This is a genomic window from Spirulina sp. CCY15215 (assembly GCF_016888125.1).
Taxonomy (GTDB): domain Bacteria; phylum Cyanobacteriota; class Cyanobacteriia; order Cyanobacteriales; family Spirulinaceae; genus CCY15215.
In genome coordinates this window covers 1-57,671 of record NZ_JACSWA010000555.1, presented here as the reverse complement: position 1 = coordinate 57,671, position 57,671 = coordinate 1, and the positions used below count along the sequence as shown (strand labels likewise).

General features: G+C 43.0%; 48 protein-coding genes and 1 tRNA gene (1 of these 49 running past the window's edge). 22 read left to right on the top strand and 27 right to left on the bottom strand.

Annotation, left to right across the window (positions count from 1 at the left end):
• Positions 1–2,064 carry the 3' portion of a cation:proton antiporter gene (locus JUI58_RS19355; RefSeq protein ID WP_204105449.1) on the top strand. Its footprint begins 1,191 nt before the window's first position, so the window shows 2,064 of its 3,255 coding nt (coding positions 1,192–3,255); its start codon lies off the left edge, out of view; it ends in the stop codon at positions 2,062–2,064.
• 18 nt (positions 2,065–2,082) lie between these two features.
• Here JUI58_RS19355 and JUI58_RS19350 read toward each other — a convergent pair whose 3' ends face one another.
• Genes JUI58_RS19350 through JUI58_RS19340 form a run of 3 tightly spaced genes read right to left on the bottom strand, consistent with a single transcriptional unit; the run spans position 2,083 to position 3,833 of the window.
• Positions 2,083–3,108, bottom strand: a complete 1,026-nt coding sequence (locus JUI58_RS19350; protein ID WP_204105448.1) for a glycerate kinase — start codon at positions 3,106–3,108, stop codon at positions 2,083–2,085.
• A gap of 33 nt (positions 3,109–3,141) precedes the next feature.
• Entirely contained in the window at positions 3,142–3,492 is a 351-nt protein-coding gene (locus JUI58_RS19345) for a DUF565 domain-containing protein (RefSeq protein ID WP_204105447.1), read from the bottom strand.
• 5 nt (positions 3,493–3,497) lie between these two features.
• Positions 3,498–3,833 (bottom strand): helix-turn-helix domain-containing protein, encoded by a 336-nt coding sequence (locus JUI58_RS19340; protein ID WP_204105446.1) that lies wholly within the window; start codon positions 3,831–3,833, stop codon positions 3,498–3,500.
• Between the two features lie 130 nt (positions 3,834–3,963).
• Here JUI58_RS19340 and JUI58_RS19335 point away from each other — a divergent pair, with 130 nt between their 5' ends.
• The 3 genes from JUI58_RS19335 (at position 3,964) to JUI58_RS19325 (ending at position 5,671) form a co-directional block, all read left to right on the top strand.
• Positions 3,964–4,662 carry a pirin family protein gene (locus tag JUI58_RS19335; RefSeq protein WP_204105445.1) on the top strand — a complete coding sequence of 233 codons (699 nt, stop codon included), beginning with the start codon at positions 3,964–3,966 and terminating at the stop codon, positions 4,660–4,662.
• Between the two features lie 198 nt (positions 4,663–4,860).
• Entirely contained in the window at positions 4,861–5,502 is a 642-nt protein-coding gene (gene hisIE, locus JUI58_RS19330; RefSeq protein ID WP_204105444.1) for a bifunctional phosphoribosyl-AMP cyclohydrolase/phosphoribosyl-ATP diphosphatase HisIE, read from the top strand.
• A complete protein-coding gene (locus JUI58_RS19325; RefSeq protein WP_204105443.1) occupies positions 5,468–5,671 on the top strand; it encodes a hypothetical protein in 204 nt (67 codons plus the stop codon). The genes hisIE and JUI58_RS19325 overlap by 35 nt, the downstream gene beginning before the upstream one ends.
• Here the strand turns inward: JUI58_RS19325 and JUI58_RS19320 are convergent.
• From JUI58_RS19320 to JUI58_RS19310, 3 genes are read right to left on the bottom strand one after another with little or no spacing between them, the layout of a single operon-like run.
• Positions 5,638–6,021, bottom strand: coding sequence for a hypothetical protein (locus JUI58_RS19320; RefSeq protein WP_204105442.1), 384 nt, complete (start codon positions 6,019–6,021; stop codon positions 5,638–5,640). The two genes, JUI58_RS19325 and JUI58_RS19320, sit on opposite strands and share 34 nt — an antisense overlap.
• Complete coding sequence (locus JUI58_RS19315) at positions 5,999–6,946, bottom strand: CoA-binding protein (protein WP_204105441.1); 948 nt, start codon at positions 6,944–6,946, stop codon at positions 5,999–6,001. The genes JUI58_RS19320 and JUI58_RS19315 overlap by 23 nt, the downstream gene beginning before the upstream one ends.
• A 17-nt stretch (positions 6,947–6,963) precedes the next feature.
• Positions 6,964–8,208 carry an ATP-grasp domain-containing protein gene (locus tag JUI58_RS19310; protein WP_204105440.1) on the bottom strand — a complete coding sequence of 415 codons (1,245 nt, stop codon included), beginning with the start codon at positions 8,206–8,208 and terminating at the stop codon, positions 6,964–6,966.
• A gap of 143 nt (positions 8,209–8,351) precedes the next feature.
• Here JUI58_RS19310 and JUI58_RS19305 point away from each other — a divergent pair, with 143 nt between their 5' ends.
• Positions 8,352–10,289, top strand: coding sequence for a hypothetical protein (locus JUI58_RS19305; protein WP_204105439.1), 1,938 nt, complete (start codon positions 8,352–8,354; stop codon positions 10,287–10,289).
• A gap of 61 nt (positions 10,290–10,350) precedes the next feature.
• Here the strand turns inward: JUI58_RS19305 and JUI58_RS19300 are convergent, their stop codons facing one another.
• The 3 genes from JUI58_RS19300 to JUI58_RS19290 form a co-directional block, all read right to left on the bottom strand.
• A complete protein-coding gene (locus tag JUI58_RS19300) occupies positions 10,351–11,355 on the bottom strand; it encodes a trypsin-like peptidase domain-containing protein (protein ID WP_204105438.1) in 1,005 nt (334 codons plus the stop codon).
• A gap of 123 nt (positions 11,356–11,478) precedes the next feature.
• Positions 11,479–14,622 carry an alpha-mannosidase gene (locus JUI58_RS19295; RefSeq protein WP_204105437.1) on the bottom strand — a complete coding sequence of 1,048 codons (3,144 nt, stop codon included), beginning with the start codon at positions 14,620–14,622 and terminating at the stop codon, positions 11,479–11,481.
• Positions 14,623–14,702: 80 nt separating this feature from the next.
• Entirely contained in the window at positions 14,703–14,984 is a 282-nt protein-coding gene (locus JUI58_RS19290) for a hypothetical protein (protein WP_204105436.1), read from the bottom strand.
• 240 nt (positions 14,985–15,224) lie between these two features.
• Here JUI58_RS19290 and JUI58_RS19285 point away from each other — a divergent pair, with 240 nt between their 5' ends.
• Positions 15,225–19,187, top strand: a complete 3,963-nt coding sequence (locus JUI58_RS19285) for a tetratricopeptide repeat protein (RefSeq protein ID WP_204105435.1) — start codon at positions 15,225–15,227, stop codon at positions 19,185–19,187.
• Between the two features lie 184 nt (positions 19,188–19,371).
• Positions 19,372–19,644, top strand: a complete 273-nt coding sequence (locus tag JUI58_RS19280) for a hypothetical protein (protein ID WP_204105434.1) — start codon at positions 19,372–19,374, stop codon at positions 19,642–19,644.
• Positions 19,645–19,687: 43 nt separating this feature from the next.
• Here the strand turns inward: JUI58_RS19280 and cruG are convergent, their stop codons facing one another.
• Positions 19,688–20,875, bottom strand: a complete 1,188-nt coding sequence (gene cruG, locus JUI58_RS19275) for a 2'-O-glycosyltransferase CruG (protein WP_204105433.1) — start codon at positions 20,873–20,875, stop codon at positions 19,688–19,690.
• A gap of 76 nt (positions 20,876–20,951) precedes the next feature.
• The gene (locus tag JUI58_RS19270) at positions 20,952–22,640 is read right to left on the bottom strand and encodes a dCTP deaminase (protein ID WP_239121583.1); all 1,689 of its coding nucleotides are present in this window, start codon (positions 22,638–22,640) and stop codon (positions 20,952–20,954) included.
• An 88-nt stretch (positions 22,641–22,728) separates the two neighbouring features.
• Between JUI58_RS19270 and JUI58_RS19265 the strand changes: the two genes are divergently transcribed.
• Positions 22,729–23,331, top strand: coding sequence for a molybdenum cofactor guanylyltransferase (locus JUI58_RS19265; protein WP_204105431.1), 603 nt, complete (start codon positions 22,729–22,731; stop codon positions 23,329–23,331).
• A gap of 5 nt (positions 23,332–23,336) precedes the next feature.
• On the opposite strand, the gene JUI58_RS19260 is transcribed toward JUI58_RS19265, so the two are convergent.
• The 5 genes from JUI58_RS19260 to sat form a co-directional block, all read right to left on the bottom strand.
• Positions 23,337–23,528: a DUF433 domain-containing protein gene (locus JUI58_RS19260; protein WP_204105430.1), complete on the bottom strand. Its 192-nt coding sequence runs from the start codon at positions 23,526–23,528 to the stop codon at positions 23,337–23,339.
• Between the two features lie 18 nt (positions 23,529–23,546).
• The gene (gene grxC, locus JUI58_RS19255) at positions 23,547–23,858 is read right to left on the bottom strand and encodes a glutaredoxin 3 (protein ID WP_306465766.1); all 312 of its coding nucleotides are present in this window, start codon (positions 23,856–23,858) and stop codon (positions 23,547–23,549) included.
• Positions 23,859–23,893: 35 nt separating this feature from the next.
• Entirely contained in the window at positions 23,894–24,826 is a 933-nt protein-coding gene (locus tag JUI58_RS19250; protein WP_204105429.1) for an isoaspartyl peptidase/L-asparaginase, read from the bottom strand.
• 57 nt (positions 24,827–24,883) lie between these two features.
• Positions 24,884–27,058 carry a caspase family protein gene (locus JUI58_RS19245; RefSeq protein ID WP_204105428.1) on the bottom strand — a complete coding sequence of 725 codons (2,175 nt, stop codon included), beginning with the start codon at positions 27,056–27,058 and terminating at the stop codon, positions 24,884–24,886.
• Positions 27,059–27,123: 65 nt separating this feature from the next.
• Entirely contained in the window at positions 27,124–28,293 is a 1,170-nt protein-coding gene (sat, locus tag JUI58_RS19240; RefSeq protein ID WP_204105461.1) for a sulfate adenylyltransferase, read from the bottom strand.
• A gap of 141 nt (positions 28,294–28,434) precedes the next feature.
• Here sat and JUI58_RS19235 point away from each other — a divergent pair, with 141 nt between their 5' ends.
• Both JUI58_RS19235 and JUI58_RS19230 read left to right on the top strand, forming a co-directional pair.
• Complete coding sequence (locus tag JUI58_RS19235) at positions 28,435–29,058, top strand: exopolysaccharide biosynthesis protein (protein WP_204105427.1); 624 nt, start codon at positions 28,435–28,437, stop codon at positions 29,056–29,058.
• A 26-nt stretch (positions 29,059–29,084) separates the two neighbouring features.
• Positions 29,085–31,547 (top strand): pentapeptide repeat-containing protein, encoded by a 2,463-nt coding sequence (locus tag JUI58_RS19230; protein WP_239121582.1) that lies wholly within the window; start codon positions 29,085–29,087, stop codon positions 31,545–31,547.
• 34 nt (positions 31,548–31,581) lie between these two features.
• Here the strand turns inward: JUI58_RS19230 and JUI58_RS19225 are convergent, their stop codons facing one another.
• Positions 31,582–33,687 (bottom strand): protein phosphatase 2C domain-containing protein, encoded by a 2,106-nt coding sequence (locus tag JUI58_RS19225; RefSeq protein WP_204105426.1) that lies wholly within the window; start codon positions 33,685–33,687, stop codon positions 31,582–31,584.
• A gap of 211 nt (positions 33,688–33,898) precedes the next feature.
• Between JUI58_RS19225 and JUI58_RS19220 the strand changes: the two genes are divergently transcribed.
• Positions 33,899–34,297 (top strand): hypothetical protein, encoded by a 399-nt coding sequence (locus JUI58_RS19220; protein WP_204105425.1) that lies wholly within the window; start codon positions 33,899–33,901, stop codon positions 34,295–34,297.
• A gap of 16 nt (positions 34,298–34,313) precedes the next feature.
• Positions 34,314–35,579: a glutamate-5-semialdehyde dehydrogenase gene (locus tag JUI58_RS19215; RefSeq protein WP_204105424.1), complete on the top strand. Its 1,266-nt coding sequence runs from the start codon at positions 34,314–34,316 to the stop codon at positions 35,577–35,579.
• A gap of 86 nt (positions 35,580–35,665) precedes the next feature.
• Here JUI58_RS19215 and JUI58_RS19210 read toward each other — a convergent pair whose 3' ends face one another.
• Positions 35,666–36,319 (bottom strand): DUF4033 domain-containing protein, encoded by a 654-nt coding sequence (locus JUI58_RS19210; RefSeq protein ID WP_204105423.1) that lies wholly within the window; start codon positions 36,317–36,319, stop codon positions 35,666–35,668.
• Positions 36,320–36,455: 136 nt separating this feature from the next.
• Between JUI58_RS19210 and JUI58_RS19205 the strand changes: the two genes are divergently transcribed.
• Positions 36,456–37,496, top strand: a complete 1,041-nt coding sequence (locus JUI58_RS19205; RefSeq protein WP_204105422.1) for a serine/threonine-protein kinase — start codon at positions 36,456–36,458, stop codon at positions 37,494–37,496.
• A 17-nt stretch (positions 37,497–37,513) separates the two neighbouring features.
• On the opposite strand, the gene JUI58_RS19200 is transcribed toward JUI58_RS19205, so the two are convergent.
• From JUI58_RS19200 to JUI58_RS19190, 3 genes are read right to left on the bottom strand one after another with little or no spacing between them, the layout of a single operon-like run.
• Positions 37,514–38,578, bottom strand: a complete 1,065-nt coding sequence (locus tag JUI58_RS19200) for a folate-binding protein YgfZ (RefSeq protein ID WP_204105421.1) — start codon at positions 38,576–38,578, stop codon at positions 37,514–37,516.
• A 32-nt stretch (positions 38,579–38,610) separates the two neighbouring features.
• Complete coding sequence (locus tag JUI58_RS19195; protein WP_204105420.1) at positions 38,611–38,994, bottom strand: hypothetical protein; 384 nt, start codon at positions 38,992–38,994, stop codon at positions 38,611–38,613.
• Positions 38,995–39,053: 59 nt separating this feature from the next.
• Positions 39,054–40,118 carry a Bpu10I family restriction endonuclease gene (locus tag JUI58_RS19190; RefSeq protein ID WP_204105419.1) on the bottom strand — a complete coding sequence of 355 codons (1,065 nt, stop codon included), beginning with the start codon at positions 40,116–40,118 and terminating at the stop codon, positions 39,054–39,056.
• Positions 40,119–40,409: 291 nt separating this feature from the next.
• On the opposite strand from JUI58_RS19190, the gene psaK reads away from it, so the two are divergent.
• Both psaK and JUI58_RS19180 read left to right on the top strand, forming a co-directional pair.
• On the top strand, positions 40,410–40,673 hold the full coding sequence (gene psaK / locus JUI58_RS19185) for a photosystem I reaction center subunit PsaK (protein WP_239121581.1): 264 nt from the start codon (positions 40,410–40,412) through the stop codon (positions 40,671–40,673).
• 95 nt (positions 40,674–40,768) lie between these two features.
• Positions 40,769–41,602 (top strand): carbohydrate ABC transporter permease, encoded by an 834-nt coding sequence (locus JUI58_RS19180; RefSeq protein WP_348539925.1) that lies wholly within the window; start codon positions 40,769–40,771, stop codon positions 41,600–41,602.
• 24 nt (positions 41,603–41,626) lie between these two features.
• On the opposite strand, the gene JUI58_RS19175 is transcribed toward JUI58_RS19180, so the two are convergent.
• The 3 genes from JUI58_RS19175 to JUI58_RS19165 are packed head-to-tail and all read right to left on the bottom strand — an operon-like array spanning position 41,627 to position 45,933.
• A complete protein-coding gene (locus JUI58_RS19175; protein ID WP_204105418.1) occupies positions 41,627–43,900 on the bottom strand; it encodes a polysaccharide biosynthesis tyrosine autokinase in 2,274 nt (757 codons plus the stop codon).
• A gap of 54 nt (positions 43,901–43,954) precedes the next feature.
• Positions 43,955–45,544, bottom strand: coding sequence for an SLBB domain-containing protein (locus tag JUI58_RS19170; RefSeq protein WP_204105417.1), 1,590 nt, complete (start codon positions 45,542–45,544; stop codon positions 43,955–43,957).
• Positions 45,545–45,600: 56 nt separating this feature from the next.
• Entirely contained in the window at positions 45,601–45,933 is a 333-nt protein-coding gene (locus tag JUI58_RS19165) for an anti-sigma factor antagonist (protein WP_204105416.1), read from the bottom strand.
• A 47-nt stretch (positions 45,934–45,980) separates the two neighbouring features.
• Here JUI58_RS19165 and JUI58_RS19160 point away from each other — a divergent pair, with 47 nt between their 5' ends.
• On the top strand, positions 45,981–46,262 hold the full coding sequence (locus JUI58_RS19160; protein ID WP_204105415.1) for a hypothetical protein: 282 nt from the start codon (positions 45,981–45,983) through the stop codon (positions 46,260–46,262).
• On the opposite strand, the gene JUI58_RS19155 is transcribed toward JUI58_RS19160, so the two are convergent.
• Positions 46,203–46,526 carry a phosphomannose isomerase type II C-terminal cupin domain gene (locus JUI58_RS19155; RefSeq protein ID WP_348539927.1) on the bottom strand — a complete coding sequence of 108 codons (324 nt, stop codon included), beginning with the start codon at positions 46,524–46,526 and terminating at the stop codon, positions 46,203–46,205. The genes JUI58_RS19160 and JUI58_RS19155 overlap by 60 nt on opposite strands.
• A 188-nt stretch (positions 46,527–46,714) precedes the next feature.
• Here JUI58_RS19155 and JUI58_RS19150 point away from each other — a divergent pair, with 188 nt between their 5' ends.
• From JUI58_RS19150 to JUI58_RS19140, 3 genes are all read left to right on the top strand, one after another.
• Positions 46,715–47,542, top strand: coding sequence for an ABC transporter permease (locus JUI58_RS19150; protein ID WP_204105413.1), 828 nt, complete (start codon positions 46,715–46,717; stop codon positions 47,540–47,542).
• 108 nt (positions 47,543–47,650) lie between these two features.
• Positions 47,651–47,735: transfer RNA gene (locus JUI58_RS19145), tRNA-Ser, on the top strand.
• An 86-nt stretch (positions 47,736–47,821) separates the two neighbouring features.
• Complete coding sequence (locus tag JUI58_RS19140; RefSeq protein WP_204105412.1) at positions 47,822–48,925, top strand: acyltransferase; 1,104 nt, start codon at positions 47,822–47,824, stop codon at positions 48,923–48,925.
• A gap of 24 nt (positions 48,926–48,949) precedes the next feature.
• On the opposite strand, the gene JUI58_RS19135 is transcribed toward JUI58_RS19140, so the two are convergent.
• Together JUI58_RS19135 and JUI58_RS19130 are read right to left on the bottom strand one after the other, a co-directional pair.
• On the bottom strand, positions 48,950–49,690 hold the full coding sequence (locus JUI58_RS19135) for an aspartyl/asparaginyl beta-hydroxylase domain-containing protein (RefSeq protein ID WP_204105411.1): 741 nt from the start codon (positions 49,688–49,690) through the stop codon (positions 48,950–48,952).
• A gap of 32 nt (positions 49,691–49,722) precedes the next feature.
• Entirely contained in the window at positions 49,723–49,902 is a 180-nt protein-coding gene (locus tag JUI58_RS19130) for a hypothetical protein (protein ID WP_204105410.1), read from the bottom strand.
• Between the two features lie 12 nt (positions 49,903–49,914).
• On the opposite strand from JUI58_RS19130, the gene JUI58_RS19125 reads away from it, so the two are divergent.
• The 3 genes from JUI58_RS19125 to JUI58_RS19115 form a co-directional block, all read left to right on the top strand.
• Positions 49,915–50,937 carry a cupin-like domain-containing protein gene (locus tag JUI58_RS19125; RefSeq protein ID WP_204105409.1) on the top strand — a complete coding sequence of 341 codons (1,023 nt, stop codon included), beginning with the start codon at positions 49,915–49,917 and terminating at the stop codon, positions 50,935–50,937.
• A 57-nt stretch (positions 50,938–50,994) separates the two neighbouring features.
• Positions 50,995–52,185: an MFS transporter gene (locus JUI58_RS19120; RefSeq protein ID WP_204105408.1), complete on the top strand. Its 1,191-nt coding sequence runs from the start codon at positions 50,995–50,997 to the stop codon at positions 52,183–52,185.
• A gap of 148 nt (positions 52,186–52,333) precedes the next feature.
• The coding region (locus tag JUI58_RS19115) for an AAA family ATPase (protein ID WP_204105407.1) at positions 52,334–57,671 on the top strand (5,338 nt) is incomplete at its 3' end.

Sequence of the window (57,671 nt, the reverse complement as noted above, 5' to 3'; positions counted from 1 at the left end):
CAAAGTTTGCAAGATGCTCTCACATGGACTAGCGATCGCAGTTTAAGCGATCGCGATTACCAATTTTTAACTGCAAGTCAGATTTTAGAACGTCAAGAAGTCCAAAATGCTTTGGAAGCATCCAAACAAGAATCCATTGCGATCGCACAAAGTTTAGTGGGCAAAATCAACAATCCTCTTATTGTTTTAAAAGCAATTTTATCTTGGACTAATGGACAACCAAATTTAACGCAAAACCTCTGTAAATTTGTTCTTCTTCACCCCGACTCATTAAGGCAGGGTGATGTTGTTGAAAATATTAATGAAATCGTGCGATCGCAACTGATCGAAGGTTGGGAAAACAGCAGTGATGAAGAAATAGCCCAACCTTTAAGACAATTGCGCGATCGCCTATTATCTGACTCGGAAAATGCCCTGGAAAACTTACAGACATATCGTAAAATTTTAGAGAGTTCTACCCTTGAAAACCCAGAAAAAGTAATTCCATTAATCGATCTCGGGCTGATATTACGAGATGGCGATCGCTTTCTGGTGACTAATTCTCTTTATCAAGAAGTATTTAATCTAGAATGGACAGATCAAAAACTAGCCCTACTCGAAAAAGGATTAGCCCGAGAACAACGCAAAAAAGCCTTAAAAACAGCCGCATGGGGAATAATTTCGGCAATATTCTTAGCTTTAGGAGCAACCTTAATTTTAACATGGTCTACTCTGACGGATATTTCCGATCGCTTTATTCCACTGTCAACAATTCCTCAACCAGAAAATTCCTTGATTTTAGCGGGAATTTTACTAAGTTTAATTGTAATTTATTTAATTGCTAAAATTGGGGGAGAACTATCAAAATGGCTGGGATTTCCTGCGGTATTGGGAGAACTTATCGGTGGTGTTATTGTGGGAGGAAGCGGACTCCATTTACTCGTTTTTCCTGAAATTGGAGTCGGTTATTCCTTTTCGGAAATCATGACTTTTCTGGCTGCAACAACTCCCATGAATTCAGCAATGGCAGAAACTGTCTTTCAAGGGCAAAGTCAAGTTGTTTCCATTCTAGCAAATTTTGGCGCAATTATTCTGCTTTTTGAAATTGGTTTACAATCTAATTTGCATGAATTGTTAAAAGTTGGGCTGAAGTCTTTAACGGTTGCTTTTGTGGGAGTCATTTTACCTTTTACCGCAGGAACATTGGGACTCATGTATTTATTTGAAGTTGCTCTAACTCCTGCATTATTTGCCGGGGCTGCGTTAACAGCAACCAGTATTGGAATTACCTCGCGAGTATTATCAGAATTAAAAATTAAGGATAATCCCAATGCTGAAAATGCACTCAATTCTCCAGAAGGAAAAATTATTTTAGGGGCAGCAGTTTTAGATGATATTTTAGCAATTATTATTTTAGCTGTAGTTACTAGCTTAACAAAGACAGGGTATCTTGAAATTGGACATTTAATCTCTCTTAGTCTGGGTGCATTGGCTTTTTTAGTTAGTGCAATTTTCTTAGGTCGTTTATTTAATAATCTTTTCATTAGCCTTGCCGATCGCCTCAGCGCTGGAGGTCAATTAATCGTTCCTACACTGACTTTTGCACTCCTGTTGGCTTATATTGCTCAAGTTTTAGAATTAGAACCCATTCTCGGTGCATTTACAGCAGGATTAGTATTTAAAGAAACCAATCAAGGACAAACCTTACAAAAACAAATTGCTCCAATCGCCGATCTACTCATTCCTGTCTTTTTTGTAACCATTGGTGCCAAAGCCAACTTTTTAGTTTTATTGCCCAATTATCTCGATAACGATCGCCGCTTATTAATGGCAGGATTTTTAATTTTAGTTGCTATTTTGGGTAAAATTATTGCTGGGTTTACAGTTTGGCAAGAATCAAAATTAAATCGTTTAGCGATCGGCATTAGCATGATCCCCCGAGGAGAAGTTGGATTAGTTTTTGTTGGAGTGGGTTCGGCTATTGGAGTATTACCAGAATCTTTAGAAGCAGCTATAGTTTTAATGGTTATTTTGACCACTTTTTTAATGCCTTTTTGGTTGCGTTTGATTTGGAATGGATCGTAGGGGTTTGGTCTCCAAACCCTATGGTCGATAAATTTTACGAATGGTGCGATCGCGTTTAATTTCCACAACTAAATCGGTTAAAATAGGATTGTGAATTAAAGGAGTAATAAACAATTCTGGGTGTAATGCCTTCCAAAAATATTCCACAAACTGCTCGATTTCTTCATCTTTCATGCCTCCTCTTCCTGTTGCTTTCATCTTCTGTTCTGCCTCTGTACGCCACTGTTTGCTGAGGCGATAGTCTTCGGGGAATAATATCATTAAGCGATCCAAACGATGCCACAATGCCACATAGTCGAAGAGGCGATCGTTCATATCTTTAGCAAATTGAATATCTTCAGGAGTATTGATCGGATCTGGGGCATTTTCAAAAATACAATTATCGGGAACGGGACGCACCCCCACAAACCAACCTTCAAAAATAATAATATCAACAGGATTAATTACTTCTGGCTGGGCTTTATCTCCGGCACCTTGGCAAGCAGATTTATCAAAACGAGGAACGATAACTGGCTTACGTCGCTTGGTTTGACGCAATTTATCTAATAGGTCTAACCCAATTTCCACATCATGAGTTCCGGGGGGACCTCGCCAAACCAAACGCGGATCGTAGCGTTGTAATTGCTGGCGTTCGATGTAGGATTTGTAGAGATCGTCAAGGGAAAATGTAACGCTAGTATAGTCCAGTTCCTCCAAAATTAGACCCACGACTTCTGCCAGAGTTGTCTTTCCTGTTCCCTGTCCCCCCAAAATGCCCTGAACAACGGGTCTATTTAGTTTTTGACGTTCGCCAACGAGTTCGAGAGAAAGGGGTAGCCACAGGTTCCAGAGAGTCCGCAGAATGGTTTCTTCTTTATCCGTTAAACCCATGTCTTGACAGAGTTGTAAGACATTGGGGGCAACAGTATGGAATAACTGCGATCGCGCTTCTATTTGCTGGCGATCGCTTTGTTGATCCAACCCAAATGCTTGATTGTAACTAGCATTGGCTAATTCTTCAGCAATAATATTTTTGTAGGCTTCCACAGTTATTAATTTATCCATGAAGGAATAATAATTTTTCTCCTCTCCCGGATCTCAGGAATTGAGTTTGAAGGCTTCGAGAATAAAACCAAAGGCAATACCAATTTTAAAGGCATTAAGGGCATCCCAAAAAAAGGTTAGTCTTGTTGTTGTCCGCGATCGCGCCATTCGTTCTCGAGTATAGACAAAACGGTTAATCAGTTCGATCGTTAAAGTACAGATCGCGGCGGCGGAAACATCTAAAATGGAAAGTTGTCCCGTCGTGCTAGTAATGGCACTAGAGGCAAAAAAGCCGACAAATAAAGCAAGGAGAATAATGGAAATGCGCCGCCAAGGGTTGCCGATCAGTTGCAAAATGCGATCGCCTAGCGCATTCGTAATACTATTCAAACGAGTATTTTGCATTTTAATTATTGATAATTAATAACTGTTTGTTTCACGCCCCATTCGTGCATGGCATCAATTACAGGTTTTAAACTTTGACCCAAGGAAGTGAGAGAATATTCGACCTTGGGAGGAACTTGCGCGTAGACTTTTCGATATATGATGCCATCAGCTTCCATTTCCCGCAATTGTTGAGTGAGCATTTTTTGGGTAACTCCTACTAAAGCCCGTTGCAATTGACCAAAACGCTGAACCCCGATAAATAATTCTCGCAAAATCAAGACTTTCCAGCGCCCGCCGATCGCCTTTAACGTGATTTCAACGGGACAATTGACCTTTTTCTGACTGGTTGGTTGTGCCATAGTATCTTTTTGGGTACTACCTTACTTTAAAGTGCATACTTTTCAAAAGCACTGTACCTAGTATAAAGTTTATATAGACGAAAAACAAACTGTTGCGCTTTGTCTTTAACAAATTTGGAGGATATTAATTATGATTACAATTCGTAAAGCGAACGAGAGAGGCCATGCCAATCATGGTTGGTTAGATACCTATCATACATTCTCTTTTGCCAGCTATCAAAATCCAGAACATATACAATTTAGAAGTTTGCGAGTCATCAATGAAGATCGTATCGGTTCAGGAGCCGGATTTGGAACGCATGGGCATCGCGATATGGAGATTATTACCTATGTTTTAGATGGTGCATTAGAACACAAGGATAATATCGGCAATGGGTCGATTATTCAGCCTGGAGAAGTGCAGAGAATGAGCGCGGGGACGGGGATTTTGCACAGTGAATATAATCACTCTAAAAACGATTCTGTCCATCTCTATCAAATTTGGATTATACCCGATGAAATGGGAATTCAACCCAGTTACGAACAGAAGAGCTTTCATGTCGAAAAAGACCCCGGAAAACTACATTTAGTTGCAGCAAAAGGAGGTAAAAATGGGGCTGTTACGGTGCATCAGGATATGGGATTATATGCAGGGGTTTTAAAAACTGGCGATCGCCTTTCTTATGCCCTCGATCGCGATCGCTACGCTTGGATACAAGTCGCCCGAGGAGAGATTACCTTAAATGGAATAGCTCTAAAAACCAGCGATGGGGCGGCAGTTAGCGAAGAAACAGATCTGGATATCGAAGCCAAAGAAGATGCCGAAATTTTGCTCTTCGATCTAGCTTAATTTTGAGTAGATAAACGGAGAATGAAACCTTTCTATTTTCATTTTCCTTTATCTGACTCTCTACTTCTGCACCTCTATCTCAACCAATTCTCCAAATCCTCAATATTAATAAAGTTACGATCGCATTTGCGGGAGAAGGTGACGCGATGCCCCATTTACGCTAAATTAAAACTTTCCCGTACCCACTTTAAGCAAATAATGAGCGCTTCTTCTTTCAGCCAAGCCATTCCCATCGAAACCATTAAGTTTAACGATCGCGGCCTTGTCCCAGCGATCGCCCAAGATTATCTCGATGGTACCGTCCTAATGATGGCATGGATGAACCGGGAATCCTTGCAGAAAACCCTCGCAACGGGAGAGGTTTGGTACTGGAGTCGATCGCGCCAAGAATTGTGGCATAAAGGGGCAACTTCGGGGCAGATCCAAAAAGTTCGCTCTCTGCGTTACGATTGCGATAGCGATGCCCTCTTGGTTACGATCGAACAAGTCGGCGATATTGCCTGTCATACCGGGGAAAGAAGCTGTTTCCATCAAGTTGAAGGCAAAAAAAAAGCACCCCCCGCAGATACTCTCTCGGGATTGTACGACACGATTTGCGATCGCCGGGATAACCCCAATGAAAATTCTTATACTTGCAAACTCTTAGCTGGGGGAGATAATAAAATCCTGAAAAAAATCGGTGAAGAAGGTGCAGAAGTAGTCATGGCTTGTAAAGATGACGATGCCGATGCGATCGCCTCAGAAGTCGCAGACTTGTTTTATCATACCCTTGTTGCCTTGGCTCACCATCAAGTCGATATTCGGGATGTTTATCGCAAATTGGATCAAAGAAAAAAATAAAGATGGGAAAATTCGCTATGTTAAATATCGTTTGATTCTAGGCGATCGCGGCATAGATTCTGGGGTTATATCGGGGGAAGATTGGCAAAAACCTTGGTTGCAAAAGCGTCGCCCTGATGAAACCAGACCAATTGATTATCGATGTAACTCGCGTTTTGAGAACCAATAACCCACCAGTATTCCTAAGACACTAGCGGTCATATCCAGCAAACTAAAGGTACGATAGGGAGAAAAGGACTGGAGATACTCTTCAACAACAGTAAGGATGCCAAAAATAAGCGCAAATAAGGGGATACGATAACCTATTATTGTTAATTTTCTACCCAAGAGAACGCGATCGCCTAAATAACTGGCGGTTCCGTAAAGAATAAAATGACCGAGAAGATCGTGATAAGGAATATGACCCAAATATCCCGGTAAGGTATTGGTATAAGCGAGAAAACCAATACTAACTAAAGTTGCACCATAAATCGAGGCCGCCAATAACCAACCAAAACTAAGAGAGTTTTGTGCTTTCATGATTAGAAGTCAAAATGGGTTTTTGTTTTATTTTGACTTCTGACTTCAAGGCTTCTTGTAGCAATTTCGCAAGCTGGGAAGGGGAATTTGCAACAGGAATTCCGGCGCGATCGCAAGCAGCTAATTTTGCTTCTGCCGTACTTCCGTGAGCAAAAGATGTCGAACATCGTGAGAGAATTAGCTTTGTCGTATCTTGAGAGAAAGGCATGATTGGCACAAAACGCCCAGAAACATAAACGAAAATTGGTTTCTTAAAATGAGGAGGAATTAAATCTGCGGCTTCCTCATTCCCCATCATCGCCGATTCAAGTAAGGCGATCGCCTTGGTTTTGCGATCTTTTGCTAACAGAGTTAACCAGTCAGAAAACCCCGATCCGATCGCCTCACCATTCCCCAGATCGATAGCGATAGACTGACCGATCCCCCCCCGAGTCAATTCCCAAGCCACTTCATCCAGTAAACCAGTACTGCGACCGATCAGAGCAACATTACCAGGAGTATAACAACGCGCTTCACAGATGCCCAGCAAAACCCTTTCCGGGACAATTATCCCAGCACTTCCTCCACCTAAAACTACAGTTTTGTTCGCTTTCGCCTTACGAAATAAGCGCATCATATCTAAAGGAGGAATATGATTAGTGACTAAAATAAGGCGGGGAATATTAGCCGCCATCGCCTCTAAAACAGCATCGAGAATTTGATTGGGAGGAACAAAAATAATTGACATATAAACCGTCTCAACTTTCGCGATCGCCTCCTCCACCAAATCGAAAACGGGTACCCCTGCAATCTCCTCTCCTCCTCGTCCAATGCCCACTCCGGCCACAATATTTGTTCCATAATCTTTCATTTTGGCAACAGCATGAATGGCCAAAGGTTCAGTAATTCCTTGGACTAAAATCTTTCGCGATTGCCAATTGTTCATCGATAATTGTTCATTGTTCATTTTTCATTGTTAATTAATAAAATTGCTGCTTCGGCATTATTAGTCCACTGGATCGGGAGTTGTTTGGGCTGAGAATTCATCACCTCACTGTCACCACCGCGCAGATAAACAACAATTTTAGGGGGTGTTTTGTAAGATTTTAAACTTTGTTGAGGACGAGGAGAACGTCTCTGTTGACGAGACTGTGCCGCCGTTGGGCGTTCGTTGCGATCGTCTCCCCCTGGTTTCGAGATCGGACGAGGGGAAAAGTCCAAGACCGAAGCGATCGCCGCTTCGATAATCTTCATTCTATTCTCTTCCCAAAGGATATCCAGGAAAATAAATTCCGTCTCTGGCGCTGCTAACAACGCCTCTAAACCCCGTTCGAGTTCATCTTTGAGGTGATAGTCAGAAAAGAATTTTCCGTAGGTTTTTGCCCCAATTATTTGACAATTTCTCGGTTTTTGCTTCTGCTGGTAGAGTAAATCCCAAATCGTCGCCGCTACCCCTTCCCCATCGCAAAGAATACCGATGTTTCCTTGAGGATTCTGCCATGTTAAGGGTCGCCGCGTCGCGATCGTAGAGCGATTATTGCCATTTTCCCGCAATTGTGCCAAATCGAAGAGATCGGGATGATAAATAGCGGCGCGATCGTTCACCGTCACTTTGCCATCTAAAGCCATAATTTCACCATTTTCCGCGATCGCCAAAGGATTAATTTCAATACTGTCCAAATCTTTGAGAATTGCCAACCCATACATCTTCTCAACAATATCACTCACCGGAGAAACGAGTTTCCCTTGCAAGCCGATTTTCACCGCCAACCGCCTCGCATAAAACGAGGAAAAATCATCTTCTACAACTACTTTTTGCATCCCAGATAATAAAGCCTCGACATCCATTCCTCCTCGCTTCGATCCCAGTAAAACCAAACGTTGCAAGCGATAGTCAAAGGTGATGGCTAAAAATAATTCCGTTTGCGCTTGGTAGCGTGCTTCCGCTAAAAGTAATTGGGGATATTCTCCGACAATGGGGAGATTTAAAATTGCTTGGGCTGCGGCGATCGCATCGATGGTATTCTCCACAAAGCGAATTCCTCCTGCTTTTCCTCGTCCCCCTGTCCGTACTTGGGACTTCAAAACGACGGGATAAGGCACTTGTAATTGCTTGATTTCTCTGGGGTCATCAATCAATTGAGAAGGAAGGACGGGAATGCCGACTTCACGAAATAAGGCTTTAGCTTGATACTCGAGTAAATCCATTGAACAATTTAAAAGGCAACACCCGATTAGGTTTTGACGGAACACCCATTCTGAGGAAACCTCAAAATTGCGAGATGTCTGTCTCGAATCGCATAAACTAACATTACTAGCTTTTTCTAGAGAATTTCATCCCCCCCGTGGCTATGGTGGTTAAAACCTCAGTGCGTCCTCTCGATCTAAACCAACTCGAAACCCTTCTCCAGCAACGTTTACAAGAAAAACTGGTGGAGATTTCGCCTTTGCAAGTCAGTTGTTTTCTCAAAAAAGATGCCCTGTTAATGGCTATCCAGCATCCTCTCCCTGCTTTAACTCACCCCAAACGGGCTTTTCGCCTCATGGAAGCGGTGTTTCGGGAGCAAAATCTACAATGGCGCTATCGCGGTTTGATGTGCCTGAAAGTTCAGGGTGGCGATCGCCCTTATGCGTTTACTCCCTGTACTGAGGAAGCCCCTAAAAATGACATCGCGACCCAAGTTAAAGCCAGTACCCCGGAAGGTATTGCTGAAAGTGAGCGCGTTTTTCCCCCAGTGAGGGAGGAGGCAATAGTGGGGGAAGGGGCAAGAGGTAACAGGAAACAGGCAATAGTGGGGGAAGGGGCAAGAGGTAACAGGAAACAGGCAATAGTGGAGGAAGAGGCAACAGGGAAGAGGGAAGAGGAGTTTGTTGATTATCCCGATGAGGAAATGACTCACCCCGATCTCGATTTTGATTTCTCTCCGGTGGATGAAGAGGAAGATCCCAATGATTGGATGCAGCAAAGTTATACTAAAACCGCCGAACCTTCTCCTCACCTCGAGAAAATTTGGGTGGGGGTTATTGGGACGGGGGTTGTTTTGGCGATCGCGGTTTTTTTCGGTACGTTATATGGCCTGACTCGCCCCTGTGTATTGGGAGGTTGCGAAACAATGGAGGTGGCTGAGGAATTAGCTAATAATGCCCTGGAAACACTCCAAGACCCCCCCTCCGGTCGCGCTATTTTACAGGCACAGCAGCAAATGCAGCAATCGATCGCGCTTTTAGAATCTATTCCCAGTTGGTCGGGAAAACATGGGGAAGCGGCAAATTTATTAGTGGCTTATCAAGGCACAAAAGATGGCTTAAAAGACCTCATTTCTGCCCTACAAATTGCCTCTCGCGCCGCAGAACTCAGTCAAAATCCTCCTTTACCGGCTTCTCAATGGGCGGCGGCTAAACGGACTTGGGAGGAGGCGATCGCGGGACTGGAAAAAATTTCTCCCAATAGCGAGTTTTACCGCTTTGCCCGCAAAAAAATCGGTGAATATCGCGCTAATCTCGATATTGTCAGCCAACGTTGGGAAACGGAACAAAAAGCCTTGGAAAGTCTTGAAGCTGCTAAGGAAGCGGTTAAAATTGCCGAGGTGCGTCAGGGAATTGCTCAATCTTTGGAGGATTTACGTTTAGCTGATTCTACATGGAAAACGGCGATCGCCCGTCTTGAATCTGTTTCTGAGGATAGTCTCTCTTATAACAGCGCCCAAACAGAATTAGCGGCAATTTTACCGAAAGCAAAGGAGTCAGAAGACCGCAAAAATCACGAACTTTTTGCCACTGAGGCCTATAATCAGGCAGTGCAGTTTGCAGAAAAGGCGCGATCGGCTCAACGGCGCAATCGTTGGACGGATGCGGTTAGTCATTGGCAAAGTGCGGTGAATTATATCAAGCAAGTTCCTAGTGATACTTTTAGTTACGGTAAAGCTCAATCTCTGAATAAAGATTACAATAGTTCTTTAACAAGAGCAGAAGGTAGTTTAAAGGAAAATATTCAAGTGCGGCAAGCTCGCCTCGATCTAGATGCAATTTGCAATGGAGAACTTATCTTTTGTGTTTACTCAATTAATAATTCGGTTATTTCTGTGCGTTTAACTCCCAGCTATATTGAAAGGGTTCGCAAAACTGCGATCGCGGCTCGAGAGGACAATGATATTGACGCTCAAGCTGATATTATGGATCATATTTTCTCTCTCGAACAAGCCTTAGAAAAAGTTAGTGATAATGCTGGCATTCCCCTAGAAATCTACACCACTGATAATGTTAGGGTAAAAACCCACAAACCCCGATAAATCAATTGTCAAATGAAGCATTACGATTGTTAGAGGAAAAACCAAAAACCGACTTTACAGATTAGAAATCAATTTCAACGAGTCCTAAGCGCCGATCGCGTAAAATCATCAAAGAAGCGGAATCGGGACGAGTGCGAAGAAAAGAAACAAATTGTTGAATATTTCTGATGCGATGACGACCGATCGCGACAATGCGATCGCCTGGTTTTAAGCCCGATCGCGCTGCTGGAGAATTGCGTTCAATGCCTACAATTAATAAGTTGGGGGTGAGGGAAACTCCCAAACGAATATTATTATTATTTGGTGCATTATTTGGCGATCGCTGTTGTTGAGGTTGCCCTGTAACAGTAGCAGGGGGATCCCGTCGGGCAATATCTGAAGCGGAGGCAATGCGATCGCGACTCCTGCTGATAAATTCTCTCACTGCGACGGCGTTGGTGGCAAATCCGATCCCCACGTTACCTCCCCGGCGATCGGGGCTGAGAATGGCTTTATTGACCCCAATTAGTTCGCCTCGGGAGTTCAAGAGGGGACCGCCAGAATTCCCTTGATTGATGGCTGCATCGGTTTGCAGATCCCCATCAGCAGCAATACGGCTGAGAATGCCTGTGGTAAAGGTTCCCGATAAGCCAAAAGGAGAACCGATCGCGTAGACTTCTTGGCCGACGCGAATGCTATTAGAATCAGCCAATTGTAGAGTAGGAAAGCGATCGCTACTGAGAATTTTCACTAAAGCAAGGTCTTTAGGGCGATCGAGGGCGATCGCTTGTCCGGCATATTCCTTTCCCTCGCTATTAATCACAACAACGCGACCTTGCGGGGCATTTTCAACTACATGAGCATTAGTGAGAACTAACCCGTTTGCGTCGATGATACTTCCAGATCCCGCAGTGCGTCCTACGGTGATGGTAACAACCGCAGGGCTGGCTTTTTGGTAAACATCAATGCGGACTTGTTCGTTATCGTTAAACTTTTCGGGAACAAAAGCTAGGGGCGCACCGATTACAACAGGGGCGGTTGCGAGTAAACTGGCGAGGATGAGGGCGATCGAAGAGATAACTTTCATGGCTGGGGGATTGAGGAGAGATTCTCTTATATTATTACTTTTTTAACTCAAGTTGCTAGTTAGAAGAGCAGATGAAATTTTTACAAAACTGAAATGCACACTATTTGCAGCAAGTTAATAGCGTTAAATTCGTATTGTTACGGTTTTGATCTGCCAGGGAGAAATAGATGTTATATCCCGATCGCTTTGAGGAATTTCAAGGAGGTTGGTAGAAGAGGCGATCGCCCAGTTTAATTCTCCTTTCATTTCGATTTGTGCGTCTTTTCCCTGACATTCATAACAGCGCAGAATATAAGTTTCGAGATCATCCTCACTGGGTTTAAGTGCCATAAGAATGAGATTTTTTGCGGATAAATTTAATAAACTTCCTTCTGAGAAAAGTTTGGGATTCTGGTTGGGTTTTTCTTTATTCTCCCATTCTCGCACAATCAAAGGTAAATTCAATTCATATCCCTTACGGACTGTTGCTGCAACCTGCCAAGAATCGCGATGAGGATACAAACAATAAGTAAAATGATGTTGACCGCGATCGGCTTGTGGATCCGGCCAAACGGGGCTTTTTAAAAGGGTTAAACGCAAGCAATTAGGGCTACTATCATAACCATATTTACAATCATTTAATAAGCTAACCCCATAATCATTATCTCCCAAATCTGCCCATTTTAAGGCAGGCACTTCCCATTGGGCTTTTTCTGCGTCAGTTTTGGGTTTAGTTGTCCGAGAAATTACACCACAGGGAATTTCATAAGTAGCAAAATCTGCTTCTAGGTTAAGGGGAAATGCAGCTTTAATAAGAACATGAGTTTCTTGCCAGTCTACATGAGTTTCTATTTTTAAATAGGGAGAATTAAGATCGAGAATATAATCTTGAGAGAATCTAGAGTGATTGATTTTACGGACAACTCGGAGACGCGATCGCACTTCTCCACAGTCTAGCCATTCAATAGATTCAAGTTGCGGAGAAGGTAACTGATTTTGTTGATAATTAGGGTCAATATTCCACGCATCCCAATATTGCCTTTCTTCTTTAAATGCCTGTAGTTGATTGCCTTTTCCTTGTAAAACTTCTCGCTGGTTGCCTTTATCAAAAACACGGTCTAATTCTCCTGTTTTTGGATCGACTTCTACCCGCAAAATGTTATTTTCTAAAACATATTCTTCCTTGTTTTCTGTTTTCTGTTTTCTAACCGATGATGGGTGACGAATGAAGGGTATCAGCCAAAATAAGCGATAACCAATTGAGGGTATATTTTCCGCTAAGAATAGCAAGGTTTTCATCCCGTCTGTAGGGGTATTCAATTGAACATCTCTACAGGGTATTAATTGAGATTTGAGCAAGTTTCCTTGTCGATCGCAAACCTGCCAATTTTCTGAAGTAATTTGCAAGGAAATGACTTGCGATCGCCTCCAATTGAGGGAATTAAAAACAAGAATCGGTTTCCCATTGGGAAAAGGAGGATCTGGGTAGGAAATAGATTCGGCGATCGCCTCTAAAGCATCTGATAAAACTTTCTCTCCTGTGGCGATCGCCTCTTTCCATTCTTGGTTAGCTGTCACAAAGACTTCTGGGATCGAAGTACCTGGTAAAATATCATGAAATTGATTGAATAGCACTTGCTTCCATGCGTTTTCTATCGCTGTTTGAGGATAGTCAGAATTATTGATTATTTTTGCGAGAGTTGCAAACAATTCTGCTTCATATAATAATCCTTCACAACGACGATTAAAGTATTTTTGATCGGCATGAGTCGTATAAATACCGCGATGCAATTCTAAATATAATTCATCATTCCATGTTGGTAATATTGTAGGAGAATCGTGCAAAGAATCCAGATATTGCTTTGCAGTAGTAAACTCAATTTTAGGGAAGAAAGGAGAAGAATCCCAGCGTTGCTTGACTTCTAACATATCGCGAGTTGGACCACCACCATGATCTCCGACTCCTGGCAACCAAAAAACATCTTTAATTCCTGTTTTTTTCTCCCAATCAACCGCGAAATTAGTAATAGTAATGGGATTCGTATCCATGACTCCTGTAATATTGGGAGGAGACATTAAAGTTAATAGTTTTGTGCCGTCAGGAGATTGCCACCAAAATAACTCATGCGGAAATTCTGTACTGTCATTCCAGCGCAGTTTTTGGGTAACAAAATACTCTATTCCTGCTTGTTTTAAAATTTGGGGAAGTTGCCAACAAAAGCCAAAACTGTCGGTTAACCAAGCAACTTTGCTTATCTCGCCAAATTTTTCACGAGTGTAACGCTGTCCATAAAGTAATTGTCTAACTAAAGATTCTCCAGAGGGTAAATTCACTTCTGGTTCGACCCACATCCCCCCTAAAAGTTCCCACGATCCGGCTTTAATTGCCGCTAAAATAGCTGAAAATAGCTTCGGATGATGTTTTTCTATCCATTCATAAAGAGCGGGGCTTGTATGACAAAATGTTAAATCAGGAAAATCTTTTTGTAGGTTTAAAACTGATGTAAAAGTTCTTTTTGCAACCTGATAGGTTTCCTTTTGTTCCCATAACCAAGCCATATCGAGATGAGCGTGACCCATCATTTTAATACAGCGTTGTTTGAGAGATGCTGCTAAAGGTTGCAATTTTTGGCGGAGAGATTGGAGAGAATTATGGAAGCGATCGCGATCGCCAATATATCCCCAATCAATCTTCTCCATTTCTGCAAGTAAAATCTCTAGTTTATCTGGCTCAAAATTAGTAAGATATTGATGTAATACTGCTAATTCGTTGGCAACAAAACCAGGATCGATCGCCTCGTAAGCAGATTCATAAAGACAATGCGATCGCATTAACGCACCAATATCATGATCTGGACTGATTAAACGAATTGCAATCTTAAAAGTTTCCCCTGGAATCACTGCATCAGTTAAGAGAATACGTGCAGAAGAATCAAAGAGATCCCCAGCTTGAACAAATTTTTGATTCACAAAAATTTGTGCATCTTCACTCCACCAAGTTAAACAAAGTCGCAGGGCTAAATTTTGTAAAGTATAGCCATTCAAATGATTAGGAACAGTGATTTTTTGTACTAACCAGCGTACTTTTCTGCCCGCTTCCCAAACCAAATAACCCTTTTCATTGGGGGAAAATATTTGACCGGAAGTAGCGCGATCGCAACAATATCTATTTCCCGAATCATCAATATTAATCTCAAAATCTTCGGCAAAAACTGACCAATGACTCTGCACGTCTACTTGTGTCAGAGCGTGCAATTTCTCAATTATTTTTTCAAACTCTAAAATCATAACTTTTGCATTGACGGTAGGACAGATATTTGCAGTAAATTAATAAAAACTAGCTCGTCATTCTCTCATATATATAGAGATTATGTAGATAAAAATTGAATGCGGGGAATGAGAGGATCTTCGACTAAACCAACTCCGGTAAATCCCCAACGATCGATAATACTTTTTAATTGAGTTTGAGAGGCAGATTCGACACCAAAGCGATCGCGAATATCGGCTGCGTGGGTATTCAAATAACTTAAGGCTTCAAAATGTTCGCGAAATAGCAACAAAAATGCCGCCTTTTCATCATTGACTCGAGGACGAGCCACAAGATATTGACCATCGCTATGAGAACGAATCAGATAATGTATTTCCACCAATCAATTATCCTTAAACAATAAACAACGATCGCCAAAATAGAGAAGAATGCAAATTAGAGTTAAGCAGGGAAAAATCGCGGCTTGACATTCCATCGCTAAAAAAGTAGATAGGTTTTGCGCGGATAATCTGATCTATAATCTTAGGCGATCGCAACTTTGCAAATTTTAGTGTTTGTTTTGAAGACTGCGATCGCTCGTTGCCCAACCCCGCGCTAAATTCCCAGAGGTTCAGTAAGCAAAATGTTGCAGTGGCTCAAAAATCTCTCTCAACAACTCAGTCCGCAAACCTCCCCAACTGAGGATTCTAGCCCAGATGGAAACAGAGATGCGGATTTCGGTCAACCCTTGACCGACAAAGATTATGAATTTTTATTTACCCAGTTACTCGAGGGGATCGCTCACGGTTGGCAAGCATCGAGAGTAGAACGTTTTATTGCAGCCTTAGAGAACAGAGGCACTAAAGAAAAATGGGTTGAATGGCTACAGCGCTACGGGGCAAAAATTCTCGCCTCCCCTGCCCCAGAGCCTGCTCTGGCCGAACGCATGGTAGCTTTGGGAGAAATTACGCGATCGCTACCTTCCCTACAAAAACTTGGCGATACCGCAAGTGGGATCGGGCGCTTGCTTATGGCTCGAGAGAAAGGAGGAGATAGCGATACTTGGTCTTATGAGGCAACTTCTCCTCCCACGGTAGCGACTCCCGCAGTAGCAATAGATTCAACCTCTCCAGCAGAGCGATCGATTCCCTCTTCCTCTCCAGAAGAAAGTCAAGAAATCCTAACAGAAGGACTATCTTTTCCCTCTCCTTCTTCTCCTCCCCCTGTCTCCTCCGATTTCAGATGGGGAACCACCCCAGAAAATGGTGCCAAAACCATTACCCTGGACGAACTGTTAGTCAAGCTACAAGAAGATGGAAACTTGGTACAGCAAGTGGCTCAACGCTTGGGACTCGATAGCGAAGATCCCCAAGAAATCGTGCAGGAGTTGGTGAGACAAATCAACCAGCGTCAGAGCGCCCCACCTCCTGTCTCCTCCCCACCAGACTCGGAGGGAGATGAAGCGGAAATCGCCTTCAACCAAGGGGTAAAATTCTACGAAACTGGGGATTTTGAAAAAGCGATCGCCGCTTGGGATAAAGCCATTGAATTTAAACCGGATTATCATCAGGCTTGGGGAAATCGCGGTTTGGGATTAAAAAATCTCGGTCGCTACGAAGAAGCGATCTCCTCCTACGATCGCGCCATCGCCCTAAAAACGGATTTTCACAAAGCCTGGTACAACCGAGGCTTGGCTCTCGACGAATTAGGCCGCAGCGAAGAAGCCGTAAATGCTTACGATCGCGTCATTGAGATGAAACCAGACTTTTATAAGGCCTGGTACAGTCGCGGCAATAGTTTGGATGCCCTGGAAAAAAGCGAAGCCGCGATCGCCTGTTACGATCGCGCCATTGAATTGAAACAAGATTTCTACAAAGCCTGGTACAGTCGCGGGAATAGCTTAAAAAATATTCAACGTTACCAGGAAGCGATCGCCAGCTATGAGGGTGCATTACACCTTAAACCCGACGACTACGACAGTTGGTATAACCGAGGAGTCAGTCTTTTTCACCTGGGACGCTACGAGGAAGCGATCGCCTGCTATGAAAGCGCCCTAAACATCAAGCCCAACGATTACGGCTTATTCTGGCTCAGAGGCAATTCCCGCTTGGCCTTGGGAGACTATCTCGCCAGTCTCGCCGACTTCGATCGCGCTGGGGAAATTAAACCCGACTTCGAGAAAATTTGGGAATCTCGCGGACGACTTTTGGCAGAATTGGGACGCACGGAAGCGGCGATCGCCGACTACGATCGCGCCATCGCCCTCAGTTCCAACCCCGAAGCCTGGCACGGTCGCGGCGATTGTCTCAGAGGTGCCTATCGCTTTGCAGAAGCCCTCGAAAACTACGATCGCGCCCTGAGAATCGCACCGGACTCCGCCACCCTCTGGAGCGCTCGCGGGGCAACCCTGGTGGAACTAGAACGACCAGAAGAGGCGATCGGCAGTTACGATCGCGCCCTACAATTACAAGCCGATAGCTGGAAGACTTGGAAAGATCGCTCTAAAGCCGTTAAGCGATCGGGGGAACCAGATTTACTCTTGACGGCTTTAAGCCCCATCGCCCGCGCCTGTCCCAACCTCAACAAACGCGGCGCTGAGGGGGTTATCGCCAGCTTAGAACGAGGTTTGGAATGTCTGCCCCGCGATCGCTATCCCGAGGCTTGGGGAAGATTGCAGCAACATCTCGGTCAAGCCTATTATCACCGCGGCCTAAACACCAACGAACCGGGAATGTTTTGGCGCAAAGCCTTGAGTTGTTATGAAGAAGCCTTGCAAACCTTGACTCCTGAAGCCTTTCCCCTCCTGCACGCCCAGGTCTTGCAACAACAAATGCAAACCCACTTAGGGCTAGAAGAAAACAAACTCGTAAAATCTCTCTATAACACCGGTAGCAAACACCTGCAAAACGCCCTCAATGCTCCCGACTGTTCTGGGGAAAAACAACGCGCCTTGCTTCTCGCTGCCGCAAATTTTCATCGCTTAAGTGTAGACCTTGCCGTACAAGAAGGAGAACTGCTCCAAGCACTCCCTCGCGCCGAGCGGGGCAAAAATACCCTCTTCTCTGCCTTCCTCAATCTGCCCTTACTCCAAGAAAGTGGCCTTAAATGGACAGAAATACAACAATTATTAGGCGATCGCATGGCGGCCATTGTTTGGCACTTGGGTGATAACGGCTTAACCACCTTTATTCTCAAACCCAATACCCCAGAACCGATTGTTTTAGGACATACCCCCAATGTCGTTTTAAATGTCGTATTGAGTCCCTCCCTGCGCTCTCGGGTAGAACTCGCTAAACAAAGTAGCGAAGACTCTCTCTCTATTCTCCTAGAACTTTTGGGATTGGAAGGAGAGAGCAATACTTCCCTTTCCACTTATGGCGAACAAGCAGAATTAGAAGCAACAGAACCAGATAAGGGAGAAGCAACCCCAAAACCCGAAGCCGCAGACGAATATCGCGAAGCTCGCCAGCGTCTGTCCCAATTTGAAACTTGGTGGCAAACTTGGCAAAGGCGATCGCAGTCCCCAGCACTTCTATCGGAGCATTTAGCCGCAATGCTCGAAGAATTAGCCCAAATTTTGCGAATTCCTGGTTTGCTGCAAGAGTTTGAAAACGAGGATATTAATACCCTCCTGTTGATTCCCGATCGCGAATTGCATTTTCTGCCACTTCATGCCCTCTTACCCGATCGCTTTAACGTCACTTATTTACCCAGTCTCCAATTTACCAACTTCTCTGCCTCTGTCCCCAATAACGCAACTAACGCAACATTACCCGATCCTTGGCTCAAACCAAATGGCGAGATGGAAACTGCTTCCTCCTCCAGAGAGACGGGAAATACAGCCAAGCCGAAAATTGATGCCATTCTCAGCGCGGGCATTGAAAGCCAGGAGAATAAGAAAAATGAGGTTTTCTCCGCTTTACCTTATGCCACTCTAGAATCGGCGGTCATTTGCCAGGGGTTCTCTAACTCCCAGCATTTAACAAATCCCAAAACAGTAAAAGCGAAAACCCTTGAATCTCTCGCAAAAGGATATCGCTTTTGTCACCTATCAACAAATGTTACTTACAATTGTAAGTCTCCACAAAAGTCAGCGATTTTGTTTCCTGGAGAATCATCGTTAACATTGGCAGAATTACAAGGGCTATCCCTGAGCAGCATTGAGTTATTTGGGTTTTCAGGAGTAGAAACCCTTTGCGGTCAGCCGGTTGACTCTGCCGCGATCGAGCGTTATACGGGATGGGGAGCAGCACTGTTAGGAGCGGGAGTTACTTATGTTTTCTACCCTCTCTGGTATGTAGACTCCATCGCTCGTATTCTTTTCAGCAGCGAATTTTATCGCTGCTTGTCTCGTGGTTCAACTCCCCCCATCGCCCTCAAACAAGCACAACTCTGGCTGCGAACCGTAACCTATGGGGAATTAGTCTCTTGGTATGGCGATCGCTTGGCAGAATTGGGCAATACAGGCAACCCTAATCGTTTAGTATTAGAAGAAGCCGTGACTCGCATTCAAAGTGACCCCACGAAAATGCAGTTAACAACCCCACCTTATGCTCATCCGTATTATTGGGGAGGGTTTAAAATACTGGGCAAACCTTTTCAATAATTGATTATCAAAGAATCATCTCTCGCTATTTTTAGGTAGGAGTTTGGTATTTTTAGTAGGGGTTTGGTCACCAAACCCTATAGACAATGAGAATATCAACCGGTAGCAGGATTATCAGATTTGAGGCAATCTGTAATGATAGGTTACAACAATAGATGATGTAGTTTTTCTCGACCTTCAAACCATGAGTGAAGTAAATTCCGGTGTTGCTGAAGATATCCTTCCCCGCGAAGTTCGGGTAACTCAACTTCAGAACTTGATAGAAACCCTTCGCATTGCTGAAGAAATCGCCAGTAAGGGCTATTTAATTAGCAGTTCCGAACTTGCAGATTTAATGGATGTTAACGCCAGTGCCGTAACCAGTCGCGGTGATAATTGGTCTTGGCGAAACTGGGTCATTTCCCGTGTGCGTCGAGAAGGCAATCAAATTCTCTGGCAATTGGAACGAGTTGATTAGTGATTAGTGATTAGTGATTAGTGATTGCACTATTCCTTCAAGTTCAATAAACTCGTCCTCGCCACTGTTTCGGTTTTTGTAGAGAAGAGAGAAAAATGCGAGACACTGCGAGGATATCCGCCAGAGGAGATAACCAAAACAGCCAAGAAGCCAAAGTTTTGCTTACCCCTGCGTAAGAAGGGGCGATCGCCATTAAAATTAACCATCGCAGGAGGACAAGAAACAGATTTAAGGCGATCGCCAGAGCAATAACCAAGGTGCGATCGCCCCACAGCCAGGCAGACCCCAAGCCCAGTAATACAGGCAAAGGGAAACCTTGAACCGCCGACAGCAGCCAGACATCTCCCCAAATTTGCCCAAGGGAAGAAGCGTCCTTAAGATCGAGCGATCGCCCCCATTCTTGCCAGGTTTCTTTTGCTCCCTCATACATTCGTACCTTTAACACTCCCTTGCCATCTAAAAAGCCAACTTTATAGCCTCGGGCAGCGATGAAACGAGCAAGGGTGACATCATCACAAAATGACGCTTTTGCACATTCATAACCGCCAACGGCGGCCAAAACGGAACGACGGCAAAAAAAGCACTGTCCATTAGCCATAACTCGTTCCGGAGTCGAAGCATCGCTGCCAGAAGGATTAAAGCGATATAGTAAAGTCGTCAACAAAGCCGGTTGCAGCCACCATTCTCCTGGATAATGCAAGATGAATTGAGGAGAGAGAGAAATTAAATCATAATTTTCCCTGCCAGCAATTTCGACTAAACTCGCCACTAAACCGGGTTGAGGTTGGGTATCCGCATCAAGTCCCAAAACCCACTCACTTTCTGGGGAACTTTGCCTAAATCCATAATCTAACGCCCAAGGACGACCCACCCAGTCAGGAGGAAGGGTCGGATCGGTTAAAAGGAGAGGTTTTGGAGATGTTTCAGAAGTCTGAATATTTTTTACTAATTCTCTTGTCCCGTCTCGAGAATTGCTATCCACCACCAAAATTTCCCTCACTTCTCCCCCTTGTTGGCTCAATCCCTGCAAACAAGGGCTAAGGCGTTTAACTTCATTGAGAGTGGGAATAACAATACTAACAGTCCCGCTACCCTCTATCGTTGACTCCCGAGGGGTGAGGGGAGGAAGGCGAAAAGCCCCTTTCAATAAGCGAGAGAGAAGAATAAACGTTGCGGGGAGAGTCCAACAAATCAAACCTAATGCAAGGGCGCTGATGAGAGAAAGAGACATAGGGGAAGTATTCAAATTGATGTTAATTTATCTCAAATTTGGAGTCTGCTAGGGCTTAATTCTGCCCTCCAGATAATTAGACTCGAGCTAATGTAACTTCTTCACCTTGATCTTGATATTTTCCTTGACGAGAGGAATAACTAACTTCACAAGGTTCTCCTTTTAAAAAGAGAAGTTGTACTACTCCTTCATTCGCATAGATGCGACAATCTGCACTCGAAGAATTAGAAAACTCTAAGGTTAAATATCCTCGCCATCCTGCTTCTGCGGGAGTTAAGTTAGCAATTAAACCACAATTATGAACGAAAACTCCAGATTCTAGAGCAAAATTTCCTGCCTCTGGGACAGTTAAGCAATAAACATCGTGAGTTCCGGCGACATTTCGCACCGAGACAACTTTGTGGTTTTTATATGTTGTTCCTCGAAATGAATGAATCACTTTAGGGAATCGGCGAAAAACAGAACGGTCGCAATTTAGCAGTCGAGCTGCTCCGCGAATTGAGCCAGCTTGATCCAACGCATCTCGAACCGATTCAGCAGTTATCTCATGCCTTGTGCGACCAGAGTCAACTAATGCCTTCATCTGTTGAGACTGGCGAGAACGACGAGTACCATCATCATTCGCCCACGCTTCTTTTGAGAGTCGCCCTGTATTTTCTCTAGCCTGTTGAGATGTGTAGTAATCTAGCATCGCTTCTCTATGTGCCTGACGAGTGGCATCGGAACAATTGCGCCGTTGTTCTAACACAGCCTGTCGAGTGGCAGCGTGTTTAGGATCATGCCAAAATGCAAGCGCACTGCGACTTTGCTTCTCTGAAAACCTTCGCATCCATTCAGGATCTTGTTTTAAGGAAGCAATCGCTTGCCGTACTGACTTACCATGCTCTTCTGGATCAAAATCACCGCCATAAGTCAAGCTATTGTGCATTCTAATGTGTTCTGAACTGTTCATGCGGATTAAGTTCCACGGACAGTTATTGATGCGGTTGTGATCAAGATGATGGCGGTGCGTATTAGGCTCGTCTTCGTAAATAAAATTATTGAGATTCCATTCATCACTAAGACGATGAGTTGGATAAAGATGACCATTGAGCGGCTGATAAACCATTTCATAGCCTCGTGCAACCTGTCGATATAGGGGCATTAGACAATCGTTAGTGTGTAAATCCTGTGCTTGTACCATACGACCATCACGCCTCATAAAGAGATGGTCTGGTGTGCAGAAAACTGATTCTTGATTATCAAGAATCACTTCTACTAGAGAGTCCTGACCAATGTAGCGGGGATTTTCTAAAAGGGTGACAATTAAACGACCATGCTCGCCAATACTGTATCCCCAAAACTGCTCACCCTGCTCTGCACGGTGGGTCATTTCTTCAAGTGTAGGAGATGTACCATCGACTAGAGCAACTCTAGTATCACCTCGAAAACAACGAGCATAACTTGATTTACCAATACAAAGAATTGTAATATCATCGGGAACTTCTAATTTTTCTAACGCAACGCCCAATCCATAAGAATGAGCAGGTAAAATGAAGAAACTTCCGTTTTCATCTGTGTGAATTTGTACGGGTTCTAGATTATCAGGATTAAAATTTTTCGGATCGACAACTGTTCCCGGAATATGGCGAAACACGCGAAATTCTTTGGGGGAAAGGCGAATATCATAACCAAAGCTACTTAAACCGAAAGAAATAACAGGTAATTCCTCAACGCGACGAATTAGATTAGACTCAAAAGGGACAATCATTCCCTGAGATGCCATCTTTTTAATCCAAGTGTCATTCTGAATCACGATTCTCTCCCGAATTTTTCAATTAATTATACCAAAAGAGTTATCCTAAGAGGGTCAAATGCCAAGAAAACTTTCTTTTAATGCGCTTATTTTAGCTGGGGGACAAAGCTCGAGAATGGGACAAGATAAGGCATTACTTCTGGTCAAGGGCATTCCTTTTATTCAACAAATTTATCATGTTGCGGCACAATGCTGCGAATCTGTTTATCTTATTTCTCCTTGGCCGGAACGATATTACTCTATTTTGGGGAATAATAGCAAGATTCATTTTTTAGCAGAATCTACGAAGGGAGAAGGTTCTCTGGTTGCATTTTTGCAAGGATTAAAACAGATTGAAAAGCAGACTGATTGGCTTTTACTTTTAGCGTGCGATCTTCCTTTATTAAATCCTGAAATCCTACTCAACTGGTGCAAAAATTTACAGGATATTTCGCCTGATATTTTAGCTTATGTTCCTCAAAGTAACAATTTTTGGGAACCGTTATGTGGCTTTTATCGCCCTGAGATTTTACCCGATTTAGAAGATTTTATCAATTGTGGGGGACGTTCATTTCAGACTTTCTTAGAGACTGTTTCTACTTGCGCGATCGCATTAGGCGATCGCGAACAAAAAATGCTATTGAATTGTAATACTCCTGACGATCTAAAACGAATCAATTAGAACTATTATTTAATCCAAATAAGGCAGGCTTTAATATCATTTGTAGTGAGTTCGGAAAAATCCTCTAAAATTTCTTGTTCTGTCATGCCTCCTGCAAGATATTCTAAAATATCATACACAGTAATTCGCATTCCTCGAATACAAGGTTTTCCACTTCGTTTTCCGGGTTCAATGGTAATGATATCTTGATAGTTCATAAAAAATAAGTTTACCTCTTAGGAATTGTTCATTGAAAGTAGAGAATCTAACTCTTTTTTGCCATCAAGTTGATAGAGATCGTCGCAGCCTCCAATATGGCGATCGTTGATAAAAATTTGAGGAACACTTCTGCCACCATTTGCTCGTTCTGCCATTTTATCTCGCGCTGCATTATCTCCATCAATTTTGTATTCTTTAAATTTAACCCCTTTCCACCAAAGGAGTAACTTAGCGCGAATACAAAAGGGACAAGTTTGCCAAGTATAGATTTCTACGTCAGCTTTAATTTGTTCGGGATGTCTGCCTAATAAAGAATTTAACATGGTCATTAGTAATGGGTAATGGGTTGATAATTAGCGCCTTTTTATCCTTTATCTATGCCTACCGTCTCCTTCTCCCCCCATTCTAGAGTATCTTTAATTTCCTGACCATTATGATAGGCTGCAACTAAAAGCCCGCAGGTTTTTCCCCAGGCGATCGCCCCCGTTGCATCCAAAGAAATTGCCCCTAAATCTCGCTTGTTGGCGACGCATTCTTGGATCGATCGCGACATAGATTCAGCCAGGGATAATCCATCCGTAACACGCACTACTATTTTAGCAGCCAGACATTCATCAATAATATCTTCACCAATCCCCGTGCAACTAACCCCCGCTTTAGCTGTAGCATAATTTCCCGCCGGCATAGCAGAGTCGCTGACTCGCCCAATGCGTTCAAATCCCTTCCCTCCCGTAGAAGTTCCTGCTGCTAATTTCCCGTTGCGATCGAGAGCAACGACACCAATTGTACCCCGTCCCGCCTCCTCCGACCCTGCAATAACTCCCGCCATCTTTTTCTGAAAATTATCTTTGCGTTCTTCTGTCCACTCTTTTAAGCGCAAATCCGTGAGGGTATTATAAATTGGTATTTGTAATTCTCGCAAAAGTTCGCTGGCACCAAAATCGGAAAGAACGCGATCGGATTGGGTTTGCAAAAATTGTGCCAAATTGATGGGATTCTTAAGGCGAGAAACGTTAATGGTGCCGCTAAAACGCTGATGGGTTCCATCCATCAAAGATGCACTCATGCGAACCTGTCCGTCGGATTGTAACACCGATCCGGTGCCTGCATTAAAACGCGGTTCATCCTCCAGGAGTTGACAGCCTCGAACTACGGCATCCGTGGCATTTTCGCCCTGGAGGAGGCGATCGTAAACATCTCGAACAATCTCCTGTAGAGAGTTACGAACATCCACTAAACCGCCTTTTCCTTTTAAAGAATTCCCGGCCCCACCATGAATAATTAATTTTGGTTGCATCACGAATCAATTGATAATGTTTACAAATTGTGGGGGTTTGGTCACCAAACCCCTACGTCAAACCACGCGATAGACAAAGCGTAAAGCTGCCCATGTTTTGACATCTAACTTATAATTGTCGTCCGAGGGTGCAAACCCACTAGCATTATGCAAATCTTGTAATAATGCCCGAGTCACCTCCATCGGTTGAGTCGCCCCAATCAAGCGATTGTTTTTATCGTTAGGTGTCGTTAGAGTGGCGAGAAATTTGCCTAAATTGTCAAAAGGCGATCGCGAACAAATCACAATCATTTCTCCTATTCCGGGGGTTGTCACGGTAAAACCATTGAGAGTTGATGCCAGTTTTGGCAGTTGCAAGACGCTCCCAGGCTCGATAATGATATTTTGTAACTTGATTTCCTTGGTATCTAGACTGGGGGAACTGTAAAAAACGAGGGGATTGCCATTGGTTTGAATTCCTAGCAAGGCGAAGTAAAGAGGGCGATCGCCTCCATTTTCGATCTCGAACTCAATGGACTCTCCCAAAGGCACAGTCAGTAATCCTTCCTCAAAACGATTATTCGCTGGTTTTTGGACGACAAAACCCCGCGTCCGACCTTCGATCCTGCGAGAAAGTTGGGGGTTCAGCACTTGTAAACTGGCTTTTACCGCGAGTTGGGACGAGGCTTCATTGACGATCGCCTGCCATAATTTAACGGCTAATAAGGTGTTAAATTTGGGGGCTAATCGTTCGACGGCTGCTTTAATCGCTTCGTCACTTTTGCCTAGGGTGTTGGGTAGAGAAACATAGCCAGAAGAAAATAATCCGTATCCTTGAGGAAAAGATTGTTTGGCATTGAGAGTATCCGCGACCAGAGAAAGGGGACTATTGGCACGACTAAAGAGACAATCTGCCGCTTTTTCCCCCGCCGTTACTACCGCAGAAACCGTAGAAATGTTGCCAAAAGCGCTGGTTGCGTCTACTCGTTCGATCCGACTGAGTTTCGCGTCTAAGGCCACAATTAAGCCAATTTTTCGCGAGAGAACCCGCAGGGATTCTTCTACGGGTTGACCAGGGAAAAGAGAGTTTTTTGGGTTTTCTAACTTATTAACCCGTTCTGCTTTGACCGTTAACCCCGATCGCGAGATGACTTTTAAGGCGATCGCGCCAGGTTCTGGGGTTACAAATTGGGAGTTGACCCCATCGTTTTGTAAGGCGACAATGGGCAATCCTGGCAGATGGAGAGAAACCGCATTATTTTGGCTGTCAACGGTAGTAATGAATCCTTCTGAACCCAGAGGGGATTCCGGTTGGCTAAAATAAGCCAAGGCGGTCGCCTCTTGGCTTTGGGAACCCAACTTTTGCGGGCGCTGAGTGCCAATTCCTTGCATTTGCGACGCACTGCGATTAAAGACAGTTTGCAGGGTCATGGGAGATGTTGCTTGCCAGAGGGCTTGTACGAGAGAATAGGTAAACAATCCCGCACTAAACCCGTCCCAAGCAACTTCGATCGCGCTTTCTCCTTCTCGGGCGGCTTGTAAGAGAATGCCTGGAATTTTGAGGTTTTGACCCAAGAGGCGATCGAGGGTTTTTCCCTTTTCTGTGCCTGTTTCTAGCAAGGTGAGTGCTGTCTGGGGGGTAAATTTAACCACAGCTTGAGAAGTCGATCGCGATCGCGAGTTTCCTTGGGGATTGTTTTCTTTCCCGACATAACTGGTATCGAGTACCATCGTCAGATTTGTCGTGGCTAGAGATCTCCCCCATAAAATCAAAATTTCTTCCAAAATCCCTTCTTCCCCCAACTTCCCCCCTGCGGTTAGCAAGCAGTTCGCAAGATTTGCCTCTGAGGGAGAAAGTTCCACCTTACCTCCACAGCCACTAAAGTGAAATAAAACACTATCTCCGGCTTTAGCTTGGGGAAGCAAAAATTCTGCAAATGCGGCCTCGATATTGTCTCGGGTTGCTTTCGCGTCAGTTAGGACGAGAATATCTTGCGGGTTAAAGCCAAAGCGGTGAATTAATAATTCCTGTTGCAGTTCTACATCGGTCCCGCAGCCTTGCAGGATGTTCTGCGTACCATAGCGATTGATGCCCACCAATAAGGCTAATTTTCGCCCTTTGGATTGGGCGAGGGCTTGGAAATGGGAAGCAATCCCCAAAGGAGTTAGGCGATCGCCTCCCCCCGCACCCATTCCCGTTGCGAGGAAGGCTAGTCCAGCACCTTGCAAAAAAGTTCGCCGATCCAATCCCATACCCGTTAGCTCTGAAATTTCCGTTCCTAGCCTAACAGGTTTTTGGGAGCTATTACTGCTTTAATTCAGCTTTTTGCCTGCATCGCCCGGGATAGTTCTGCGGCCACTTCGGGACGAGAAAACTGCGGCGGGGGTAATTCTCCCCGTCGTAACATTTCTCGCACTTTTGTTCCGGAAAGGTGAACTCGCTCTTCTGGCTTGCTGGGGCTGGTTTTGGTGGTGGCCATCTGTTGAGTGCGAGTACAATAAAAGGCGTGTTCAAATTTCATCGGTTGAATGCCCATTTCTCCAGGTTCAAACTCATCAAAAATATGTTGAGCGTCGTAGGTGCCATAATAGTCACCGACTCCGGCATGATCGCGACCGACGATAAAATGGGTACAGCCATAGTTTTTACGCACGATGGCATGAAAAATGGCTTCTCTTGGACCGGCATAGCGCATGGCGGAAGGGTTAATGGCTAAAATGACCCGATTTTGCGGGAAGTAATGTTCCATCATAATTTCATAGCAACGCATTCGCACATCGGCGGGGATATCGTCGCTTTTGGTTGCGCCGACGAGGGGATGTAGGAATAGTCCGTCAACGGTTTCCAGGGCGCATTTTTGGATATATTCGTGGGCGCGGTGGATGGGGTTGCGGGTTTGAAAGCCGACAATGGTTTTCCAGCCTCTTTCTTTAAATTGGGCGCGAGAGGCGGCGGGATCGATTTGGTATTTGGGGAAGAGGGGATGATCTTCCCGTTGCAATAACCAAACGGGACCGGCTAAGTTGACTTCGCCTTGGTCGTAAATTACTTTTACTCCAGGGTGTTTGGTTGTGTCGGTTTTGTAGACGTTGATGGCTTCGTGAGCCTTACTGTAGCGATATTTTTGCGTTAATTCTAAAATACCGACAAAACGACCTTGTTTATCGTCTAGCCTAATCCAAGTTCCTTCTTTAAGAGAATTGGCTGTTTCTTCGCTGACGGAAAGGGTGACAGGAATTGACCAAGGTAAGCCGTTAGCGAGACGCATATCGGTGACAACGGTTTCGTAGTCTTTGGATTCCATGAAACCCATGAGGGGACTAAATCCACCGATCGCAATCATTTCGAGGTCGGAAAGGGCGCGATCGTCGAGTTGAATGCGAAGGAGGCGATCGCCTTGTGCTAAAAACTCTTGTCTTTCGGCATCTGTAGCAATACGGTTAATCAAATGACCGCCGTGGGGAGGAATTTCTTGGGGAATACTCATAAAATACTGCACATTTTCCAATTGCTTTTGCAGGTTAATTTTATCAGGTCGGAGATCCCCCTTTGGATTTCCGGCTGCAATTTACGGGGGGGCGATCGCAAAAGGCTGTATAGTAAATGGACAAAATTTCCTTGAACCTACATGGCTAAACTGTCTACTGAACTCAATCGTTACTTCTTTGAGGAAGACCGCAAACCCGAGGTTAAATTGGGAGATATTCTGGCGATCGCGGGAGAAAGAACGTTTGGTTTCTTATTTGTTCTCTTGGCACTTCCTTCGGCTTTACCTATTCCCGCACCTGGTTATTCTACTCCTTTTGGGTTTCTGATTTTCATTTTAGCGGTTCAGTTCATTATCGGCTCAAAACAGCCTTGGTTTCCCGCTCAAGTGTCTAATGCTACGATTAAGGTGGAGACAGCCAGATCGGTTCTTAAAAAAGGACTTCCTTGGTTACGAAGATTGGAGAAAATCACCAAACCGCGTCTTGTTTTTGTTTGTACTCGCTTACCCGGAAGAATTGTCGTCGGAAGCACGATCGCCTTGATGGCAATTTCGATGATGATTATTATTCCAGGTACGAATACTTTACCGGCAATGGGTATCTTTTTGACGGGCTTGGGATTAGTTGAAGATGATGGTTTAATTGCTCTGACTGGCACACTATTTTCCCTGTTAGTTGCGGTTTTAATGGTTTCTGTTATTGTCGCTGTTATTTATGGCGGTAGCAGTCTGATCGATCTGATCAAAGAGTTAATTAAAGGATAAGGCGATGCTGGGAATTTCCCGCGCTTATGGTAATGGCCAATCGTGCTTATTTTATTGAAACAGAACCTCTGGAAAAAGCGGGGGAAGCTGGGGAAAAATTGGTTTGGAATGCTGTGCAAGGGGCATTTTCTCAACAAGAATGCCTCGGTTATTGGCGCTATCCTATCTTTTCTCAACAGGGGAAGTATCGCAAAGAACCTGATATTTTGCTTGCCGATCGCCAGTTGGGTTTAATCATTATTGAAGTGAAATCTATTGCGATCGCGCAAATCCTCAATATTTCTGGGCATCAATGGGAATATCAGAATTATTATACCCCAACGGGAAACCCTTATCAGCAAGCAGAGAACCAACTTTTTAGTTTACTGGAATATTGCGATCGCGAACCCATTCTCAAAAACAAAGTGATGGGACGCGCTTTGATTGCTTTACCCTTAATTACTGAGTCGGAATGGCAAACTAGAGGTTTTCACCAACTCCCCAGCAATCCCCCTATTTTATTTAAAAATAGTTTACAAAATAATCTACAAAATAAGCCGGATATTCTGGCTGCGATCGCGGCTATTTCTGCTCTGAGAACTGCACCTAAACTCACCCAAGAACAATGGAAACTACTCCTTTCTATTCTAGCAGGAACTCCCCTTTATTGCAAGCAAAATTATCCTATTTTTAGCAAAAAACAAAATCGCGGTCAAGCCCTAATTAAGCTCAAAGAATGGGTCTCTGAAGTGGATATGCAACAGGAAAGAATTGCCAAACAAATTCCGCCTGGATGTCAGCGCATTCGCGGCATTGCTGGCTCAGGAAAAAGTGTGATTCTCTGTCAAAAAGCAGCACATATTCACCTCAAATATCCTGAGTGGAAAATTGCTCTTGTTTTCTTCTCTCGCAGTCTCTATCAACCCATTCTTGAACAACTCGATCGCTGGCTGCGCTATTTCAGTAACGATGAAGTAAGTTACGATCCTAAAAATCGCAACTTACTCATTCTTCACGCTTGGGGATCGCGTAAACAACCGGGGTTTTACAGTACCTTAGCTTGGGAATCAGGAATCCCCAGTTTAAGCGCCAATCAAACCGAAAGCAAGCAACCCAATGAAGCCTTAGCAGAAGCCTGCATTCACCTATTAAAAGAGGCAGCTATTCCGCAACTTTTTGATGCAATTCTCATTGATGAAGGACAAGATTTAATCAGCGATCGCAGCAAATTTGAAGATAAACAACCCTTCTATTGGTTAGCTTATCAATCTTTGCGACCAACAGATCCAATTCATCCTCAAAAAAGGCGATTAATTTGGGCTTATGATGAGGCACAAAGTTTAGAAAGTTTGCGAATTCCCAGTGCAAGCGAACTCTTCGGAGAAGACTTGGGACATTTGGTAACGGGACGGTATTTAGGAGGCATTAAAAAGAGCGAAATTCTCTCTAAATGTTATAGAATACCCCATTTAATTTTAACCGCCGCTCATGGGATTGCAATGGGGTTATTACGCCCTCAAGGAATGCTAACAGGAACCACAAGAAAGGAAGAATGGCAAGCGATTGGTTATGAAGTCACAGGTAAGTTTTATCCTCAACAAAAAATCACCTTACATCGTCCCCCAGAAAACTCTCCTAATCCTATTGCTAAATTTTGGCAAGGGGCTAATATTGAATTCCAAATTTTCCGCGATCGCCAGCAAGAACTTTCCCATCTTGCTCATAATCTCATTCATAATTTAAGATACGATCATTTGCGTCCCAGTCAACAAATTTTAGTGATTGTATTAGGACAATTTTTCGAGGCGACCCAACTAGAAACCCATGTTGCTAATTTCTTAATGCAGCAAGGATTGGATATTTATCTTCCCAGTACCTCCGATTGTAATATCCTCAAAAGCGATCGCCATAATTATCATCCCGATCGCTTTTGGTGGGAAGGTGCAATCACCGTTTCTCGCATTCATCGCGCCAAGGGACATGAAGCAGATCTGGTGTATATTATTGGTTTGGATGGAATTGCTAAAAATGAAAGCAATATAGCATTACGAAATCAATTATTTGTGGCTTTAACCCGAACTCGAGCCTGGGTCAATTTAAGCGGTATTGGTTCATATCCTTTTTATGAAGAATTCCGTCAGGTTTTACGCTGTGGCGATACCTTTAATTTCACTTATAAACGTCCTCCTCAACGAGAACTTAGTGTCACTGATGCAGGAGAATTATTAGAACGTTATCGGTTAGGAAGGCGCAATTTTCGTAATGCCGATCTAGAAAATATTCAACTTCCCAATGCTTGTTTAAAAAATGTGAATTTGATCGGTGCAAATCTACGGGGGGCGAACTTAGAAAACACCGATCTAGAGGGGGCAAAATTGATTGCGGCTGATTTAACGGGAGCTATTTTAAAAGGGGCTAATTTGCACAAAACCAAATTAATGCAAGCAAACCTAACAAGAGTTGATTTTCAAGATGTTGATTTATCTTCCGTTATTCTAGAAATTGAATGATAACATAGCACAAAACCCTCTTTTTGTCAAGGTTTCAGTCCTCAGTTTCCTCCGTCGGAATTGGCCAAGAAGGAAAGAGATTTTGCCCGCGATCGAGTCTGCCTTTGAGGATAAAGGCGATCGCGCCGATCATAGCCAAAAAGACAATAATACCGACAACCCATCCCCAAGTTTGTTGCCCCCTTCTCGTCGAAATTTCCCCTTGTTCTTCCAGCATCAAGTCTTCTTCTGTATCCACATCTTCAAATAGAGAATTTATATCTTGTTCTGAGGCAATTTTCACTTCCTCGGGCAGATCGTCAGGATCGATTGAAGGGGTAGAATAGCGAACCTTTTCTTCTTCCCAAACCTCCGTTTTTCCCTCAATTTCCACCTCTAATGGCAATTCTTCCTCATTTGAGTCTCGTTCCATTGCTGGCATCTTTAAGGGCAAATCTGCTCCGACCCAGCCATTGCTATTACTGGGTTGAAGGGGTAATTGGCTCTCAAATTCCGTAGGAATATCTTTGTCTGTAGAAGGGAATTTGCCGGGATTAACTAACTCTGAATATTGAGTCGAAACACTATAAAGCGCCGCAACAATTGAAGTATTATCGTGACCATTTTTTTGATTAGCCAACTTAATCAAATACTCGATCGCATTTTCTAAACTCTGTCTTCCTGCGAGGACATTAGGCGCAAATTCAGCCCAATACTGATCCAGTAACTGATTATCACTTAACCCATCAGAACAGAGTAGTAATATCCCATCCTCCTCAATAATAAAACGCTGAATCGTCGGGCGCAGGCGATCGGCTTCTCGAGTCCCCAGGGCCTGGGTTAACGCCCCCGCATCGGGACGTTGAGCGGCAGTAATAGGCAGACTGCGGGCTAGGCGGATTTCCCGCGTAGTGACATCATCATCCACCGTCAATAATTGACAATAGTTTTCCGTAATCCAATAAGCGCGACTGTCTCCCACGTGAACTAAATAGAGTTCGTGACCGTTTCCGACCCCCGAGGCCAAATTCGCGACTTGTTGGGGGAGTTGTATCGCCATCACCAATGTGGTCGCCATGCGTCGCCTGGACTCTCGCTTTTGTTCGTCATTGCGAAAACAAATGAGATTATTAGCAATGCGAACGATCGCCGTTAATTGTTCCTCGACCAAATCTGGTGGCATCAAGTCCGGGTCTTCTACAGATTCCGCCAGTAAAGCGTGAACTTGAAGTTTGAGGGATTGGATCGCTAATTGGCTGGCTACTTCGCCCCCTTCGTGACCGCCAATGCCATCGCAAACTAACATTAAATGAGAAATCAAACTGCCCGGTTCTTGACTGCCATTGCGGGCAAGTTCTGCGGCGGTGGGATAGTAACTATCTTCATTGCTCAATTGTTGCGGTCCCGTGTCCGTAGCGCTGGCAACTTGAATGCGGATGGGTTTTCGTGCAGCTTGTTCGAGGAGGAGTTGATTGAGAGTTTTACGCAGGGTTGTATAAGTGATAGCATCGCTTTTTAACTCCGCCGCGATCGCCTCCAGTTTGGGGGCAATTTCCGAATGGGCGGTGCGGGCCAGGGAAGCCCAACTTTCCCCGAGTTGTCTGAGGGTGACAACTGTAGCCGCTTTTGCCACGGCAATTCCTCCTTGCGATCGCGCCTGGGAATTGCCCAAACGTTCGCTATTAGTGAAGAGTTCCCGCAAGCGCAATCTCCATCCTTCCACCCGCAAATTGTCCTCCACCAACAGAGAGGCTGCAACGCCGCGATCGCTGAGGGGATTCCAAAGATGAAGGACTTGCCATAACCAATAGATTTGACGCAACCCAGAGGCATCTAGCCAGGCTTCCTCGAGGGTTGGATAGAGAAGTCCGCGATCGTCAGTGGGAATATTATTTAACAGCAGAATCAGAGAATTATTAAAGGAACAAATCCCATAAATTTCCGGTAGATGTAGCCGATAGGGATAAAGATGTAAGTAAGGCAAACAGCGATCGGGAATGGGATTGGGAAGTTGCGGCGATCGTTCCGAATAAATATCCTGCCAAATTTGCGAGGCAACAATTTTATATCTCCCATCGATGACATTTGGGGGAGATAATTGGGGGGCGATCGGGCTGACCGCCCAAAGATAGGGATGGGGCTGGGGTTGAGAACGAGGCATGGGCGGGGGAAACGGGGAAGAAATGCAATAAAACCTTAACAGTTAAGGACCCTTCTGTATGCAGTGTAATATCAAATTCGACGGCTCTAGGGATCGAATTGACCGATCTTGTGCCTAAATTTAATTAAAATAGTGAGGGAATTACGATCGCCCTGCTAACCTAAAGCGACAATTCAGAGCAGCACTTTTTCTTGTTATCGTTGTCAGCCTCGTGCAGCTAAAGAAACCTCTCAAAATTGATTTAAGTCGTGAGTATCCTTGTCCTTGTCGGCGGCGGGGTCAACTCAAACCTATTATCCTGACCGATGCCTTTGGCTGCGATCGCTGTCAGCAAATTTTTGTGGTGGCGCAAAGCGGTTGCGTTATCGAACAATTGGCGACGACTTATTCTTCTGAGAGATCGTGGCGATGGACGGGAAATCGCTGGATTGTGAAACGGCCTCCTCTGAGGCAATATTACCTGCCTCTGTTGGGGATTTTGGCTTTGTTAATCTTAATCGCAGGGTTATCTATCGGGCGATCGGGATTTATGCACATTTTCTTGCCAATCTTAGTGGTATTGTTGGTGATCGTTCCGGCTTTTATGATTTGGCTCTCCTATCGCCGTTAACCCCCTCTAACGCTAGATGACCCGAGAAGATAACGATACTGTAACATCCATTCCCGAACTGGTTCGACAAGCCGATCGCGCTTCGGTGCAACTGGCGACTACTCTGGGAGTCGAACGCAGTTTGGCGATCGCCTCTCTAGCTAAACGCCTGGAAATGGCTCAAGCTGAGATCCTGGAAGCGAATACTTGGGACTTGGAAACCTCTCGGGATATGGCCATTCCTGAAAACCTACGGGAGTGGTTGAAGTTGACCCCGGAACGTTTGCAGAAAACCGTGCAAATTCTCCAACGACTGGCAAATTTAGCAGATCCGATTTTGAAGGTCAGACACGCTTCCCCTCCCGTAGAATCTTCTCAAACTTACTATCAGTTAATGCCTTTGGGGACGATCGCTTTGATTTATGAGTCTTTTCCTGAATTGGGGGCGATCGCGGCGGGATTTTGCTTAAAAACGGGCAATGCGTTGATTTTGCGGGGGAGTAGTGAAGCCAGTCATACTAATGCCACCATCGCGGGGATTTTGCGGGGGGCGATCGCCCAGAGTAATTTACCCTCGGAAAGTATTGTCACAATTCCCGCAGAACAAGGGTCTTCAATTCAAGAACTGGTGACGCAAAATCAGGCGATCGATTTGGTCATTCCCTATGGGCGTGCTAGTCTGATTCAGAAGGTGTCCCAGTTGTCAACTATTCCGGTTTTGCCCGCCGCGATCGGCAATTGTTATTTATATTGTTCTCCCAGTAGCGATTTAGATGTAGTACGGGAGATGATTCTCGACAGTCATGCCAGCGAACCAGATCCGGTGAATGCGATCGAAAAGGTTCTCATTTGTCGCGAGGGGAATTTTTCTTCTTTGATGCGGCTGTTTGCCAGTTTACAAGAAAAAGGTTTTACTTTGAGAGGGGATGAAGAAATGTGCGCGGCTTTTCCAGAGGAATTAAAATTAGCCGCAGAAAAGGAGTGGGAAAGTGCTTATTTAAAAAAGAGTGTTGCCTTTAAAGCTATAGGGGACATGGATGAGGCGATCGCCTGGATCGATCGCTATAGTAGCGGTCATGCGGATTGTTTGGTCACGGAATCTTATAGTGAGAGTCAGCAATTTGCGCGAGGGGTTAATAGTGCCTTGGTATATATTAATTCGTCTCCCCGTTTTTACCGCTATCCTCAACGCAGCGATGCTGTATTTTTGGGTATTTCCAATCAGAAAGGTCAGCGACGGGGACTGATTGGTTTAGAAAGTTTGATGACCATGAAACAGATCGTACAAGGTAAAGGTTTTTGATGGCGATCGATAAAACTTTTTAAGGAGGGGTAAAAAAAGATACTTTCTCAATTGCTGAGTTTAGGTGCTGAGTTTAGGTGCTGAGTTTAGATGCTGACTTTAGGACAAGGTTTTAGGGATTGTTTGTCTAAAGAAGACTGGTTTGCTAAACAAGGCTGATGGTAAGCAGGATCTTCCTCTGGAGGAGGGGGAGTCTGTCCAAATATCATCTCACAACTAAGATCCTCAAAATTGGGAATCATGGTGAGGGGAATGCCAAATTTTTCTGTAAAGAATTCTTGAGTCGGAATTTTGCACATATTCACGCACATTCCCACGCAACCACTGTTCTCTAAATATCTACATTTTTTAATATGAATGCCGCTTTTTTGGCTTTTTATAGTTTCATCTTCTGTGGGAATATCAACTGTAACTACCTCACAAGAACCCACTAACCATTGAAATAAATTAGCACCAAACCAGGCATTAAGTTCGCACACTAATTTGGTCGGCGAAAAAACACCTCGCACGATCGCCAGAATTTGCGCGGGGACTAAGGACTGTAAAACAACAGCAACGATTTCTTGCTGTTCCTTGGGGCTGCGACCGCGTACAATCTGTTCAGATAGGTCTACAAAGCCGTCATAACCCTTTAGTTGCGTGGTTTTACCCAAGGCGATCTCCATTTTGTGGGTAAATAGCGCAATAAACAAGAGATCGAAAAGATTGTCGTCGTAAATTTCTTTCTCTACAGTGTTCATCTCTAAACTTTCACCCTACAGTTTTTTATGCTCTTCTATCATACTCGTTTCCAATGGTGAAGATTTGCGATCGCCATAATTTCTCTCCCTGAGTCATACCATAGAAGGAGGAAATATTGTTTGCATTTCTGCACCCATGAGTTATTGTCTCGATCCCAACTGTTCTCAACCTGAAAATCCCGATGATGCGAAATATTGTCATACTTGTGGGGGAGAATTAAAGCTCAAAGATCGCTATCGAACCCTTAAACCTTTGGGACAAGGGGGTTTTGGCAAAACATTTCTGGCGATCGATGAAGATAAACCTTCACAACCCTATTGCGTGATTAAGCAATTTTTTCCCCTCGCAACGGGAAAAAGCGCGATCGCCAAAGCTGCAGAATTGTTTCAACGAGAAGCTATTCAGTTGGATGAGTTGGGAATTCATCCCCAAATTCCCGATTTATTGGCTTATTTTTCTTTGCGCGATCGCCAATATTTGGTACAGGAATTCATTGCGGGGGATCATTTAGGGGGAGAATTAGGAAAATTAGGTATATTTGATGAAATTAAAGTTCGGGCTTTACTGGAAAATCTCTTACCTGTATTAGCTTTTGTCCACGAACATCAAGTCATTCATCGCGATATTAAGCCTGAAAATATTATTCGTCGTCAAAGCGATCATTTATTATTTTTGGTCGATTTTGGTGCATCTAAAATTATTAATGCGAAAACTTTACAAGAAACGGGAACGGCGATTGGATCTGCGGGATTTGTGGCACCGGAACAGGCGATCGGTCGGGCAACTTATGCTAGTGATATTTATAGTTTGGGGGTGACTTGTATTAGTTTATTAACGGGTTTACATCCTTTCGATCTCTTCGATATTCATGAGGGAATATGGATCTGGAAAAAATATCTAAAGCACCCTATTCGTGCAGATTTAAGACAAATTCTCGATAAGATGTTAATGGCGGCAATGAGTCAGCGCTATGGTTCTATCTCAGAAATATTGCAAGATTTGCAAACAATTTCCACTGCGATCGATTTGGAGTTAGAACAGTTACAAACTCAATTTACTGGGGTAAGTTCGCAAAAGGCGATCGCCCCTCCTACGGTAACATCTCAAAGCCAAATCGATCGCGAATTAGAAGAACTACAATCGGAATATTGGGGAGAAAATAAAACAAGCAGTTAAGTGCAATTAATCTAAATTTAAGATTGTTTGCCTGCGTAATATTCGTGACTTAAAAACGGCACAGCAACAAATTCTCCTGTGCTTTCGCCTATTTTCACTTTTAAACCTTCTCCTCCTGCTTTTGTTTTCAAATAAGCCAATCCTAATGACCCCTCGGGAGTATCAATAGAACTGGTAATTTTACCCACTTTCTTTTCCTCAATTATAATGGGAGTATCCGGTGCAACGGGGGCATCCAATTTAATACCCCATAAGCGTTGTTTGACTCCTTTATAGGTATTGAGACGGGCGACAGTTTCTTGACCAATATAACAGCCTTTCTCAAAAGAAATCTTGTTCCATAAACCCGCTTCTAAAGGATTGTATTCGTCTGTTAATTCAGCTTCAGGAAGGGGTCTTCCTTGTTGAATTCGTAACTGTTCCCAAAGGCGATCGCCTGCGGGTATTGCTCCTTTTTTTACCAATTCTCCCCATACTTTCCCTGCACCGTTGATCGGCATTATCAAAGTATATCCAGACAGTCCCAAACCATTTCCTACAGCAATTTTTATCTCTTCTCCAGCTAAGTTAAATTGGGTATGATTGCCCTCTAACTGACTCGATAACCCCTCTAAACTCAGATTTTTGATGAAATTTTCACTTCCCTCGCCAATGAGGGTAAAAATAGCCATTTCTTCAGAAATATCCGTTAATTTAACGCGATCCATCGGGAAAAGATAGCGATCCAACCATTTAATCATTGACTGATTTTGACCAGGAGAAAGCCAAAGTAATAACTCTTCTTCTGTCGCGTAAACTGTTGCGAGATCGATTGTCCTAGCTGTAGAGGTAACAAATACAGTTTGACAGCCTTCTCCTGGTTGCAAGCGTTTAATATCGTTGGTACTTTGATTGTGGAGAAATTGTACCCGATCTTCTCCTGTGAGTCGAATCAGTCCAGAATGAGAGCGATCGCACAAGATAACGCCTTTTTTAATGGCTGACAAAGCCGCTAAATCATTGCCAAAACTATTAGGAATCGTAGATTCTCCCTCAAAAACTGCTCCTAAACTGACCTGAATTTCTTGCAATGTTTGTGTCATATTCCGAATAACTGATTATTGATTACTAAATACTAGGATAAATCGGCAAAAATTGCATCTACCAATTGTTTAACTTTATTATCGAGTATATTCCAATCCACCTCTCCTTGTTCATCAAACAAGCGCAAGTCAATCTCAACTTCGACTTCCCCCTCGGGTTGGGAATGAGAAGGAGGAGGATAGTTGAGAAAACAGGCTTGAAAACATAAATCCCAGATATCGAAGGTAAGCGATCGCCCTTCATTCGTCAAGCGCAGTCGATGACCCGGAAAAGGTTCTTGAATATCCTCATAAGTCCCCTTCCAGCGAGAAGTATCAAGCTGCTTCCTAATATTATCAATCACGCGAATTAAAGAAGGCTGCATGAGAATTTGAGCTTTTTCCCAATCTTGAGTGGTTTTAAATTTAGGTTTCATCGATCGATCTATATCTATTATTGTGGTTTCTAGAGCTTGACAATATGTATATTTTATGGTTAAAAATGACCTCGATCAAGAACGCGATCGATAGATGGACTTGAATCATCAATTATAGTTTGAATTTTATCAATCATTCTTTGAAAGACATCAGCATAATATTTTGAAGAATCTAAAAATTCTTCATACACCGATCGATGGATATGTCTTGCTTCTGGTGTTTTATATTCTTGTCTAATATCAGCATTATTGAAGGGAACACCAAGAACTTTAGACTCATATCCAACAATTAAAACAATACGAGCAAATTTCTTGCTCACCCTGGAAAGTTCCTGTAAAACATCTGCCATATCCAAACAATATTGAACAACAGTATAAAAGCGGTTTCCTCGATTAGCTCTATTCGAGCCAATTTCAGATTTTGCTATTTTTAGAACATCCCATCCTAAAATTTCAACAGATTTTCTATAATTTTGATGATAGTTAAAAACATTAATATAAGGTGGAGAAGTGATGACAAAATCAACTATATCGTTATGAATAGGGAGTTGTCTTGCATCAGAAAAATCAACTTTAATTGCTTTTTGAGAGAAAGATAAACCTTCAATTATTTTAACTAAACAGAATAACTTTTTTTGGATAAAATCACTGGTAATTTGATTTTTTCCCAGATCGAGAAGAATAATTAATGCTTCAAATAATATTTTTGTTTCCCGATCAAGTTCGCTGCCAATCTTCCATATTTTCGCTTCTAAATTTTCAATAGTTTGTCCATATCCTATCAATATTTTTACAGGAAACTCTCGCTCTAATTTCTCTCTGAACCGATCTATAATATCTTTTTTATTGGATTTGTTAATGAATTCATAGGTTTTACTCATCAGTAAAGCGGCTGGATTAATTTCAAAACCATAGGCTACAAGAGACAAATTGCCTGATTCAAATAAAACTGTTCCACTTCCTGCAAAAGGATCGAGGACAATTGAATCAGGGAGACAGTAAAATTTTAGAAAAGTCTCAATCAACTGTGGAGAAAATTGACCGCGCCATGTAAACAAGTTTTTTCTCTTTTTATCAACAATATTTAATAATTCTTGTGGAATCGGTTTATCAAATTCTTTCAATTTTCGCTATTCCTTGTAACTCTAACAGAAGTATTGGCCAATGCTTTTGCGGCGTAGAGTCCCCCCAAACCCTCCACCGACAATAACAACATGATGGGGTGCGGGTTGCAAGCGGGTATCGGTTATCACCGTAGAAGCGATCGCCCTTATTGTAACGATTCTTTGCGAACATATCCCTATCTCTCTGTCTGATGAGATATTAAGAAAATGTTAATTATTGTAACAAAATGATAATTGCGACTCCAAAATTTGAGATAAAAATTACAGCGAATTCGTTGAGGAGAAAAGAAATTGACTAATCTAATACTATTGGCTGCCGCCGTTCCCACTACTGTAGCATGGAGTCCTAAAGTCGGTGCTGTTATGGTTGTCTGCAACATTTTGGCGATCGCAATTGGTAAAGCAACCATCCAAAACCCCAGTGAAGGACCCGCACTTCCCATGCCTGGAATGTTTGGTGGAATGGGTTTACCGGCTTTACTGGGAACAACCAGTTTCGGTCACATTATCGGTTGTGGGGCTATTCTAGCACTGGGTAGCCTTGGGGTTCTTTAACCCAATTTAGTTATGCTTGAAAAAATAGCTGTCTCGACATTCGAGAGGGCTATTTTTTCTTTTTCTTTAATTCTAATTCTTTAATCCTAACCAAAGTGACTCAAACGAAAACGCGATCGCAGCTATTCCGAACCTATTTTATACTCACTCTCCTTGCTACCTTAATGTTATTTCCTTTGCTGTGGTTGCTAGGAACATCTTTAAAGTCACCCACGGAACAAATTTTTGGGTTTCCTCCCCAACTCATTCCCCGAGAACCAACTTTAAACAACTTTCGTGAAGTTTGGCAATTACATCCCTTTGGCCGCTATTTATTCAACAGTACCCTAATTGCTGTGTTAACTGTTTTTCTCAATCTTTTATCTTCTTCCTTAGCTGCCTATCCTTTAGCAAGATTAACATTTAAAGGACGAGATTTGATTTTTGCTCTTGTCGTCTCCACGATCATGATTCCTTTTCAAATCGTCATGATTCCTCTATATATAATAACAGTAAAACTCAATTTAGTCAACAGTTATTTAGGCATTATTTTTCCGGCGATCGCCTCTGCTTTTGGCATTTTCCTCCTCCGTCAAGCCTTTCAAGGGGTACCCAAAGAATTAGAAGAAGCTGCTCGTATGGACGGCTGTACGGAGTTAGGCTTATGGTGGCACGTTATGCTCCCTGCGATTCGTCCTGCCTTAGTCACATTAGCAATTTTTGTCTTTATTGGCTCTTGGAGTGACTTTCTCTGGCCGCTTATTGTGATTACAGACCCTGAATATTATACCCTTCCTTTGGGAGTATCTAAGCTATTCCGTGGAGAAGATTTAAGTTGGCGTTTAGTGGCTGCGGGTTCTATTATTGCTATTGCTCCAGCCTTATTATTTTTTGTTTTTGTTCAGCGCTATATTATTCCCACAGAAACGGGAAGCGGTGTCAAAGGATAAACAAAATTCTCAAGTCTAAAAATATCACATTTTCTGACCCAAACGGGGAAAACGAGAGGGACGTTCTCGCGGCATAAGATAGGAAACGGGAACGTAATTTTTAACATTGTTAGCGACGAAACCAAGAACTGAAGCGCCAGAAATTTTCAAGTTTTCGATCGCCTTATCGAGAAGACCGCGATCGGTTTTCTCTAAACAGACAACCAGAATAATCCCGTCAGATTTTGCCGCTAAAATATGTCCGTCTGCTAAACCAACCAGAGGAGGAACATTATAAATAACCAGATCGAAAAAACCTTGAAACTGTTCGGTTAAATGCTGCATTTTTCCAGAAGATAATAACTTAACTGGATCGACAATTGTTTGTCCAGCACAAAGAAAGAAGAGATTTTCTTCAAGGGGAAATTGTTGAATCACGTCATTTAAACTTAGATCGCTTTGTAAAATATCACTGAGTCCGAGACTATTTTTTAACCCCAAGCGCAAGTGTAATTGAGGTTTGCGTAAGTCAGCATCAACTAATAAAACCCGCCGATCCATACTGGCAGCCGTCTCAGCTAATTGGCGAGCAATGGTTGATTTTCCATCACTGGGAGCCGCCGATCCAATCGTAAGAGAACGACTCGTTCCAAGGAGATCGATATTGGTATAAAGGGAACGAAAAGATTCTAAATAAGCTCGAGAATAATTGGGTTTGGGAAAATCAGAAGGAACGAGTAACAAGTTCTTTTTATCTGCCAGTTTTTCTAATTTTTTCTCGTATTTTCTGAGCTTTTTAAAAGTCGGGATCGATCCTAATAATCTTAATTTTGTTGCATTTTTGATTTCTTCCGGAGTATGATAAACCGAGTGGAGAATTTCAACAATAAAACCAATTCCTATTCCAAATAGAGATGAGAGGATAACGGCGATCGCAACTGTTCGTTTTGCATTTCCTTCTTTAAATGATAATGGAATGCCATTAGGCAATCTCCAAATATCAGGTTCTTTGATTAAAATCCACGGAATACTACTTTGAGAAGCATCTAATTTTAATCCCTCTCGCTTTTCTAAAAATGTTTTCAAACTCTCTGAGGCCACCGCAAGATTTCGCTCTAAATCGGCATAGCTACGCAGAACCTTTGGAAAACCATCCAAACGATTTTGTAATTCTTTCTCTGTGGCTTTAATATAGTTAATTCGTGCTTCTAAATCTTGAATTTTTACCGCTATGGTTTCCACCACTTTGTTAGCTTCTTGAATTAAAATTTTCTTTAAATTCTCCCGTTTTTCGTATTTGATTTGTAAAGGAGGACTGTCCTCTTTAAATTGAGTTGAATCTGTAGCAATTTGAGCCTCAATTGTTTGTAATTGAGCCAACAACAAACTGTAAGCCTGTTGTGTTTCTGTACTGCTTAAAAGTACAGCAACAGGATTTCCTAAAGCAATTTGCTCCTTAAGACCCGCATAATTGGCTTTTGCTTCTTCTAATTGAGCTTGAGTATTAATGTGTTGACTGCTTAAATCTCGTGCTTGAGCCGCTAAATCTTTAGCGGTTTCTTCGGGGTAATTAACGTGATTGCGTTCGCGTAATTGTTGTAATTGTTTTTGTAGTCCATCGACACTTCCCTGTAATTCTGGTAATTGTTTGTTAATATGCTCGATTCCCTTGTTGAGACTATTTAAACGTTCCTCTAAAGAATATTCCAGGTAAACATCCTTGACTTGCTCTAAAATAAAGATAATTTTATCTCGATCGGCATCGGCATAACTCACTTCTAAAATTTTGGTGCCTTCAAACTTGCCATCTTTTTCATATTTAATGCGATCGAGGGTTAAATCTTTAGTCAAATCCCCAATTTTTATATCTGGGTATTTTACTTTTATTTTCTCCACCAACGGTTCTAAAATCTTAGGACTCTTTAAGACCCGAATTTGGGTTTCATAGTCCAATAAATCCGAGCGACCCACTCCTTCTTTTGAGACTTCGGTAGCGGAAGTTGTACCGGTTCCACTCTGAGCTAAAAGGGATAAACGTGCTAAACGACCTTCGACGGTAACGGGTTCAACTAAGACTTGAAACGAGCCTTTAAATGCTTCCTCAACTTTCTTCGCCTTCAGAAAAACAGTTCCCCCTGTGGCGATCGCCAAAGTTCCTGCTACCATAGCCATAATCCAAAAACGACGGCGAAAAACAGAAAAAAGCCAAGCCAAGTCTAGACTGGTTTCTTCTTTTTGAGGAGGAATCAGAGACGACGGCGATAAAGAATATTCGGAAGATTGGGGTGAGAAAAAAGGATAGTCTGGTTTAGGACTCATGGGGGGAATAAATATATTCTCTATTTTATTCTCTATTTTATTTTATTCTCTATTCTAGTCTGGAATATTGATAATTCCCAAGGTTTCTAAAATACCAATAATGCGATCGGGAATTGAGAAGACAGCAAGAGCGCCTGTTCCTGCATTAAAAAAGGTGGTGAGAGCATCTGAAACCCGCGTATTGCGATTTCGTCCTACTAAAATGATATCGTTTTCTTTGAGAATGGGGTTACTTTGTTCGTTGACGGTTGCTTGAGCAATATCTACAGCGACTTCCCGAGAAATAACTGTTCCATCAGGATTGAGGCGAATGAGACGCACATTTTCCCGAAAGGCGCGATCGCGGTTAAATCCCCCGGCGGTCATTAAGGCTTGGTTGAGGGTAGTATTGGGAGTAACTGCAACGATACCGGGGCTTTGTACTTCGCCAACCACGCTCACTTTGATAGAATCTGGGGCAAATCGAGCCGAGGCCAATTCGCTGAGTTCTGCGGCGGAGTATTGGCTGGCTTCAGGAACGATGATCGTATCTCCTTCTTGTAAGGGAGTATCTTGGGTAATATCTCCCGCTTGGAGGAATTCCCAAAGATTAATGGGGATAATTTGCTCGCCTCCGGCTTTTGTGGGGCGACGAATGGCAATATTGCGAACATCGGCGGTCATTTCAATGCCGCCAGCTTCTTGTAGGGCTTGGGTTAGGGTGGGAATGCCTCCGGTGAGTCCCGTTGCGCCTCCACTCGATAGGGCTGTGCCGATAATATTGTAGGAGCCTGGACGTTTTACCTCTCCCACTATCGATACCGTGCGTCCGGTTTCAATATCGGCGGCAAAGTCAAGGGTTGCCAGTTGTCGGAGGTTGCGAAGTTCAATATCGGGTTGTACGGGGACAAAAACGGTATCCCCATCTCGTAAGGTCAAATCGACGGTGCGATCGCCGCTCTGTAAGAGGCTTTCTAAATCGATTTCAAAAACGCGATCGCTGTCTTGACGAGGACGGCGGCGACGGAGTTGAATGCGGCTGATATCAGCACTCAGGGTAATGCCTCCTGCGGCTTTTAAGGCGGCGGTTAGGGTGGGATGCTGTACCCCAGGATTGTCCCCGGCACCGCCGATCAAGTCTACGGTAAAGGAGCCTGGATTAGTGACTTCCCCAGCGACAAAAATATTGAGGGGACGAGAATTTCGCAGGCGAATGGTGATTAAGGGACGTTTGAGGTAGACAGAATATTTTTGAGAAATGGCGTTGGTGGCCTCTTCTAGGGTTAATCCTGCCACGGAAACTCCGCCAATTAAGGGGAGAAAAATAATGCCATCGATGGGAACTTGGTAAAGGCCGCTATATTGGGGAACTTCAAAAATATCAATGGTGAGGCGATCGCCCCCTCCGAGTAAATATTCGCTCTCCAAGTCGCGATCGGGGAGGGTTGGAGGTGAGATATAGGGAGGAGGGGAGAGAAAACAATCGGGGCAATTTTCTGGGGGTTGTCCTTGCCAAATGTCTTGTGGTTGACCTTCTAAGATGAGTGGGGGTTGACCCTCTAAAACGGGAATTTGCGCCCCAACTGGAGAAGCAAAACAAGTTGCTATCCCGCCAAATGTAGCGAAAAAGGTTAGGGAAAATGCTGGCCAAAATATTCGTTTCATTGCGATCGCAGCAAATATTCACTCTGTATGGTAGGTCAAAGCCCTCGCGCCCTATTCTAACGCAAAAGTTCCAACCCGATCTCCTGAGTTTCGCAGGTAGTAAAAAAGTTGAGAAATCCGGTAACGGACATGGTTCGATAGATTTCCTGGGCCAAGCCTACGAGAACCAATTGACCATCTTTTGCGCTGGCTTGTCGATAAAGAGAAAGTAACATTCGCAATCCCGCACTGGACATATAAGGGACTTCGCTCATGTTAAGGAGAATTTTACTTTGGGGAAGAGCAAGGGGTAGCACTTGCTGCTGGACTTCGGGTGCGGTATTCGCATCGACTTCCCCAATCAGTTCGACAACGGTGATATCGCCGACGGTTTTTACGTTGATATTCATGATTTTCATGGTCGATTACCGGGATGGATTGTAAGGAACGGAAGGTTGTGCTGTCTCAAAATATTGCACCCTTAAGATTTGACTACAGCCTTCAGGATCTGGTTTCCTTTCTCATCTTGGCATTCTATATTGATTTCATTCAAAGATTGACCAATATCACCGAATATGTCTACGATGACCGCGATCGCCTCGGAAGTCATATTAGCTCGGTGGCCAGAAAAGCGGCGATCGCAGCAAGTGGGCTGAAAAAAGTTACTGCAAGAATGAGACTATTTTTCTGGGTTTGTGGATTCTTCTTCGGGAAAGCGAATAATATCTTCATCCCCTAAAAATTCCCCGTTTTGTACCTCAATCATAACTAAAGGAATCACCCCTGGATTTTCGACGCGATGCTTGGAATTCATGGGAACATAGGTTGATTGCTTTTGCATTAATAGGGTTTCTTTCTCATTACAAATCACCTTGGCTGTCCCTGCCACAACAATCCAATGTTCGCTGCGATGATAGTGCATTTGGGTACTAATATGATGTTTGGGTTTCACCTCAATGCGGTTGATGCGATAGCGAGGACCTTCCTCCAATACCGTCACCATGCCCCAAGGTCGCTCTTCGACTCTAATTCCGGCTTGGATTTCATTTGCCTGTTTATCTGCTGGTTTGTTGCTCATGGTTTTTTCTCCCGATTGTTATTATTTTCTCATTTTTTTTCCTTTGTTGCCCGATCGCGCAAGAATTGGTATAAGTTGCTTCTTAAGAAAACTTAGCATTCCTACTAAAACCCGTGAAATCCGAACTCTCTCCTCACCGCGATCGCGCTGTCCCGACTTCTTCGCTACAAACCCTACTGGCTGACATTTTAACGGTCTTCTGGGGAGATTGGTTAGAATTACGGGCAAGAATTGTTCAAGTCGCTGCAACGGGCTTAATCTCCCCGCTTATCTATATTTTCGCCTTTGGGTTGGGTTTGGGAAGCGCCCTCGATCGTGCCACGACTCCTCCCCTGGGGGATAGCTACCTCGAGTTTATTTTACCTGGGATGGTGGCTTTATCTTCCATGACTATTAGTTTCGGTGGCACGACTTTTTCTATTTGTGGCGATCGCCTATTCAGTCAAACTTTTGAAGAGTTATTATTATTACCGGTTCATCCCCTCGCATTATATTGGGGGAAAGTTGTTGCGGGAATTTTGCGCGGCTTAATGACTTCCTGTGCCGTGATTTTAGTTGCGGTAATCTTTACGGGCAAGATTTTTAGTTTTATCAATCCTTTATTCCTGTTGGTTGTTGTTCTCAATTGTGCTGTTTTTGCCGGGTTGGGAGTCATTACAGGATTAAGCGTTAAATCCTTAGAAAGTGTTGGTTTATATAACAATTTTCTTATTGTTCCCATGTCTTTTTTAGGCGCAACATTTTTCGATCCGGCAACTTTACCCATTGCTTTAAAAATTGTCGTTTATTGCTTACCTTTAACTTATACCAGTATTGCCCTGCGATCGGCTGCCTATGCCCCTATTTCTCAGTTTCCTTGGTATTCGATTCCGGTTTTGCTGGTGGTGGCGATCGCCTTAGCCTTTTGGGGTGCCTATAAGTTTTCTCACCAACAAGATTAGATTTTGCGGCTAGAGGCGATCGCATTAGCATATCTTTTTGAGGGAACAGGATCGCCTCCCCAATTTTCCCGATTAAGGTATAATGTAGCGAAGAACCAGATCGACCTTGGAGAGGTGGCAGAGTGGTTGAATGCGATAGTCTCGAAAACTGTTAAGGTGAAAGCCTTCGAGGGTTCGAATCCCTCCCTCTCCGTTTGCTAGTTACCAGTTAAGTTACCAGTTACCACTAGAGAAAAGGGAGCAATACTAAAATATTAATCTGGTTAAAATAATAAGTAAATGACCTTAAAAAGATTAACTTGGATCGATTTAACTAAAGGATTGGCAATTTTAGGGATTGTTTTTTTTCATTTTTTCCAAAATTACCCCGATCGCTTGGATTGGGTTATTGCTTTGGATCGAATTGGAGCTAAAATTGGCTATGGTGCAGTTGATATCTTTTTTGTCATTGCTGGCTTTAACATCAGTTATGGTTTAGCTTTGAAGGCTCAAAAAAATAACTTAACTAAAATTACAACGGATTGGCGATCGTGGCTGATCAAAAGGTTAAATAGACTTTATCCCACGTATTTTCTTGCTATTGGAATCACTCTGTTACTTTATGGTGTTGTCAATCAATCAAGAGAATACTACAATTTTAAGTTTCTCTTAACAGTTTTGGGTTTTGCGGGTTCGAGTTCTGCTTTTATTAATTCTGGACTCTGGTTTTTTACAGTTATTTTACAGGCTTATTTAATTACTCCAATTATTTTCTGGATCTGCAATAGTCAGCCTCGAAAAATCCTGATTTTGGGGATACTTATTGGAATTTCATCTAAGCTAGTTTGTCTCACTGTTCCTTTTGAATCTCGGCTGTATTGGAATTTTTTACAGCATAATCATATTGGTAGTTACATCACTCAATTTTGTTTAGGATTGTACTGGGGAATTATCTTTAGCAAACACCAATCTTTGAGAAAAATTGATAAAGTCGCTACCGTCGCTTTATTTGTTATTAGTTGCATTATTTATGCTTTATTCCTTGTCACTAAAACTAGAATTATATATATGCAAGGATTTGATATTGTTTTTACTCCTTTTATTTTTCTAGCTTGTTATCTAGGTTTCGAGTATCTCGAACAATTTCAGAAACAACTCAAATATATCTTGCGTTTTTTCTTCGCGATCGGTTTATATTCGTACCAAATTTATTTAATTCATCAGCCGCTCTTTTTTGTTTTCTTGCCTTATATTACCAAAAATATGCCTATCGAGGCAAATATAAGAGTTGCAATTGCGATCGGTATTTCGGTAATTTTGTTAACTTTATACGTTACCTTATTTATCTGGTTAGAAATATTGTTGAGGAAAATTATACTACGAGTTTCTCGCCAATTTAACTAAAGTCCTGACAATTTAATCATAGCATTATAATGTTTGTTCAAACTGTTTTTGCCAACTTTCATGATTTTCTTTGGCTTCTTGAACAATGGGGGAAGCAGCAATGAGTTTGTTTCCTAGCCAATTGACTAATGACATGGGAAAACGCAAAGGACGGGCAACATCAAGGAACAAAACGACGCGATATTCTTCCGTTTCATTCCATGCTTCGTGGAGAAAAGTATCATCAAAAATCAAACTTTTTCCTTCTTGCCAATAAGCAGTGCGATCGCCAACGCGAATGCGACAGCCTGACTGGGGTTCAGGAATTTTTAAACCCAAATGATAACGAATTAAACCTTTATGTTTTCCTCGGTGTTCGGGAATATGTTTGTGAGGGGCTAAAATCGAGAAAAATGCAGCTTTTAAACCTGGAATTCCTTCTAATAACTTCGCTGTTTCCGGACATTGCTGGCAATTTTTTTCCGCTTTATAACCAAAGGCATAAAAAAAGTAAGTTTTCCAGCGATCGTCATCGGTGATATTAGCTTGTCTGCTGGAAATTTGTTGATAATTGGGTAAGTCATTGACGCGATCGAGGACAGCATCAAGTTCTTTACGAATCGTTAACCAATTTGCTTCTAAATCCTTCGCCCAAGGAAATTGCTCAACTTCAAAAAAAGCCGAATCTCCGACTAAAGAATATTTTCCGACTAAATCTTCGAGCCAAGAAAGATTTAAAACTGTTTTTTCTAAATTTTTGACTAAAAAGTTAGTTGGATTGACCATTATTTTTTCCTGATTGTTGTTTCTCTTGTGAATTAACACCGGGTAAATCCCGCAATATTGTCCAAACTGACAAATCGACTTCTGATTATAGCTGAGGAGCGATCGCGCTGCCAAGAAAATTTGAGAAAATAGCGATTGTTGGTGACAGTTGGGAAAACTGGCTGCAAGAGAAAGCCAAAATTGGCACGAGGTGCTTTATAATCAAACTTCACTATTTTGTCGTATTGCAAACAATCGTACCTGACGAACTTATGACAGTAGAATTGGAGTCTCGACCCAAGTTAAATTTAGATCGGTCAATTCCTGCGATCGCACGAGTTTCGCTTGCCGATCTCACCCAAAAAGAATTTGTCAAACAATACCAAAATCCGGGAATTCCGGTAATTATGACGGGGTTACTGGAAGGAAAAACTGCATGGAATTTAGATTTTCTTTGCCAAAAATTAGGCGATCGCCAGTTTCTCTTACGGCAATACGGAAAGCAGCGCTATCAACAAGATAAACGTCAATGGGACAATATTGGTAGTGGGGTTCAAACAGAACGGAAAGCCTTTCAAACTTATGCTAATCTGTTACGCAGTGGAGAGGCAAAAGAAAAGGATATTTATTTAGCAAAATGTTCAATTAATGAAACACCGCTAAAACAGGAAAAAATAATCCAAGAAGCGAGGCAAAAAATTGTTGAGATTGGACTCGATAAACCCATTAGTCATTTTAATATTTGGGTTGGTCCTAGCAGTCATGTCGAATGTTTGCATTACGATCAAATGGATGGTACGCTAATTCAACTCTACGGCACTAAAAAAGTTATTCTTTTTCCTCCCTCGCAAACACCTAATCTCTATCCTTTTTCGATCTTTGTCCATTTATATCGCGGTTTAGAAATGCGATCTTGGTTTAGTCAGTTGTATCCCGAACAACCTGATTTTCAAGCCTTTCCTAATTATCGCAAAGCTCTACCTTACAAGCAAGAAATTCTCCTCGCACCAGGAGAAATTTTATATATTCCTGCGGGTTGGTGGCATGAAGTCAGTGCTTTAGAAAATACTTTAGGCGATGATATGGTCTGTTCTATTAATCGTTTTTGGCGCGTTTATCCAACCTTAAGGGCAGTTTTTTCTTGGAGTCGCTGGCGGGGATATTTGGGCAGTGCTTTTGCTGTTCCTCATCTGATTTTGAGTTTAATTTTGGCATTTTTTAGTCGCGATCGCGAACAAAAAATCAAGGAAATTATGCAGATGCTCTAAAATTCATTCCTAATGGAAAATTTTCCTTTTCTTTCTTCCCCCATACTTTTTTAATTAATGGAATTTACTTGGCGCGATCGCTCATTGTTTGTTTTATTGGCAACAGGGTCTTTAATTGTGATGACAGGAGCCGTTATTGCTCCAATTTTACCGGAAATTATTGCTCAACTGCATCTCGATCGCACTTTAGCCGGTTATTTGGTCAGTACCCATTATTTAACTGTTGCCCTTTTTAGTCCCATTTTAGGGCTATTAGCCGATCGCTTTGGTCAAGTAAAGGTTTTGGTTATTTCTCTCGTGTTTTACGCCTTATTTGGCATGGCTGGGGGGTTAATGAATGGTTTCATTCCCCTATTAATTACCCGGGGATTAGTTGGGGCTGCTAGTGGTGGTATTGCCGCCGCTAGTTTAGGATTATTAGTTAAGCGTTACGAGTCCGCAGAAGCTAGGGCTTTAGCGATCGCCTATGTTTCTAGTGTCTTGGCGATCGCTAATATTATTTACCCCATTTCTGCGGGTTTATTGGGATTATTAGGATGGCGGGTTGCTTTTTGGTTATATGGGTTAGCAATTCCCTTTGCTTTACTCGTTATTTTTGTCTTTGAACAACCGGAAAAATTAACAACTTCAGCCCAATCTTTATCGTCAATGGGTGGAGATTCTCAGGAGTTAAAAAAGGTTATCAGTAATCCTTTAACATGGCAATTATTTTTGACTCTTGCTTTTACAGCAGCAACAGCTTATGGGGTTGTGATTAATCTTCCCATTCATCTTAAAGCAACGATTAATTCAGGGACTGCAATTAATGGTATTGCTTTAGCATCTCAAGCGATCGGATCTGCGCTGGTTTCAGCATTTGGGGTGCGGAAATTAGCGCGACGTTTGGGACTTGTGCCTGCAACAGCATTGGGGTTTGGTATTGTTGCTTTAGTTTTAGTAGCAATTCCTCAATTCGATCGCCTTTATCTGTTCTTATCGGCAACAATTTTGTTAGGGGTAGGATTTGGTATTGTTATGCCTAATATTTACACCCTTTTATCAAATCTTACCTCTTTAGAACTGCAATCTACTATTCTCGCCGCAGGGACGGGGACGAATTTTCTCGGACAGTTTTTTGCCCCAGCATTATTTGGCTTTTTGTTAGGCGATCGCCCTTTATACCAAGTTTTTTATATCGCCGCGATCGTCCCGTTACTTTTAGGATCGTTGCTTATGTTCACCGCTAAAATAAATGTATCTAAGCGCTAATTTATTCATTTTTATGAGCTAGTTTTGCGATTTTTAGGTTCTAGATAGAATTGAGAGCAATGAAGCACGGAAAAAGGATAATATAGGGCATAATGCTTCTTGTAAAATGGGGGTATCTGTCAAGATTGGGACAGAGGAAAGAATCAAAATGCCAGCACAACTAAACGCGATCGCCAATAGTCTACTCTACGAAAGCGATCGCATTCTAATCTATCGAGGCGATCGCGCCTGTAATGAGAAACCGGTTATTCTGAAAACATTAAAAACAGCCCATCATACAACGGAAGATTTGGCTTGGTTTCAGCGAGAATACGAGATTACTCGCAATCTTAATATTTTAGGTGCAGTAAAGGCTTATGATTTCTGGGACGATCGCGATCGCCCAACTATTGTCCTTGAAGATTTTGGCGGAGACTCTCTCACAAAATTAGCATTAGCAGGTAAGTTAAGTATTACCGAGTTTCTCGAATTGGCGATCGCGATCGCCGATTGTCTCGGTCAAGTTCACGAATCGGGTATTATTCACAAAGATATTAATCCCAGTAATATTGTTTTCAATCCTGAAACCAAACAGGTTAAAATTATTGACTTTGGTATTGCTACCGTGCGATCGCGGGAAATTGTTGCGTTTCGTAACGCTAACACTCTCGAAGGTACTCTCGCTTATATTTCCCCAGAACAAACCGGACGTATGAACCGGGCGATCGACGATCGCAGCGATTTCTATTCCCTCGGGGTGACTTTTTACGAACTGTTAACGGGACAATTGCCTTTCACAACGACGGATCCCGTCGAACTTATTCACTGTCATATTGCCAAACAACCTGTGAGAAATGGAGAATGGGGAATAGGAAATATCAGAGAAATTCCCTCTGTAGTCAGAGAAATTATTCTCAAACTGATGGCGAAGAATGCAGAGGATCGCTATCAGTCGGCTTATGGTTTGAAAGGGGATCTCGAAACTTGTATCCAACAATGGTACAAAAATCAGCAGATCGAAGCGTTTATTGTGGGAGGGAACGATCGCGGCGATCGCTTGCAAATTCCCCAAAAACTTTATGGCCGCGATCGGGAAATTGCTACTTTATTGTCTACTTTTAAACAAGGACTAGATCGCCAACAGCCAGCCCTTTGTTTAGTGAAAGGTTATGCAGGTATCGGGAAATCGGCCTTGGTAGCGGAAGTTCACAAACCCATTACAGCACGGCATGGCTTCTTTGTGGCGGGTAAGTTCGACCAATTACAGCGCGAAACCCCTTATTCCGCGATCGCCCATGCCCTCGGCGCTTTGATGCGACAATTGTTAGCAGAATCAGAAACGGAATTGCAACTATGGCGAAAAGACCTACAAACAGCCCTGGGGGATAATGGACGGGCGATCGGTGAGATTATCCCCGAACTGGAACTTATTATCGGACAACAGCCTGATATTCCGCAACTGGGGGCAACGGAGAGTCAATATCGCTTTAATTTAACCCTACAAAATTTTATTCGCGTTTTTACCCAAGGCGATCGCCCTCTCGTTCTTTTTCTCGACGATCTGCAATGGGCGGATTCTGCTTCTTTAAGTCTGTTAAATTTATTAATGACAGCACCGGACACAGGTTACTTCTTTTTTATTGGAGCTTATCGCGATAATGAAGTAGATGAGGCGCATCCCTTGATGTTGACATTAAATACTATTCGCGAAGGTGGTATTGCAGTTTCTGAAATTACCCTCGAACCTTTGACCTTAGCGGATATTGAGGGATTTGTTACCGATGCACTCTTCTGTTCTCCCACTTTAGCACGCCCTCTTGCAGAATTGTTACAAGAGAAAACAGGAGGTAATCCTTTTTTTCTCAATGAATTTTTCAAAGCACTCTATGGCGAAAAATTGTTATTTTTTGACTCTCAACAACAGAAATGGCGGTGGGATGTAGCGCAAATTCGCAAGAGAGAAATCACTGCAAATGTAGTAGAATTACTCGCCCAAAAAATTGAGAAACTGCCGATCGCCACAGGACAGATGTTACAATTTGCTGCTTGTATCGGCAACGAATTTGACTTATCTACTTTAACCGGAATTGCCAGAAAATCTTCTTTAGAAGTGGCGATCGCCCTACAAGAGGCGATCGCAGAGGGGCTTCTTTTTCCTTTGCATGAAAACTACAAATTAATCGAAGCAAAGATAAAAACAGAGGCAAAACTACGCTGTAAATTTGCTCATGATCGCATTCAACAAGCCGCCTATTCTCTCATTCCTGATTGGGAAAAACGCCGCCTTCACCTCCTTCTCGGACGACAATTATTAGTCGAAACACCTGATAATCAACGCGAAGAGAAAATTTTTGATATTGTTAACCAATTAAACTTGGCTCGTCCCTATATCGTCAAGCGATCGGCAAAGAAACAGTTAGCAGAGTTGAATTTAGAAGCAGGAAAAAAGGCCAATCGATCGGCAGCGCGGCGATCGGCATTTACCTATTTAAAAATAGGGCTGGAAGTATTACCCCCCCAGAGTTGGCAAAACCAATATGATTTGACCTTAAAACTACATATTGAAGCCGTAGAAACTGCTTATATTTGTGGCGAATTTGCAGTTATGGAAGAGTGGACAGCATTGGTTTTAGAAAAGGCAAAATGTATCCTCGATCGAGTTAAAGTTTATGAGACTAGAATTCTCAGTTATATTGCGAAAAGTCAACCTAAACAAGCCGTAGAAACTGCCTTGGAAATCCTCAAACTATTAGGAGTAAAATTACCGCAAAAACCCCATAAACTACATCTTCTTTTAGCACTGGGTCAAATTAATCTTGCTCTCATTAATAAACAACCCAAAGACTTGCTCGATCTTCCCCCCATGAAAGAGCCAACTAAACTCGCAGCACTACGAATTTTAGCCAGTGTTCTTTCTGCTGCTTATTTTGTTAATACTGAATTATTTGGACTTATTGCTTTAAAACAAGTCAGCTTATCTCTAAAATATGGTAATGCGCCTTTATCCGCTTATGCTTATTGTAATTATGGTTTAATTCTTTGTGGTATTTTAGTTATTATTAAAAGGGGATACCAATTCGGTCAACTGGGTACAGAATTGTTGGCTAAATTAGAAGCAAAAGAACTCAAGTCCAAAGTTTTTATGATCTTCAATACCTTTATCTTTCATTGGCAAGATCACCTTAAAAAAACATTAAAACCTTTACTTGCAGGCTATCAAAGTGGTATAGAAACAGGAGATATCGAATTTGCGGCCTATTGTTTGGGGATTTACAATAATACTCTATTTTTTAGCGGCAAAAATCTGAACCAAACTCAACAAGAAATTAATAATTATAGCCAGAAAATCGAACAACTCAAACAAAATCAAGCAATCTACAGAGTTAGACATCTTCAGCACGCCCTTTTTGAGTTAATGGGTCAAACGGAAAACTCTCCCGGTATTGCAGGAAAACCTTACAATGAACAAGCATTATTAACAATTCATCAACAGGAAGGCGATCGCGGCGCTCTTGGCTATTTCTATATCCTCAAATTACAGCTTTGCTATTGCTTTGAATCTTACGAGGAAGCCGAGAAAAATAGCCTGCAAGCTGAGGAATATCTTAATAGTATGCGGGGCGGTTATAGCTCTGTACTTTTTTATTTCTATTCTTCTCTCACTTATTTAGAAATTTGTACGAATGCTCCTGAAAGCCAACAAAAACAACTGCTCGATAAAGTCAACACTTATCAGAAAAAAATGCAGAAATGGGCGCATCATGCACCCATGAATTTCTTGCACAAATACAACCTCATCGCAGCCGAGGGCGATCGCCTCCTGGGTCAATATGCAACGGCTGCGGATCTCTACGATCGCGCTATTCAAGGCGCAAAAGAACACCAGTATATCCAAGAAGAAGCACTGGCTAACGAACTTGCAGGAAAATTTTACCTCGCTCGGGAAAAAGACGCGATCGCCCGCGCCTACTTGCAACAAGCATATCTTTGTTACGATCACTGGGGAGCAAAAGCGAAAACTCAGCGCCTCATACAAAAATACCCGCAGTTTTTTAGCACTCCTGTACGAGAAGCATTTCTCACTCATATCCGCAGTACGATCGCCGGTACTCGTACCAATACCCCCGCAAATACCCTTGATTTTGCCAGCATTCTCAAAGCATCTCAAGCCCTCGGTAGCGAAATCGTTCTCGATCGCCTCCTCGCTCAAATGATGCAGATTATCCTCGAAAACGCCGTCGCTCAAAGAGGAATCCTGATCCTCGATCGCGAGGGAAATTGGCAAGTAGAAGCGGAAGTTACCCTCGAACCCGATCGCGTCCAAGTCTTGCAATCTCAACCCCTCGATCGCCTTCCTGCTTCTGTGCTGCCTCAATCTGTCCTCACTTATACGATCCATACTCGCAAAGCCATCGTCCTCGATAATGCCGCCGAAGGAAGCGACTTTGCTCGCGATGAATATTTTCAAAATGTCTCCCCTCAATCTCTGCTTTGTATGCCTCTGTTACATCAGGGAAAAATGATGGGGTTGCTTTACCTCGAACATCACGCGAGTGCGGGAGTGTTTAGCCGCGATCGCCTCGAGGTTTTGCAACTATTAACCGCACAAGCGGCGATCGCCCTCGAAAATGCCTTGTTGTATGCCAATTTATCTCGAGCTAACATAACCCTCGAGCAAAAAGTTCAACAGCGCACGGAAGAAATTCATCAGAAAAATAGCGACCTCGAAAAAACCCTGATCAATCTCAAACAAACTCAAGCGCAACTGATCCAAGCTGAAAAAATGTCAGGAATTGGTCAAATGGTAGCAGGAGTCGCCCACGAAATCAATAACCCAGTTAGCTTTATTTACAGCAATCTTACTCCGGCTCGCACTTATATGAAGGACTTGTTCCACCTATTAGAACTATATCGCCAAGAACATTCCCAACCTTCCCTCAAAATTCAAGAAACCGAAGAAGAAATGGAACTTGAATTTGTTGCAGAAGATTACCCTAAACTCTTTGACTCGATGAAAAATGGAGCCCAGCGTATAGAAACAATTGTTAAAGGATTGCGCGTGTTTTCTCGTCTTGATGAAGCAGAATATAAAACCATTGATATCCACGAAAACATTGAAAGCACGCTTATTTTATTACAATATCGCTTGCGAAATACCAAAGAATTTCCGACCATTCAAGTGCTTAAAAAATATGGCATACTCCCGAAAATTACTTGTTATGCCAGTCAACTCAATCAAGTCTTTTTTAATATTCTGACGAATGCTATTGATGCCTTGAGGGAAGGCGATCGCGCATCCTCTGACCCTCCCAGCATTCGCATTCAAACGGAAATTCTAGGGGAAAATTTTGTTAGAATTGCGATCGCCGATAATGGCATGGGAATGGATACAGTAACGCGTCAACGAGTGTTTGAGCCGTTTTTCACCACTAAACCCGTAGGAAGCGGGACGGGTTTGGGACTATCCACAACTTATCAAATTATTGTCGAACATCATCAAGGCGCGA

Coding starts and splice junctions, on each gene's coding strand:
- JUI58_RS19295 (WP_204105437.1), bottom strand. CDS start 14,622: ATGATTTTAGAGTTTGAAAAAATAATTGAGAAATTGCACGCTCTGACA.
- JUI58_RS19305 (WP_204105439.1), top strand. CDS start 8,352: ATGGTGGTTAAAACCTCAGTGCGTCCTCTCGATCTAAACCAACTCGAA.
- JUI58_RS19335 (WP_204105445.1), top strand. CDS start 3,964: ATGATTACAATTCGTAAAGCGAACGAGAGAGGCCATGCCAATCATGGT.
- JUI58_RS19215 (WP_204105424.1), top strand. CDS start 34,314: ATGACCCGAGAAGATAACGATACTGTAACATCCATTCCCGAACTGGTT.
- JUI58_RS19195 (WP_204105420.1), bottom strand. CDS start 38,994: ATGAAACCTAAATTTAAAACCACTCAAGATTGGGAAAAAGCTCAAATT.
- JUI58_RS19135 (WP_204105411.1), bottom strand. CDS start 49,690: ATGGTCAATCCAACTAACTTTTTAGTCAAAAATTTAGAAAAAACAGTT.
- JUI58_RS19165 (WP_204105416.1), bottom strand. CDS start 45,933: ATGAATATCAACGTAAAAACCGTCGGCGATATCACCGTTGTCGAACTG.
- JUI58_RS19310 (WP_204105440.1), bottom strand. CDS start 8,208: ATGGATTTACTCGAGTATCAAGCTAAAGCCTTATTTCGTGAAGTCGGC.
- JUI58_RS19325 (WP_204105443.1), top strand. CDS start 5,468: ATGTTTATCGCAAATTGGATCAAAGAAAAAAATAAAGATGGGAAAATT.
- cruG (WP_204105433.1), bottom strand. CDS start 20,875: ATGTCTCTTTCTCTCATCAGCGCCCTTGCATTAGGTTTGATTTGTTGG.
- grxC (WP_306465766.1), bottom strand. CDS start 23,858: ATGACCATGTTAAATTCTTTATTAGGCAGACATCCCGAACAAATTAAA.
- JUI58_RS19320 (WP_204105442.1), bottom strand. CDS start 6,021: ATGAAAGCACAAAACTCTCTTAGTTTTGGTTGGTTATTGGCGGCCTCG.
- JUI58_RS19350 (WP_204105448.1), bottom strand. CDS start 3,108: ATGGATAAATTAATAACTGTGGAAGCCTACAAAAATATTATTGCTGAA.
- JUI58_RS19315 (WP_204105441.1), bottom strand. CDS start 6,946: ATGAACAATTGGCAATCGCGAAAGATTTTAGTCCAAGGAATTACTGAA.
- JUI58_RS19285 (WP_204105435.1), top strand. CDS start 15,225: ATGTTGCAGTGGCTCAAAAATCTCTCTCAACAACTCAGTCCGCAAACC.
- sat (WP_204105461.1), bottom strand. CDS start 28,293: ATGAGTATTCCCCAAGAAATTCCTCCCCACGGCGGTCATTTGATTAAC.
- JUI58_RS19345 (WP_204105447.1), bottom strand. CDS start 3,492: ATGCAAAATACTCGTTTGAATAGTATTACGAATGCGCTAGGCGATCGC.
- JUI58_RS19200 (WP_204105421.1), bottom strand. CDS start 38,578: ATGACACAAACATTGCAAGAAATTCAGGTCAGTTTAGGAGCAGTTTTT.
- hisIE (WP_204105444.1), top strand. CDS start 4,861: ATGAGCGCTTCTTCTTTCAGCCAAGCCATTCCCATCGAAACCATTAAG.
- JUI58_RS19340 (WP_204105446.1), bottom strand. CDS start 3,833: ATGGCACAACCAACCAGTCAGAAAAAGGTCAATTGTCCCGTTGAAATC.
- JUI58_RS19205 (WP_204105422.1), top strand. CDS start 36,456: ATGAGTTATTGTCTCGATCCCAACTGTTCTCAACCTGAAAATCCCGAT.
- JUI58_RS19210 (WP_204105423.1), bottom strand. CDS start 36,319: ATGAACACTGTAGAGAAAGAAATTTACGACGACAATCTTTTCGATCTC.
- JUI58_RS19265 (WP_204105431.1), top strand. CDS start 22,729: ATGCCAAGAAAACTTTCTTTTAATGCGCTTATTTTAGCTGGGGGACAA.
- JUI58_RS19225 (WP_204105426.1), bottom strand. CDS start 33,687: ATGCCTCGTTCTCAACCCCAGCCCCATCCCTATCTTTGGGCGGTCAGC.
- JUI58_RS19155 (WP_348539927.1), bottom strand. CDS start 46,526: ATGGTGACGGTATTGGAGGAAGGTCCTCGCTATCGCATCAACCGCATT.
- JUI58_RS19245 (WP_204105428.1), bottom strand. CDS start 27,058: ATGGGATTGGATCGGCGAACTTTTTTGCAAGGTGCTGGACTAGCCTTC.
- JUI58_RS19120 (WP_204105408.1), top strand. CDS start 50,995: ATGGAATTTACTTGGCGCGATCGCTCATTGTTTGTTTTATTGGCAACA.
- JUI58_RS19140 (WP_204105412.1), top strand. CDS start 47,822: ATGACCTTAAAAAGATTAACTTGGATCGATTTAACTAAAGGATTGGCA.
- JUI58_RS19270 (WP_239121583.1), bottom strand. CDS start 22,640: ATGGCATCTCAGGGAATGATTGTCCCTTTTGAGTCTAATCTAATTCGT.
- JUI58_RS19300 (WP_204105438.1), bottom strand. CDS start 11,355: ATGAAAGTTATCTCTTCGATCGCCCTCATCCTCGCCAGTTTACTCGCA.
- JUI58_RS19280 (WP_204105434.1), top strand. CDS start 19,372: ATGAGTGAAGTAAATTCCGGTGTTGCTGAAGATATCCTTCCCCGCGAA.
- JUI58_RS19175 (WP_204105418.1), bottom strand. CDS start 43,900: ATGAGTCCTAAACCAGACTATCCTTTTTTCTCACCCCAATCTTCCGAA.
- JUI58_RS19250 (WP_204105429.1), bottom strand. CDS start 24,826: ATGCAACCAAAATTAATTATTCATGGTGGGGCCGGGAATTCTTTAAAA.
- JUI58_RS19230 (WP_239121582.1), top strand. CDS start 29,085: ATGGTAATGGCCAATCGTGCTTATTTTATTGAAACAGAACCTCTGGAA.
- JUI58_RS19260 (WP_204105430.1), bottom strand. CDS start 23,528: ATGAACTATCAAGATATCATTACCATTGAACCCGGAAAACGAAGTGGA.
- JUI58_RS19170 (WP_204105417.1), bottom strand. CDS start 45,544: ATGAAACGAATATTTTGGCCAGCATTTTCCCTAACCTTTTTCGCTACA.
- JUI58_RS19235 (WP_204105427.1), top strand. CDS start 28,435: ATGGCTAAACTGTCTACTGAACTCAATCGTTACTTCTTTGAGGAAGAC.